The 57,671-nt window shown below is 59.8% G+C and carries 48 protein-coding genes, 8 tRNA genes and 3 pseudogenes (2 of these 59 running past the window's edge); 30 read left to right on the forward strand and 29 right to left on the reverse strand.

Features of this window, described 5'->3' with window-relative positions:
- Together C3F36_RS16630 and C3F36_RS16635 are read left to right on the forward strand one after the other, a co-directional pair.
- On the forward strand, positions 1–108 hold the final stretch of the coding sequence (locus C3F36_RS16630) for a hypothetical protein (protein ID WP_223953848.1). The gene continues 213 nt to the left of window position 1, outside the view; 108 of the gene's 321 nt are visible here — the last part of the coding sequence; its start codon lies beyond the left edge, outside the window; its stop codon occupies positions 106–108.
- 40 nt (positions 109–148) lie between these two features.
- On the forward strand, positions 149–931 hold the full coding sequence (locus C3F36_RS16635) for a BPSS1780 family membrane protein (RefSeq protein WP_104456076.1): 783 nt from the start codon (positions 149–151) through the stop codon (positions 929–931).
- A 61-nt stretch (positions 932–992) separates the two neighbouring features.
- Here C3F36_RS16635 and C3F36_RS16640 read toward each other — a convergent pair whose 3' ends face one another.
- Positions 993–1,907 (reverse strand): LysR family transcriptional regulator, encoded by a 915-nt coding sequence (locus C3F36_RS16640; RefSeq protein ID WP_104455479.1) that lies wholly within the window; start codon positions 1,905–1,907, stop codon positions 993–995.
- Between the two features lie 120 nt (positions 1,908–2,027).
- On the opposite strand from C3F36_RS16640, the gene C3F36_RS16645 reads away from it, so the two are divergent.
- From C3F36_RS16645 to oxyR, 4 genes and pseudogenes are all read left to right on the forward strand, one after another.
- Positions 2,028–2,885 carry a Vmh family MBL fold metallo-hydrolase gene (locus C3F36_RS16645; RefSeq protein WP_104455480.1) on the forward strand — a complete coding sequence of 286 codons (858 nt, stop codon included), beginning with the start codon at positions 2,028–2,030 and terminating at the stop codon, positions 2,883–2,885.
- 157 nt (positions 2,886–3,042) lie between these two features.
- Positions 3,043–3,960, forward strand: coding sequence for an IS5 family transposase (locus C3F36_RS16650; protein ID WP_104454370.1), 918 nt, complete (start codon positions 3,043–3,045; stop codon positions 3,958–3,960).
- A 59-nt stretch (positions 3,961–4,019) separates the two neighbouring features.
- Positions 4,020–4,663 (forward strand): annotated as a pseudogene (locus C3F36_RS16655) (DsbA family protein).
- A gap of 129 nt (positions 4,664–4,792) precedes the next feature.
- Entirely contained in the window at positions 4,793–5,689 is an 897-nt protein-coding gene (gene oxyR / locus C3F36_RS16660) for a DNA-binding transcriptional regulator OxyR (protein WP_010673817.1), read from the forward strand.
- Between the two features lie 70 nt (positions 5,690–5,759).
- Here the strand turns inward: oxyR and C3F36_RS16665 are convergent, their stop codons facing one another.
- Positions 5,760–8,249: a penicillin-binding protein 1A gene (locus C3F36_RS16665; RefSeq protein ID WP_039039577.1), complete on the reverse strand. Its 2,490-nt coding sequence runs from the start codon at positions 8,247–8,249 to the stop codon at positions 5,760–5,762.
- 298 nt (positions 8,250–8,547) lie between these two features.
- Here C3F36_RS16665 and pilM (C3F36_RS16670) point away from each other — a divergent pair.
- The 21 genes and pseudogenes from pilM (C3F36_RS16670) to C3F36_RS16770 all read left to right on the forward strand — a co-directional run.
- Positions 8,548–8,808 (forward strand): annotated as a pseudogene (pilM, locus tag C3F36_RS16670) (pilus assembly protein PilM); the annotation flags it as partial.
- 78 nt (positions 8,809–8,886) lie between these two features.
- On the forward strand, positions 8,887–9,804 hold the full coding sequence (locus C3F36_RS16675; RefSeq protein ID WP_104454370.1) for an IS5 family transposase: 918 nt from the start codon (positions 8,887–8,889) through the stop codon (positions 9,802–9,804).
- Positions 9,805–9,862: 58 nt separating this feature from the next.
- A pseudogene (gene pilM / locus C3F36_RS16680) lies at positions 9,863–10,669 on the forward strand (type IV pilus assembly protein PilM); the annotation flags it as partial.
- On the forward strand, positions 10,657–11,226 hold the full coding sequence (tapN, locus tag C3F36_RS16685; RefSeq protein WP_039039579.1) for a PilN family type IV pilus biogenesis protein TapN: 570 nt from the start codon (positions 10,657–10,659) through the stop codon (positions 11,224–11,226). The pseudogene pilM (C3F36_RS16680) and the gene tapN, both read left to right, overlap by 13 nt.
- Positions 11,223–11,819, forward strand: coding sequence for a PilO family type IV pilus biogenesis protein TapO (gene tapO / locus C3F36_RS16690; RefSeq protein WP_041212566.1), 597 nt, complete (start codon positions 11,223–11,225; stop codon positions 11,817–11,819). The genes tapN and tapO overlap by 4 nt, the downstream gene beginning before the upstream one ends.
- A gap of 2 nt (positions 11,820–11,821) precedes the next feature.
- On the forward strand, positions 11,822–12,349 hold the full coding sequence (locus C3F36_RS16695; RefSeq protein ID WP_039039609.1) for a pilus assembly protein PilP: 528 nt from the start codon (positions 11,822–11,824) through the stop codon (positions 12,347–12,349).
- Between the two features lie 16 nt (positions 12,350–12,365).
- Positions 12,366–14,597, forward strand: a complete 2,232-nt coding sequence (locus C3F36_RS16700) for a type IV pilus secretin PilQ (RefSeq protein WP_104455481.1) — start codon at positions 12,366–12,368, stop codon at positions 14,595–14,597.
- 191 nt (positions 14,598–14,788) lie between these two features.
- Positions 14,789–15,307 (forward strand): shikimate kinase AroK, encoded by a 519-nt coding sequence (gene aroK / locus C3F36_RS16705; RefSeq protein ID WP_010673824.1) that lies wholly within the window; start codon positions 14,789–14,791, stop codon positions 15,305–15,307.
- Between the two features lie 17 nt (positions 15,308–15,324).
- Positions 15,325–16,407, forward strand: coding sequence for a 3-dehydroquinate synthase (aroB, locus tag C3F36_RS16710; RefSeq protein WP_039039582.1), 1,083 nt, complete (start codon positions 15,325–15,327; stop codon positions 16,405–16,407).
- Entirely contained in the window at positions 16,397–17,953 is a 1,557-nt protein-coding gene (locus tag C3F36_RS16715; protein ID WP_104452472.1) for an SPOR domain-containing protein, read from the forward strand. Before aroB ends, C3F36_RS16715 begins: the two co-directional genes overlap by 11 nt.
- A 70-nt stretch (positions 17,954–18,023) precedes the next feature.
- A complete protein-coding gene (locus C3F36_RS16720) occupies positions 18,024–18,896 on the forward strand; it encodes a Dam family site-specific DNA-(adenine-N6)-methyltransferase (protein WP_039039584.1) in 873 nt (290 codons plus the stop codon).
- A gap of 190 nt (positions 18,897–19,086) precedes the next feature.
- A complete protein-coding gene (gene rpe / locus C3F36_RS16725) occupies positions 19,087–19,761 on the forward strand; it encodes a ribulose-phosphate 3-epimerase (RefSeq protein WP_104455482.1) in 675 nt (224 codons plus the stop codon).
- Positions 19,748–20,413, forward strand: coding sequence for a phosphoglycolate phosphatase (locus C3F36_RS16730; protein ID WP_052814888.1), 666 nt, complete (start codon positions 19,748–19,750; stop codon positions 20,411–20,413). Before rpe ends, C3F36_RS16730 begins: the two co-directional genes overlap by 14 nt.
- 39 nt (positions 20,414–20,452) lie before the next feature.
- Positions 20,453–21,457: a tryptophan--tRNA ligase gene (gene trpS, locus C3F36_RS16735; RefSeq protein WP_010673830.1), complete on the forward strand. Its 1,005-nt coding sequence runs from the start codon at positions 20,453–20,455 to the stop codon at positions 21,455–21,457.
- 119 nt (positions 21,458–21,576) lie between these two features.
- Complete coding sequence (locus tag C3F36_RS16740; RefSeq protein WP_010673831.1) at positions 21,577–21,792, forward strand: hypothetical protein; 216 nt, start codon at positions 21,577–21,579, stop codon at positions 21,790–21,792.
- A 321-nt stretch (positions 21,793–22,113) separates the two neighbouring features.
- On the forward strand, positions 22,114–22,695 hold the full coding sequence (locus tag C3F36_RS16745; protein ID WP_104455483.1) for an aminodeoxychorismate synthase component II: 582 nt from the start codon (positions 22,114–22,116) through the stop codon (positions 22,693–22,695).
- Between the two features lie 278 nt (positions 22,696–22,973).
- A complete protein-coding gene (locus tag C3F36_RS16750; RefSeq protein WP_104455484.1) occupies positions 22,974–24,191 on the forward strand; it encodes an aspartate aminotransferase family protein in 1,218 nt (405 codons plus the stop codon).
- Positions 24,192–24,266: 75 nt separating this feature from the next.
- Complete coding sequence (gene astA, locus C3F36_RS16755; RefSeq protein ID WP_039039587.1) at positions 24,267–25,286, forward strand: arginine N-succinyltransferase; 1,020 nt, start codon at positions 24,267–24,269, stop codon at positions 25,284–25,286.
- 67 nt (positions 25,287–25,353) lie between these two features.
- Positions 25,354–26,823 carry a succinylglutamate-semialdehyde dehydrogenase gene (gene astD / locus C3F36_RS16760; RefSeq protein ID WP_104455485.1) on the forward strand — a complete coding sequence of 490 codons (1,470 nt, stop codon included), beginning with the start codon at positions 25,354–25,356 and terminating at the stop codon, positions 26,821–26,823.
- 69 nt (positions 26,824–26,892) lie between these two features.
- The gene (locus tag C3F36_RS16765) at positions 26,893–27,690 is read left to right on the forward strand and encodes a DUF1338 domain-containing protein (protein WP_104455486.1); all 798 of its coding nucleotides are present in this window, start codon (positions 26,893–26,895) and stop codon (positions 27,688–27,690) included.
- Positions 27,691–27,871: 181 nt separating this feature from the next.
- Entirely contained in the window at positions 27,872–28,123 is a 252-nt protein-coding gene (locus tag C3F36_RS16770) for a hypothetical protein (RefSeq protein WP_104455487.1), read from the forward strand.
- 39 nt (positions 28,124–28,162) lie between these two features.
- On the opposite strand, the gene C3F36_RS16775 is transcribed toward C3F36_RS16770, so the two are convergent.
- Entirely contained in the window at positions 28,163–28,789 is a 627-nt protein-coding gene (locus tag C3F36_RS16775; protein WP_104455488.1) for an HAD family hydrolase, read from the reverse strand.
- 164 nt (positions 28,790–28,953) lie between these two features.
- Between C3F36_RS16775 and C3F36_RS16780 the strand changes: the two genes are divergently transcribed.
- Positions 28,954–30,318 (forward strand): MDR family MFS transporter, encoded by a 1,365-nt coding sequence (locus tag C3F36_RS16780; protein ID WP_104455489.1) that lies wholly within the window; start codon positions 28,954–28,956, stop codon positions 30,316–30,318.
- A 104-nt stretch (positions 30,319–30,422) separates the two neighbouring features.
- Here the strand turns inward: C3F36_RS16780 and C3F36_RS16785 are convergent, their stop codons facing one another.
- From C3F36_RS16785 to yqfB, 3 genes are all read right to left on the reverse strand, one after another.
- Positions 30,423–30,809 carry a DUF1622 domain-containing protein gene (locus tag C3F36_RS16785; protein ID WP_104455490.1) on the reverse strand — a complete coding sequence of 129 codons (387 nt, stop codon included), beginning with the start codon at positions 30,807–30,809 and terminating at the stop codon, positions 30,423–30,425.
- Positions 30,810–30,870: 61 nt separating this feature from the next.
- Complete coding sequence (locus C3F36_RS16790) at positions 30,871–31,791, reverse strand: alpha/beta hydrolase (protein ID WP_104455491.1); 921 nt, start codon at positions 31,789–31,791, stop codon at positions 30,871–30,873.
- 87 nt (positions 31,792–31,878) lie between these two features.
- Complete coding sequence (yqfB, locus tag C3F36_RS16795) at positions 31,879–32,211, reverse strand: N(4)-acetylcytidine aminohydrolase (protein ID WP_104455492.1); 333 nt, start codon at positions 32,209–32,211, stop codon at positions 31,879–31,881.
- Between the two features lie 270 nt (positions 32,212–32,481).
- On the opposite strand from yqfB, the gene C3F36_RS16800 reads away from it, so the two are divergent.
- Entirely contained in the window at positions 32,482–34,314 is a 1,833-nt protein-coding gene (locus C3F36_RS16800) for an SLC13 family permease (protein WP_104455493.1), read from the forward strand.
- Between the two features lie 243 nt (positions 34,315–34,557).
- Here C3F36_RS16800 and C3F36_RS16805 read toward each other — a convergent pair.
- The 16 genes from C3F36_RS16805 to C3F36_RS16880 form a co-directional block, all read right to left on the reverse strand.
- A tRNA-Leu gene (locus C3F36_RS16805) sits at positions 34,558–34,641 on the reverse strand.
- An 8-nt stretch (positions 34,642–34,649) separates the two neighbouring features.
- A tRNA-Met gene (locus tag C3F36_RS16810) sits at positions 34,650–34,726 on the reverse strand.
- Between the two features lie 36 nt (positions 34,727–34,762).
- Positions 34,763–34,837: transfer RNA gene (locus C3F36_RS16815), tRNA-Gln, on the reverse strand.
- 46 nt (positions 34,838–34,883) lie between these two features.
- Positions 34,884–34,960: transfer RNA gene (locus tag C3F36_RS16820), tRNA-Met, on the reverse strand.
- 39 nt (positions 34,961–34,999) lie between these two features.
- A tRNA-Gln gene (locus C3F36_RS16825) sits at positions 35,000–35,074 on the reverse strand.
- A 41-nt stretch (positions 35,075–35,115) separates the two neighbouring features.
- Positions 35,116–35,190 (reverse strand) — tRNA-Gln (locus tag C3F36_RS16830).
- 42 nt (positions 35,191–35,232) lie between these two features.
- A tRNA-Gln gene (locus C3F36_RS16835) sits at positions 35,233–35,307 on the reverse strand.
- An 8-nt stretch (positions 35,308–35,315) separates the two neighbouring features.
- A tRNA-Met gene (locus C3F36_RS16840) sits at positions 35,316–35,392 on the reverse strand.
- A 580-nt stretch (positions 35,393–35,972) separates the two neighbouring features.
- Positions 35,973–37,595, reverse strand: coding sequence for a type I restriction-modification system subunit M (locus C3F36_RS16845; RefSeq protein WP_104455494.1), 1,623 nt, complete (start codon positions 37,593–37,595; stop codon positions 35,973–35,975).
- The gene (locus C3F36_RS16850) at positions 37,592–38,707 is read right to left on the reverse strand and encodes an AAA family ATPase (protein WP_043743052.1); all 1,116 of its coding nucleotides are present in this window, start codon (positions 38,705–38,707) and stop codon (positions 37,592–37,594) included. Before C3F36_RS16850 ends, C3F36_RS16845 begins: the two co-directional genes overlap by 4 nt.
- Positions 38,704–39,972, reverse strand: coding sequence for a restriction endonuclease subunit S (locus C3F36_RS16855; RefSeq protein WP_104455495.1), 1,269 nt, complete (start codon positions 39,970–39,972; stop codon positions 38,704–38,706). The genes C3F36_RS16850 and C3F36_RS16855 overlap by 4 nt, the downstream gene beginning before the upstream one ends.
- Complete coding sequence (locus tag C3F36_RS16860) at positions 39,969–41,132, reverse strand: RNA-binding domain-containing protein (protein WP_043743047.1); 1,164 nt, start codon at positions 41,130–41,132, stop codon at positions 39,969–39,971. Before C3F36_RS16860 ends, C3F36_RS16855 begins: the two co-directional genes overlap by 4 nt.
- The gene (locus tag C3F36_RS16865; RefSeq protein ID WP_104455496.1) at positions 41,114–43,756 is read right to left on the reverse strand and encodes a TrlF family AAA-like ATPase; all 2,643 of its coding nucleotides are present in this window, start codon (positions 43,754–43,756) and stop codon (positions 41,114–41,116) included. The genes C3F36_RS16860 and C3F36_RS16865 overlap by 19 nt, the downstream gene beginning before the upstream one ends.
- Positions 43,753–46,725: a type I restriction endonuclease subunit R gene (locus tag C3F36_RS16870; RefSeq protein WP_104455497.1), complete on the reverse strand. Its 2,973-nt coding sequence runs from the start codon at positions 46,723–46,725 to the stop codon at positions 43,753–43,755. Before C3F36_RS16870 ends, C3F36_RS16865 begins: the two co-directional genes overlap by 4 nt.
- 68 nt (positions 46,726–46,793) lie before the next feature.
- Positions 46,794–47,003, reverse strand: coding sequence for a helix-turn-helix domain-containing protein (locus C3F36_RS16875; RefSeq protein ID WP_023109365.1), 210 nt, complete (start codon positions 47,001–47,003; stop codon positions 46,794–46,796).
- Positions 47,004–47,610: 607 nt separating this feature from the next.
- On the reverse strand, positions 47,611–48,348 hold the full coding sequence (locus C3F36_RS16880; RefSeq protein ID WP_104455498.1) for a hypothetical protein: 738 nt from the start codon (positions 48,346–48,348) through the stop codon (positions 47,611–47,613).
- Between the two features lie 129 nt (positions 48,349–48,477).
- Here C3F36_RS16880 and C3F36_RS16885 point away from each other — a divergent pair, with 129 nt between their 5' ends.
- Positions 48,478–49,269, forward strand: coding sequence for a hypothetical protein (locus tag C3F36_RS16885; protein ID WP_199769608.1), 792 nt, complete (start codon positions 48,478–48,480; stop codon positions 49,267–49,269).
- On the opposite strand, the gene C3F36_RS16890 is transcribed toward C3F36_RS16885, so the two are convergent.
- The 7 genes from C3F36_RS16890 to C3F36_RS16920 all read right to left on the reverse strand — a co-directional run.
- Positions 49,266–52,232 carry a Tn3 family transposase gene (locus tag C3F36_RS16890; RefSeq protein WP_104455499.1) on the reverse strand — a complete coding sequence of 989 codons (2,967 nt, stop codon included), beginning with the start codon at positions 52,230–52,232 and terminating at the stop codon, positions 49,266–49,268. The genes C3F36_RS16885 and C3F36_RS16890 overlap by 4 nt on opposite strands.
- A gap of 2 nt (positions 52,233–52,234) precedes the next feature.
- Positions 52,235–52,792 (reverse strand): recombinase family protein, encoded by a 558-nt coding sequence (locus C3F36_RS16895; protein WP_048806241.1) that lies wholly within the window; start codon positions 52,790–52,792, stop codon positions 52,235–52,237.
- A gap of 130 nt (positions 52,793–52,922) precedes the next feature.
- Positions 52,923–54,410 carry an efflux transporter outer membrane subunit gene (locus tag C3F36_RS16900; protein ID WP_011733936.1) on the reverse strand — a complete coding sequence of 496 codons (1,488 nt, stop codon included), beginning with the start codon at positions 54,408–54,410 and terminating at the stop codon, positions 52,923–52,925.
- The gene (locus C3F36_RS16905; RefSeq protein WP_011733937.1) at positions 54,397–54,870 is read right to left on the reverse strand and encodes a cytochrome c; all 474 of its coding nucleotides are present in this window, start codon (positions 54,868–54,870) and stop codon (positions 54,397–54,399) included. The genes C3F36_RS16900 and C3F36_RS16905 overlap by 14 nt, the downstream gene beginning before the upstream one ends.
- 28 nt (positions 54,871–54,898) lie before the next feature.
- A complete protein-coding gene (locus tag C3F36_RS16910; RefSeq protein WP_011733938.1) occupies positions 54,899–55,609 on the reverse strand; it encodes an ABC transporter ATP-binding protein in 711 nt (236 codons plus the stop codon).
- 1 nt (position 55,610) lies between these two features.
- A complete protein-coding gene (locus tag C3F36_RS16915) occupies positions 55,611–56,816 on the reverse strand; it encodes an ABC transporter permease (RefSeq protein WP_011733939.1) in 1,206 nt (401 codons plus the stop codon).
- Positions 56,813–57,671 carry the 3' portion of an efflux RND transporter periplasmic adaptor subunit gene (locus tag C3F36_RS16920; RefSeq protein ID WP_011733940.1) on the reverse strand. 293 nt of this gene lie beyond the right edge of the window, so the window shows 859 of its 1,152 coding nt (coding positions 294–1,152); its start codon lies off the right edge, out of view; it ends in the stop codon at positions 56,813–56,815. The genes C3F36_RS16915 and C3F36_RS16920 overlap by 4 nt, the downstream gene beginning before the upstream one ends.

The following is a 57,671-nucleotide window of genomic DNA, read 5'->3' on the forward strand; positions in this document are numbered from 1 at the left end:
CAGGCCACCGACTACAAGGTGAGGCTCTACCCGACCCGGCTGCCGGGCCAGGTAGTACGCACCGGCCCCTACACCGGCACCATCATGGTCACGGTGAGCGTGCCCTGAGGAGACGCCGCTTCGCCCCTATTTTTCGACGAGGTCAATGATGAACAGTGTCAGGGCCCTGCGCCACGAACCCAAACGCCATGGCATAGGACAGGGCTGGATCTGGATCCGCACCGGATTCGACATCTTCAACAAGGGGATGGGTGCCAGCGTGGCCATGATAGTGCTCTGGTTTGTGGTGGGCATCGTGCTGGATCAACTGCCGGCGGGGGGCTTGATCTCCCAGTTGCTCTACATGGTGTGGGGGGCTGGCTGGGTGGCGGTGGCGCGGCGAGGTCACCAAGGCGAGGCGCTGCAATTTGGCGACTTCTTTGCCGGTTTCCGCCATCGGTTGACCCCCTTGATGCTGGGGGGCCTGATGGTGCTCGGCCTCATCATGGGGATCCTGATGATCTGCGTATTCCTGCTGCACCAGTGGGGACTCACCAGCCTGTTGTCCGCGGATCCGGGCTCCCTGGCGCTGACCCCGGAGCAGGCACAGGGCTTCCTCGTCTGCGCCCTGGTGGGATTGGCACTGTTCGTTCCCGTGCTGATGGCCATCACCTTCGCCCCCGCCCTTATCCTCTTCCATCAGGTCGGGGTCTGGCAGGCAGCCAGGCTCAGCTTCAAGGGATGTCTGCGCAACATATGGCCCTTCCTCTGGTGGGGGCTGCTCGGGGCCGTGCTGATCTTCTTTGGCGCACTCCTGATGCTGGTGGGCTTGCTGGTGGTGCTGCCTGCCATCAACTACTCCATCTATGCCGCCTATCACGACATCTATCTGGAGGATCAGGAGGCCGAGGAGGGAGAGACCCCGGTCAAGGCATTCGGTTTCGAAGCCTGACCGGGCACAGGATGGAGCAAAGAGGGGCCGCGAGGCCCCTTTTTTGTGCGGCTAGCAGGGATCAGAGAGAGGGAGGGGCTTCCTGCCACAGGGGATCGTCCGCCATCCGCTCCACGAGAAAGTCGAGGAAGCTGCGCAGCAGGGGGGACATCTGTTTGCGGGTGCCATAAACGGCATAGACGCCGAGGAGCTTGGGCTGCCAGGGGGTGAGCAGGGGGACCAGGGCGCCGCTTGCCAGATGGGGGTGAACCGAGTAGGCGGGTTGCAGGCTGATCCCCGCCCCGTCCAGGGTGGCGGCCAGCAGCAGGTTGGAGATGTTGGCGCTGAGGTTGCCGCTCACCGGGACGGATTCGGGACCATCGGGCCCCAGAAACTCCCACAGGCTCTTGCCGAAATAGGTGTAGGTGAGGCAGTTGTGCAGTGCCAGATCCTGCACCTGCTGCGGCGGAGCATGGCGGGCCAGGTAGGCGGGGCTGGCGCACACCACCGAGTGGCAGGTGCCGAGCCTGCGGGCCACCAGGTTGGGATCGAGGTCGTTGGTGATGCGCAGGGCGAGATCGATTCGCTCCTCCACCAGATTGACCGTCCGGTCCAGCAGCAGGATGTCGATCGCCGTGCCGGGGTAACGGGCCAGGTAGTCGTTCGCCGCCCCGACCAGCAGGGCTTCGGAGAGAGAGTAGCTGCAGGTGATGCGCAGTTGCCCCTTGGGGGCCTCGTCATGGCGGATGGCCAGGTGTTCCATCTCTTCCCCCAGGGCCAGCATGGCTCTGGCCCGGTTCAGCGCCTCTTCTCCCGGCCCGGTCAGGCTCAGCCGGCGGGTGGTGCGGTGCAGCAATCTGGCCCCCATCCAGCGTTCCAGCTCGGCCAGGTAGCGCGACACCATGGCGCGGGACATCTCCAGTTTCTCTCCGGCGCCGCTCAGGCTGCCCTGTTCCACCACGCAGACGAAGACCCGCAATGCGGTCAGCCTATCCATCTTGTGCCCCAATATGCTCGATTTATGCAACAGTGATGCGCCTATTATGCGGTATTTGTATCGATGGTGATGCAATAAACTGCGCTCATTCCATTAATCCACACCGATGAGCGTTATCTGATGAACAACACACTGCGTACCCTGACCCTGACCAGCCTCCTGATGACGGGCTCCGCCCTGGCGGCCCCCCTGACCGTGACCGTCTACAACCCCGGCGAGAAGGCGATCTTCCCGGTCTCCTCCTCACTGGTAACCGGTGACAAAGAGGCCATCCTGATCGATGCCCAGTTCGACGTGCAACATGGTCAGGCGCTGGTGGACATGATCAAGAAGAGCGGCAAGAAGCTTACCACTGTCTATATCAGTGCCGGTGACCCCGACTTCTACTTCGGTCTGGAACCCGTCATGGCGGCGTTCCCGGATGTCAAGGTGCTGGCCGACCAGCATGTGGTCGACCATATCAAGCAGACCAAGGATGCCAAGTTGAGCTACTGGGGCCCGATCCTGGGCAAGGATGCACCCAAGAGCCTGACCGTGCCGCAAGTGCTGACGGCCAGCCACCTGACGCTGGATGGCGAGAAGATTGACATCAAAGAGATGAACACCCCGAATGCCTACCTCTGGGCCCCTTCCATCAAGACGGCCTTTGGTGGTGTGCCGGTCTACAGCGGCGTGCATGTCTGGATGGCGGACAGCCAGTCCAAGGCCGCTCGCAGCCACTGGGTCAAGGCGCTGAACAACCTGCTGGCGCTGAAACCTGAACGTGTGGTGCCGGGTCACTTCCTGGGAACTGCGCCCAAGGGTACCGAAGCCGTGACCTTCACCCGTGACTACGTGCAGCGTTTTGAGCAGGAGCTGGCCAAGACCAAGCACTCCGGCCAGCTGATTGAAGCGCTGAAGAAGGCTTACCCCTCCCTGCCGGTCGACGATGGCCTGGCCATCGGTGCCAAGGTCAATACCGGCGAGATGAAGTGGTAACTCCCTGACGCCTACTTCCCTGTGTTTTTTTACCGGGCCCGAGGGCCCGGTTTTTATCCAGCCTTGAAGCGAGAATGATGGGCCTTGCTGCTCAAATCGGGGAACTATCTGTCATCTCGGTGATCTGATCCTGTAGCGCAGTCTCCGAGAGCATCAGATGGGCAAGTCCAAGCACAAGATCAGCAACTGGCAGCAGTACAACCAAGCCTTGGTGCAACGCGGTTCGTTGACCATCTGGATGGACGAACAAGCCATTAAGCAGTGGCATTGCCTGGTCCACCATGGCCGCCGAGGGAGAGGTTTCCACTACAGTGACACCGCCATTGAGACGGCCCTGATGCTAAAAGGCTTGTTCAAGTTGCCGCTGCGGGCGCTAGAAGGCTTCATTAACTCGTTGTTCCAACTGATGGCGGTGCCTTTGCAGTCGCCGGACTATAGCTGTATCAGCAAGCGCGCCAAGACCGTCGACATCAAGTACCGCGTCCCCAGCCAAGGCCCGGTGGCTCACTTGGTCATTGATGCCACCGGCCTCAAGGTCTATGGCGAAGGCGAATGGAAAATTCGCAAACACGGCAAGGAGAAGCGACGAGTGTGGCGCAAGCTCCACTTGGCGGTGGATGCCACAACCCATGCGGTCATCGCTGCCGAAGTCAGCCTGGAGACGGTGGCGGATAACGAGGTGTTACCGACGTTGCTCAACCCCTTACGACGCAAGATAAAACAGGTCAGCGCCGATGGTGCGTATGACACCAAGGCCTGTCATGCGCTACTGAAGAAGAAGGGGGCGAAAGCCACCATACCGCCGAGAAAAAATGCGGCACCGTGGGAGGAAGGCCATCCCCGCAACGAGGCGGTGACGGCGCTCAAGGCCGGTGAACTGAAGCAATGGAAGAAAGACTCCGGCTATCACCAGCGCTCGATAGCCGAGACCGCCATGTACCGGTTCAAGCAACTCATCGGGCCAACGCTGAGCCTGCGGAACTACAACGCCCAGGTGGGCGAAATCCTGGCTGGCGTGAAGGTGATGAACAAGCTGATAGGGCTTGGTATGCCTGTTCGCCAGCCAGTGAATTGAGTGGTATCAACGGGTTGGGGAACGGCCATCCAGCGACGGATTTGATCAACAACGCCAGAATGATGATGAACGAAGCGCAAACAACCCTCCATTATGTCTATGACCCCCTCTGTGGCTGGTGCTATGGCGCCGCCCCCTGCTGAAAGCCGCTGCCGAGATCCCGGGCCTTCGCATCGAACTGCATGGGGGGGGCCTCTGGATGGGCGCCAGGCGCCAGGCCATGGGCCAGCCCCTGCGGGACTATGTGCGCCCCCATGACGAGCGCATCCACGCCCTCACCGGACAGCGCTTTGGTGAGCGCTACTTCAACGAGCTCCTGCTCAACGAGTCGCTGCTCCTTGACTCCGAGCCGCCCATTCGCGCCGTTCTGGCGGTGAGCGAGCTTGGCGGCGACGGCCTTGCCTTGTTGCACCGCATCCAGGAGACCCACTACCGGGATGGGGAATGGGTCGGTTCCCCGACACGGCTGGCGGCGCTCGCGCGGGAGCAGGGGCTGACACCGGAGGCATTCGCACTGGCCTTTGGTCGGGTCGATCTTGTGGGCCATCTGGCCACAAGCCAGGCGTGGCTGCGCCGGCTCGGCGGGCAGGGGTTTCCGACCCTGGTATTGATGCAAGGGGAGCGCGTCGCTGCGCTGCCTGTCTCCTCCTATCTGGGAGAGCCATCGGCGTTCGCGGATCACATCGCTTCCCTGATGGGGTGAGTTTCTCGCCCATCGCCTGTGGCTTGTCAAAGGAGAGGGAGAGGGCAGACCCGTCTGCGCGCCTCCCTTGTCCCCCGCACCGTTCTTGTGCATGCTATCGGCCTCATTGAACGGCAGGATGCAGTACCTATGAACCTTCGCGATCTCGAATATCTGGTAGCGCTGGAAGAGGAGAAACACTTTCGCAAGGCAGCGGAGCGCTGCTTTGTCAGCCAGCCGACCCTGAGTGGGCAGCTGCGCAAGCTGGAAGATGAACTGGGGGTGATCCTCATCGAGCGCACCTCCCGCAAGGTGCTGTTCACGCCCGCCGGCGATGCCATGGCCCGTCAGGCGCGCAAGGTGCTCAAAGAGGCGCGAGAGCTCAAGAGCATAGGCCAGCACTTCGCCGAGCCCATGTCCGGCGAGATCCACATCGGTTTCATTCCCACCGTGGGCCCCTACCTGCTGCCCCACATCATCCAGGATCTGCGTGAACACTTCCCCAAGCTGGAGTTCTACCTCTACGAAGATCAGACCCAGGTGCTGCTCAAGCGGCTGGAGGAGGGGGAGCTGGATTGCCTCGTGCTGGCGGAGCTGGAAGGGATGGAGGGGTTTGGCGCCATCCCCCTCTATCAGGAGCCCATGTGGCTGGCCGTCCCCCAGCATCACCCGGAGGCGAGCGCCAAGGCGGTGCCCCTGCACAATCTCAAGGGCAAGAAATTGCTGATGCTGGCCGACGGTCACTGCCTGCGGGATCAGGCGATGGGTTTCTGTTTTGCCGCGGGCATCGGTGAGGATCAGCGCTTCAAGGGCACCAGTCTGGAGACCCTGCGCAACATGGTCGCCGCCGGCAGCGGCATGACGCTGGTGCCCAGGCTCGCCGTGCCCGCCAACCCGGAGGAGGGGGGCGTCAGCTATCGCCCGGTGATCAACCCCGTGCCGGGGCGCACCATCTCCCTGCTCTATCGTCACTACTCGGTGCGCCGTCCCTGCTTCAATGAGCTGGCGGCCCGCATCTCGAGTCTGATGAAAGCCCTGCTGGGCTGACGCAGCCCGCTCGTCATCCCGAAACAAAAACCGGCGCCTGGGCGCCGGTTTTTGTTGTTTCCAGGGGGACCTAGAAGATGTCGTCGGTGGAGACGGGACCGTCTGTGGTCGCATCGTCACCGCCATACACCTGGTTGCCATCGGAGATCTGGCTCGCGTAGCGGGTGGGCTCTGTGCCCTCTTTGAAGAACTCCTCCGTGGTACTGCCATCGGCGCGATTGGTCAGCAGACCGGTTTCACGATCGATGCGGACCTGCATGATCCCTTCGGGGACCGGCATCTTGCGTTCGGGCACCTGGTGCAGAGCCGTCTTCATGAAGTCAATCCAGATGGGCTGGGCGGCACCGCCGCCAAACTCGGCCCGGCCCAGACCGCGCTGGTGGTTGTCAAAACCGATCCAGGAGGTGGCCACCAGATTCGGGGTATAGCCGGAGAACCAGGCATCCCGGGATTCGTTGGTGGTCCCCGTCTTGCCCGAGATGTCGTGACGCTTGAGGTCACGGGCTGCCCGCCAGCCGGTACCACGCCAGCCATTGCCACCCCAGATGGCGGTGGTCAGGGTGTCGGTGATGAGGAAGGCGCTCTGGGCACTGATGGTCTGCGGTGCCATGTTGTTGGGCACGACAGGATCGATGGGGCACTGGGCCTTCCAGTCTGCGGTGGTATTGGCATAGGCATCCGCGCTGTCGAGACCGGCGGCGGCCAGCACGCCGCAGTCGCGGCAGGCAGCGGCCGGGTTGGCCTCGAACAGGGGAGTGCCGAAGCTGTCGGTCACTTCGGTGATGAAGTAGGGGGTGACCTGGAAGCCGCCATTGGCCAGCACCGAGTAGCCGCGCACCACTTCCAGCGGGGTAAACTCCGCCGCACCCAGCGCCAGGGATTCATTGGCGGAAATGTGATCACGGGCGAAGCCGAAGCGGGTCAGGCCGTCGATATAGGTATCCAGCCCGATGGCGCGCATCAGGCGGACCGACATCACGTTCTTGGACTTGGCAAGGCCGAGGCGCAAGGTAGTCGGCCCTTCATAGATGGCGGGCGAGTTCTTGGGCTGCCACATGGGGCCCTTGGCAGGATCCCACTGGTTGATCGGTGCATCGTTGATGAGGGACGCCAGGGTATAGCCCTGCTCCAGCGCGGTGGCATAGAGGAAAGGCTTGATGTTGGAGCCGACCTGACGACGGGCCTGATCGACCCGGTTGAACTTGGAGAGCTCGAAGCTGAAGCCGCCGACCAGGGCCTCGATGGCGCCGTCTTGCGGGTTCATGGCCACCAGGGCGGCGTTGACGTCGGGGATCTGGGAGAGCAGCAACTCTTCCCCTTTCTCCCTGACCCAGATCTGGGCGCCGACTTTGAGTACATCCCGCGCCGATTTCGGGGCAAAACCCTGGCGATCGTCGGTGATGAAGGCGCGCGCCCACTTGATGCCATTCCAGCCCAGTTCGGCCTGTTTGCCATTCTTGAGCACCAGGGTGGCGCTCTTGTCGCCGAGCTGGGTGACCACGGCGGCCATCAGGGGCTGATAGGTCGGCTGCTTGGCCAGATGGGCCATGATCTGCTCGTAGTCCCAGGCCGTTTCACCGGCTTTCCACAGCAAGGCGGTCGGGCCACGGTAGCCGTGGCGGGTGTCGTAGTCGAAGACACCGTCCAGCAGCGCCTGATGGGCGGCGCGCTGACGCTTGGCGGTGACGGTGGTGTAGACGTGCAGCCCCATGGTGTAGGCATCTTCACCAAACTGCTCCACCATCTTCTGGCGTACCATCTCGCTCAGATAAGGGGCGTTCAGCGTGGTCTCGGCACCGTGAAAACGGGCCTTGACCGGCATCTTGGAGGCTTCGTCATACTGGGCCTGGGTGATCTTGCCGGTTTCCAGCATGCGACCCAGTACCACGTTGCGGCGGGCGAAGGCGCGCTCCGGGGAGCGGATCGGGTTCAGCATGGAGGGTGCCTTGGGGAGACCCGCGATGATGGCGATCTCGTCCAAGGTCAGATCCTTGACCTCCTTGCCGAAGTAGACCTGGGCGGCCGCGCCGACCCCGAATGCCCGGTAGCCGAGGGGGATCTTGTTGAGATAGAGGGTGAGGATCTCGTCCTTGGAGAGGTTCTGCTCGATGCGCCAGGCGAGGAACACTTCCTTGATCTTGCGTACCAGGGTCTTCTCGTTGCTCAGGAAGAAGTTGCGGGCCACCTGCTGGGTAATGGTACTGGCGCCCTGACGCGCCTGGCCGGAGACGGCCCAGACGGTGGCGGCACGGATGATGCCGATGGGGTCTATGCCCGGGTGCTCATAGAAGCGGGCATCTTCGGTGGCGAGTACGGCATCGATCATGGACTGGGGAATTTCGTCCAGCCGCAGGGGGATGCGACGAATTTCGCCAAACTGGGAGATCAATTCCCCGTCCCGGCTGTAGACCTTCATGGGGGTAGCCAGTTTGACATCGCGCAGGGCGCTGACGTCCGGCAACTGGGGCTTGATGTAGAAGTAGATGCCGATGAGGCTGGCAACGCCCAGCACAGCACCCAGCATCATGACAATAAACAGGCGAACGAGCCATTTCAGCATGGAAGAACTACCAATCGTCTTAAAATTAGCCAACGGGCGCAGAGTATAGCCTTTTTACCCTCGCGGATTCGAGGTTTTCCTGTCCGCAAACAGGCGACCCCGAGAAGAGGCGGGAGGGTAGCACTCCAGGGCACAATTACCAAGGGGGCCGCAATCAAGGCCGAAAGGAGAGGGGCGTCAACTTTTGACACAAACTTTATGACATTGATAGATAGAGCATTATATTGAGTTAAGCCGTCACATCATGACGCGCTGTCCTACAATAAGTCCGAAAACCCAATAACGCATGGATGTGTATATGTTTGGGCTATTAAGTAAGGGATCCCTCGTCTCCATGGCGGGCATTGATTTTGGCAGTCAAACCATCAAGGCCGTCACCATCAGCGGACGTCCCGGCAAGGTGCACCTCGGTTCGGTTGCCGAGATCCCCATGCCAAGAGGAACGCTGGTCGACTATCAACTTCAGGACATTGAACGGGTCAGTCAGTCCCTCAAGTCGCTCAAGCGGCTCGTGCAAGGGGATTGCCAGAACGTGGCCACGGCTGTGACCGGTTCCAACGGGCCTTGTTGCTCAAATCGGGGAACTATCTGTCATCTCGGTGATCTGATCCTGTAGCGCAGTCTCCGAGAGCATCAGATGGGCAAGTCCAAGCACAAGATCAGCAACTGGCAGCAGTACAACCAAGCCTTGGTGCAACGCGGTTCGTTGACCATCTGGATGGACGAACAAGCCATTAAGCAGTGGCATTGCCTGGTCCACCATGGCCGCCGAGGGAGAGGTTTCCACTACAGTGACACCGCCATTGAGACGGCCCTGATGCTAAAAGGCTTGTTCAAGTTGCCGCTGCGGGCGCTAGAAGGCTTCATTAACTCGTTGTTCCAACTGATGGCGGTGCCTTTGCAGTCGCCGGACTATAGCTGTATCAGCAAGCGCGCCAAGACCGTCGACATCAAGTACCGCGTCCCCAGCCAAGGCCCGGTGGCTCACTTGGTCATTGATGCAACCGGCCTCAAGGTCTATGGCGAAGGCGAATGGAAAATTCGCAAACACGGCAAGGAGAAGCGACGAGTGTGGCGCAAGCTCCACTTGGCGGTGGATGCCACAACCCATGCGGTCATCGCTGCCGAAGTCAGCCTGGAGACGGTGGCGGATAACGAGGTGTTACCGACGTTGCTCAACCCCTTACGACGCAAGATAAAACAGGTCAGCGCCGATGGTGCGTATGACACCAAGGCCTGTCATGCGCTACTGAAGAAGAAGGGGGCGAAAGCCACCATACCGCCGAGAAAAAATGCGGCACCGTGGGAGGAAGGCCATCCCCGCAACGAGGCGGTGACGGCGCTCAAGGCCGGTGAACTGAAGCAATGGAAGAAAGACTCCGGCTATCACCAGCGCTCGATAGCCGAGACCGCCATGTACCGGTTCAAGCAACTCATCGGGCCAACGCTGAGCCTGCGGAACTACAACGCCCAGGTGGGCGAAATCCTGGCTGGCGTGAAGGTGATGAACAAGCTGATAGGGCTTGGTATGCCTGTTCGCCAGCCAGTGAATTGAGTGGTATCAACGGGTTGGGGAACGGCCATCCAGCGACGGATTTGATCAACAACGCCGTTCCAACGTCATCACCAAGATCATTCAGGTCGATACCAACATCAACGAGAACGAGCTGGAGAACCAGGTTCACCTGGAGGCAGAGCAGCTCATCCCCTTTCCCCTCGACGAAGTGAGCCTGGATTTTGAAATCCTCGGCATGGCGGGCGACAACGGGCGTCAGGAGGTCCTGCTCAGTGCCGCGCGGACCGAGAGCGTCAGTGGCCGGGTCAGTGCCCTGACGGAGGCAGGCATGACGACCATGGTGGTGGATGTGGGGGCCCATGCGCTCGGACGCGCCGTGCTTGCCTGCTTGCCCGACCTGCAAACCTCGGAGAAACCGGTTGGCATCGTCGACATCGGTGCCAGCGCCCTGACTTTCGCCGCCCTGCTACGGGGCCAGGTCATCTATTCCCGGTTGCAGAATTTTGGTGGTGATCAATACAGCCAGGCATTGGCCTCTTTTTACAGCATGAGTATGGAAGAAGCGGAACTGGCCAAGCTCCAGGGCTCCCTGCCTGCGGATCATGAGGTGGATGTCCTGTTGCCTCACCTCAGCACCCTGGTGTTGCAGATACGGCGCAACGTGCAGCTGTTTTGCAGCTCTTCGGGGAACAAGGAGCTCTCCAGGCTGGTGCTGACCGGAGGGGGGAGCCTGCTGCCGGGGCTGGCCGGACAAATCGGCAGCGAGCTCAACTGCGAGGTGCTGCACCCCGATCCCTTTGCACTCTTTGGCAAGCCGCAGGGAGAGGGGGGGCTGACTCATGGGGCCAAGTACATGACGGCGCTCGGGCTGGCACTGAGGAGCTTCACACCATGTCAAATATAAACCTTCTGCCCTGGCGGCAGGCTCGGGCACAGCGTCAGAAGAAACAATTCGGCATCCTGTTCGGTCTGTTCCTGGCGGGAACGGCAGCCATCGCCTTTGCTGCAGACTGGCTGGTGCAGCAGCAGATCGGTTACCAGCAGCAGCGCAATCAGCGGTTGCAGCAGGAGATGGCAACCCTGGACACCCAGCTTGGGGAGATCAGGCTTCTCAAGGAGCGGCGCAAGGAGTTGATTGACCGCATGCAACTCATCGAGCAGTTGCAGATGCGCCGCAACATCCCTGTGCGTCTGTTCAATCAGCTGCCGGTGCTGGTCCCCAATGGGGTGTATCTTGATAGCCTTGCCTTGCAAAACAACAAGATAGACGTGAAGGGAAAGACCGAAGCCTATGGCAGGGTTGCCAGCATGATGCGCCGAATCGACGGTTCCGGCTGGCTGACACAATCCCAGCTCAGCACCATTTTCACGGCCGAGGTGGCCCCCATCGCCCTGAGCCAGTTCTCCATGATGTTCCAGATTGCCACGGCGCTACCCAACGTGGCTAAGGGGCAAAAATGAACCTGCAACAACTCAACGACCTGGATCTCAATGACATTGCCCGCTGGCCGCCGATCGCCAAGGGCATCTTTGTCTTCTTCTGCTGTGCTCTGCTTGGCGGGGCACTCTATTACTACGTGATTGCCAATTCCCTGGCTGCCCTGGGTCGTGAAGCCGCAAAAGAGACTGAGCTCAAGGGACAATTCGAGAGCAAGGCCATGCTGGCCGCGAACCTGGAAGCATACAGAAAGCAGATGGTCCAGCTGGAACATCTGGTCGACACCCAGCTCAAGCAGCTGCCCAACACCCACGAAGTCGCCGGTTTGCTGGATGACATCAGCTTCATTGCCACCGACAACGGTTTGACATTGAACAGGATCAACTGGGAGCCAGAGGTGAAACACGAGTTCTCCACCGAGCTGCCCATGCGCATCGAGGTCGTGGGCACCTATCACGAACTTGGCAAGTTCACGGCGGACATGGCTGCTTTGCCGCGCATCGTGATCCTGGATTCTTTCCAGCTCAGCCAGGGGAAGGGGGGGGAGCTGATCGGTATGTCCATGCAGGCCAAGACCTACAAGTACAACGGCAAAACCGTGGAGAAAAAGCCATGAGCATGAGAGCGGGCGTACTTCTCTTGTCGGCGCTGCTGTTGACGGCCTGTGGGGGACAGGAGGACATGGATGAATATGTCAAACAGACCAAGGCCAGAAAGCCGGTACCGATCGAACCTTTGCCGGAGATAAAGCCCTTCTCTCCCATGGTCTATCAACGCAGCGATCAGCGCAGTCCGTTCATTGCACCCCAGCCGGAAACCAGTTCCAGGCTGGACGCCAAGGCCAAGCCGGACTGTGCCCAGATAGTGGCCAATCGGGAAAAGGAGGTGCTGGAACGCTACTCGCTTGCCAGCCTGAGCATGAAAGGCTCCATCGGCAAGCAGGGGCAGTTGTGGGCATTGATCAAAACCCCGGACGGGCAAGCCGTGCGCGTCGGGCTCAACCAGCACATGGGGCTGGATCAGGGCAGGGTCATCAAGATAACGAACACGCATGTTGACTTGATGGAGACGGTACCGGATGGCAAAGGATGCTGGGTCACCCGAGAAACCCAGCTGGCCATGGCCAATCTCGACGCAAAACTATGATCAGGGATGAGCAGAGATGAGAACAACAATAAGAAGGATGACCGGTGTGGCGCTGCTGTGGCTGGGCGGATGCACTCAGGTGTGGGCAGTACCCGCGTTGCAGGAGGTCAAGGTGAATCCCCTGCTGGCCGATCAACTCCTGCTGGAGCTCAGCTTCAGCGAACCGGTCAGCGGTTTTACGGACAGGTTGACCTATGAACCCAATCAGCTTCTGCTGCACGTACCCGGGGCCATCGGTGCCCTGACGGTCAATCCCCTGCCCATCAAGCAGCAAGGGGTGAACAACCTCCTGGTGGAGGGGAAGGGGCAGGGGCTCGACATCAAGATCTCCCTCGATCAGCTCACCCCCTATCAGGTCCATCAGCAGGGCAATAAATTGCTGGTGGCGCTGGGAGACAAGGCCGGGCAGCCGGTCGCTTCCTCGGCGGCGCCTGTTGCAGCCAGCCAGTCTGCGCTCGTCAGAAGCCAGCCGGTGACTCAGTCTGCATTGATTGACACCCAGCGAGTTGCCCAGAACCAGTCCCAGTATCAGGCTCAGCCTCAGCCTGCCGTGGCTTCCACACCTACTGTGGCTCCTTCGCCCGTTGCCCCCGGCAAGCCGGTGTTGTCCGTGTCTCAGGCAAACATGGGTGGCGCCTACTTCAACTCGGTCAAGGGCGTGGATTTTCGTCGTGGAAAGGAAGGTCAGGGGGAGTTCCTCGTGATGCTGGACAACAGTTCGGCGGCGGTGGATGTCAGCAGCCGTGGTCAGAAAGTGCTGGCCAAGTTCCACGGTACCCGGGTGCCTGATGATCAGCTCAACCTCATCAATGTGCAGGACTTTGCTACCCCTGTCTCCCAGGTGGAGGTGTTCCGCCAGGGCAATGACACCCTGTTCGAGCTCTCGGTGAACGGCCAGTTTGACTACCGTTACGATCAGGCCGACAAGATGTTCATCATCGAGGTGAAAAAACGGGTGGCCACCACGGCGGCGAAGCAGTACCAAGGCAAACCCATCTCATTGAACTTCCAGGATATTCCTGTTCGTACAGTGTTGCAGATCATCGCCGATTTCAACAATCTGAACCTGGTGACTACGGACTCGGTCTCCGGCAACATCACGCTGCGCCTCGATGGCGTGCCCTGGGAGCAGGCGCTGGACATCATCCTCAAGGTCAGAGGGCTGGACAAACGGCTGGATAACAACATCCTGCTGGTGGCACCGGCTGACGAGATTGCCGCTCGCGAGAAACAGCAGATGGAGAGCCGCAACCAGGTGGCGGATCTCGCTCCCCTCTACACCGAGTATCTGCAGATCAACTATGCCAAGGCATCGGAAGTGGCGGCCCTGCTCTCCTCCGAGAGTACCAAGCTGCTCTCCCCCAGAGGGGCGGTCAGCGTGGATGAACGTACCAACGTGCTGGTAGTCAAGGACACGGCGGATGTCATCAGCAACGTCAAGCGGATGCTGGATATCCTCGATATCCCGGTCAAGCAGGTGGTGATCGAGGCGCGCATGGTGACCATTGATGATGGTTTCGATGAGGCACTGGGGGTGCGCTGGGGTGTGACCAAGACGGATGGCCATGGCAACGGCACCTCGGGCACCATAGAGGGTAATGATGGCGCCGGAAACAATGATGGCAGTTCCACCATCACTCGCCCCAACGTAGAAGACAGACTCAACGTCAACCTGCCGGTGACCAACGCGGCCGGCACCCTGGCGTTCCAGGTTGCCCGTCTTGCCAATGGTACCCTGCTGGATCTTGAACTCTCGGCGCTGGAAAAGGAGAGCAAGGCCGAGATCATCGCCAGTCCGCGTGTCACCACGGCCAACCAGAAGCCGGCCCTGATCGAGCAGGGGACCGAGATCCCCTATGTGGAGTCCTCTTCGAGCGGGGCGACCTCGGTCACCTTCAAGAAGGCGGTGCTGAGCCTCAAGGTCACACCGCAGATCACCCCGGACAACAGGGTGATCCTGGACTTGACCGTGACTCAGGATACCAAGGGTGAAACCGTGCCGACCGGAACCGGGGATGCGGTGTCCATCAACGCCCAGTCCATCACCACCCAGGTGTTGGTCAACAACGGTGAAACTCTGGTGCTTGGCGGCATCTATCAACAGACCATCAAGAGCGATGTCAGCAAGGTGCCTCTGCTGGGGGATATCCCCGGGTTGGGCTATCTGTTCAAGAAAACCACCAGTGAAAACAAGAAGCGCGAACTGCTGATCTTCGTGACCCCGAGGATAGTGACCGACGCCCTCTGAAAACTTTACTTGTGAGAGTAAAACACATATAACCTTACGCCCCGATGAGGCTGGGGCGTAAGGGCTGCGGTTGCCAGTCCTGGTTTCTACTGAGATAATCCCCCTCCTGATCCATCGCAAGATAAGGTTCATAGGTACCCCGGTCGAGTGTTTACCGGGGCCATACAGTTTGTAATTACTAACGAAAAGACATGGCTGAGAAACGCAATATTTTCCTGATAGGTCCCATGGGTGCGGGCAAGAGCACCATAGGTAGACATCTGGCAGAACAACTGCACATGGAGTTTTTCGACTCAGATCATGAGATTGAGCGCCGCAGTGGTGCCGATATCGGCTGGGTGTTCGATGTTGAAGGCGAAGAAGGCTTCCGGATCCGCGAAGAGAAGGTGATCGGTGAGCTCGCCGAACAGCAGGGTATCGTGCTGGCAACGGGTGGCGGTGCCATCAAGAGCCGTGAAACCCGCAACAAACTCTCCGCACGCGGCATCGTGGTCTACCTCGAAACCACCATTGAAAAGCAATTGGCACGAACCCAGAGAGACAAGCGTCGTCCCTTGCTGCAAACCGAAGAGCCGCCCCGTGAAGTGCTTGAGCGTCTTGCGCAAGAGCGCAACGCCCTGTACGAAGAGGTTGCCGATTTTGTCATCCAGACGGATGACCAGAGTGCCAAAGTTGTCGCTAATCAAATCGTCAAGTTGATTGGTATGTAATTCATTAGAGGACGTCCATGGAAAGGTTGAAGGTCGAACTGGGTGAACGCAGCTACCCGATAGAGATAGCTGCCGGTCTGCTGCAACGCCCCGAGGTACTGGCGCAGACGATCAAGGGCAAGCGGGTCATGATAGTGACCAATACCGTGGTCGCGCCCCTGTATCTTGAACAGATCATTCAGTTGCTGTCCGGTTTTCAGGTGGAACACCTGATCCTGCCCGATGGCGAGGCCTACAAAACCCTGGCGACCTTCGAGCGGATCATGTCTGCTCTGCTGGAAACCAGCCATGGTCGTGATACCACTCTGATCGCTCTGGGGGGCGGTGTGATAGGTGATGTTGTCGGCTTTGCTGCGGCAAGCTACCAACGAGGCATTCCGTTTATTCAGGTGCCTACCACGCTGCTCTCCCAGGTTGACTCTTCCGTCGGCGGCAAGACCGCCGTCAACCATCCTCTCGGCAAGAACATGGTGGGTGCCTTCTATCAGCCCAAGCATGTGATCATCGATACCGACTGCCTCAAGACCCTGCCTGCCCGGGAATTTGCCGCCGGCATGGCCGAGGTGATCAAATACGGCATCATCTGGGATGCCGCCTTCTTCTCCTGGCTCGAAACCAACATGACTCGCCTGCAGCGCCTCGACGGTGATGCACTCTCCTATGCCATTCGCCGCTGCTGCGAGATCAAGGCCGATGTGGTCGGTCAGGACGAGACCGAGCACGGCGTGCGCGCCTTGCTGAACCTGGGACATACCTTCGGCCATGCCATCGAGGCGGAGAAGGGTTATGGCAACTGGCTGCACGGTGAAGCCGTGGCGGCGGGAACCATGCTGGCGGCCGAGACGGCCCTGGCCCGTGGCGACATGACGGCGCAAGAGGTGGCACGAGTCCGCGATCTGCTGTTGGCCGCCGATTTGCCGGTCAAGGCACCGTCCGATATGGATTTTGCCGCCTTCATTCGCCATATGCGCCGTGACAAGAAGGTGCTGGAAGGCAAGCTGAGGCTGGTGCTGCCGATCGGGATCGGACAGGCCCAGGTCGTGGCCGATGTGACAGACGAGCAATTGATGGCGGTGATCGAGTCTGGTCGTGACCATTAATAAATTGCTCAAGCTGCCTTCTCAGCGGCAGTTGGTTGACCGGCTGCTGCACCTGATCGAGTTCAACCACCCCTTTGTTTTTCTCTCCGGCAAGCCAGGCAGTGGCCGTGGCACACTGTGCGAGTCGCTGCTTGCCCAACTGCCCGATGCGGTGCGGGTGGCCAGCCTCATCGGCAGCCCGTCCATGAAGATGGCAGATGTGCGCCAGTTGCTGTTGCAGCAGGTGGTGGCACGTCCCCTGTTCAACGCGCAGGATGCCCTGGCGGACAGCTTCTTTCGCATGGTGGGTGACAAGCCTGCCAGACTGCTGCTCATCATCGAACGTGCCGATACTTTGCCTGCCGAGCTGGTGGGGGAGTTGTGGGCGCTCTGTCGTCACAACGATACCCTGGCATCTCCTCATAAACTGGCCATCCTGCTCTCGGGTGATGACGCCTGGTGTCGCAACCAGAAGGCGCTCCTCAAGGGACGGGCCATGCCAGCCCTCGAGCTGGAAGTCGCGCCACTGAGCGCTCCTGAGCAACGTATCTTCTTGTATGAGAAGGCCAAAGAGCTCAAGATCCCGACAGCCCTCTTGCCCAAGCCGAAAGTGGAAGAGATCCTGAATGGGGCGGGCGGACATCCGTCAGCCATCATGCAGTTACTGGAGGATACCATGACCGACAGAAGGCCCAAGAAACGTCAGGCCGAGTTGCCCGTCAAGAAGATAGCGATCGTGCTTGCCCTGGTGGCGGGCGGGTTGCTGGCCCTGAGCTATCTGCCCCTGTTCGACAGTGCAGGCCAGGACCCCGCCCAGGCTCCGTCCCAGGGGATGGCGTTGCCCGATCCCGTCTCAAGCGATCCTGTGAACGTCGGTGCGGCGAGCGGGGCTTTGGGTACTCAGACGAGCAGTGGCGCCGCTGCCATCCCGTCAGGGAATCAGGTTGCCCGCGATTGGCAGTCCGATGCCAAGCCCTTGCCCAAGAAGGTCGAAAGTGAGACGGTCACCACGGAGTCAACCAACTATGAGGGGCGCCGGGTCGTCATCTCCGACGAAGTGGTCGAGAAATTGATGAACCAGCCGAACGTCAGCGGCGCCTTGCCCACGGCCGTGGTGGATGAGCTGGTGGGGAGCGGTTCCCGTGCGGTCCCGACCGGAACGACGGCTCAGGTCAAGAATCCGGCCCCGAGCCGTGTCCCGGCCCGGACAGAGGCTCAACCGGCCAGTGGCGCGCAGACAGCGCCGGTCGCGGCCCCAGCGGCCAAGGTGGCGTTGACGCCGGTGGCGACTCTCAACAAGAAGCCGAAGAATCACTACAGCATCCAGTTGATGGGGGCGAGCAACACCAAGGCGGTAGACAGCTTTGTGGCCGAGCATGGCTTGGCGGGCAAGGTGTGGGTCTACAAGACCCGCTTCCGTGGCAGTCCCTGGTATGTAGTGGTGCAGGGAGACTACGCCAGCAGTGCCCAGGCCAAGGCGGCCATTCGCAAGCTGTCGCCTGCCTTGCTCAAGGGACAACCCTGGCCCAAGTCATTCGCCCAGATACAAAAAGAATTGAAGCAATAGCCAGCCACCCGAGGAAGGGGGTAGAATCACCCCCCTTTTTTGGGCATAGCCTTGTCAACACCGGACTTCCATGAAAAAAACACGCGCGTTTTTAAAATGGGCCGGGGGAAAATACTCCCTGGTCGAAGAGATCGCCGAGCGTTTGCCGGCCGGGCGTGTGTTGCTGGAGCCCTTCGTCGGGGCCGGATCCGTGTTTCTCAACACGGATTACGACGCCTATGTGCTCAACGACATCAATCCGGATCTCATTGGCCTCTACAACCACCTCAAGCAGCAGCCGGACAGCTTCATCAGCGAGGCCCGCAAGCTGTTCGTGGCCGAGCACAACCACAAGACCGCCTATTATCGGCTGCGTACCCAGTTCAACCAGACCGCGGCCGGGTTTGAACGGGCTCAGTTGTTCCTGTTTTTGAATCGCCATGGTTTCAACGGCTTGTGCCGTTACAACAAGAAGGGGGGGTTCAACGTTCCCTTCGGTTCCTACAAGAAACCCTACTTCCCGGAGAAAGAGCTGTGGACGTTTGCCGAGAAGGCGCAGAAGGCGACGTTCATCTGTGAAAGCTATGCCGACGCCATGGCCCGTGCAGAGGAAGACTGGGTGATCTACTGCGATCCGCCCTATGCCCCCCTCTCCACCACGGCGAGTTTCACCACCTATTCGGCGGGCGGTTTCACCCTGGACGATCAGGCGCTGCTGGCCAGGCTGGCTCGCCACACCGCCGCCCATAAAGGGGTGCCCGTGCTCATCAGCAACCATGACATCGAGTTGACCCGCGAGCTCTATCGTGGCGCCCGGCTCGACGAGATCCTGGTCAAGCGTACCATCAGCCGCAACGGCGGTGGTCGCAACAAGGTGGCCGAGCTGCTGGCACTCTATCCGCCCGGCATCGAGCCCGAACAGGGCTATTATCCTGGTGAGGCGGAGCTGGTTGCCGTCGGCTGAGTGAACAACGGTCCCTGAGGGGGCCGTTGTCATTTCTGATGCTGCCGCTGGCATTCCGTGAGCCGCGCCTGGCATCGTGTGCCAGCCATGGTGCCGGAGCGGCGTGTTCTGTAGATGCGGGTCGTTTTCATCGCCCTTTTGCGATAAAATTGCGCCGTTTTTTCTGCCACGCTGCCAATGGATGACGCTGATGAAAGACTTTCTGATTGCCCCCTCTATCCTCTCCGCCGACTTTGCCCGTCTGGGTGAGGATGTGGCCAAGGTGCTGGCCGCCGGGGCCGACGTGGTCCATTTCGATGTGATGGACAACCATTATGTCCCCAACCTGACCATAGGCCCCATGGTCTGTCAGGCGCTGCGCGATTACGGCATCGAAGCGCTCATCGACGTGCACCTGATGGTCAAGCCGGTGGATCGCATCGTGCCTGATTTTGCCAAGGCCGGTGCCAGCCTGATCACCTTCCACCCGGAAGCCTCCGATCACGTGGATCGCACCCTGGGCCTCATCAAGGAGCAGGGTTGCCAGGCTGGTCTGGTGCTGAACCCCGCGACCCCGCTCACCTGCCTGGAGTACGTGATGGACAAGCTGGACGTGATCCTGCTGATGTCGGTCAACCCGGGCTTTGGCGGTCAGAGCTTCATCCCCGGCACCCTCGACAAGCTGCGCCAGGTGCGCCGCCTGATCGACGAGAGCGGCCGCGACATTCGCCTGGAAATCGATGGCGGGGTCAAGGTCGACAACATTCGCGAGATTGCCGAGGCGGGTGCCGACATGTTCGTGGCGGGCTCTGCCATCTTCGGCAAGCCGGATTACAAGGCAGTGATCGACCAGATGCGCGTGGAGCTTGCCCATGTCCGTCGCTGATCGCCCCTTTGACCTGGTGCTGTTCGATCTGGATGGCACCCTGATTGACAGCGCCCCGCAACTGGCGCTGGCGGTCAACCGTACCCTGGCGGATCTGGGGTTGGCCGAGGCCGACGAGTCCGTGGTGCGTACCTGGGTCGGCAACGGCGCCGACAAGCTGATCCAGCGGGCTCTCGATTACCGCGACGCCCCGGAGCAGTTTGCCAAGGCCCGCCCCCTGTTCGACCGTCACTATCAGGCCTGTCTTCTGGAAGGCCTGGCCATGTATGACGGAGTGGCCCGTAGCCTGCGCCGTCTGCAGGGGCTGGGTTATCAGCAGGCCGTGGTGACCAACAAACCGAGTCACTTCGTGCAGCCCATTCTGGAGGCCCTCGGCATCAGCGACTGTTTCGCACTCTGGCTCGGGGGCAACTGCGTACCCGTCAAGAAGCCGAGCCCGGAGCCGCTGTTGCACGCCTGCCACGAGCTGGGTGTCAGCCCGTCCCGCACCCTGATGGTGGGGGATTCCGAAAATGACGTGCTGGCCGCCCAGGCCGCCGGCATGAAGGTGGTGGGGCTCACCTATGGCTACAACTATGGCCGCCCTATCGCAGACTCCCGCCCCGACTGGGTTTGCGAGCAGTTTGCCGAACTCGACGCCCTGCTGGTCTGATCCAGACCGGGCTGGCGGATAACAAGGATTACTACTCTGATGACTAAACCAATCGTATTGAGCGGTGCCCAACCCTCGGGCCAGCTGACCATCGGCAACTACATGGGGGCCCTGCGTCAGTGGGTCAGCATGCAGGATGACTTCGACTGCCTCTATTGCATCGTCGATCTGCACGCCATCACCACTCGCCAGGATCCGGCCGCCTTGCGCAAGGCGTGCCTCGACGCAGCCGCCCTCTATCTGGCGGTGGGGATCGATCCGGCCAAGAGCACCGTCTTCATCCAGTCCCACGTGCCCCAGCACGCCGAGCTCGGCTGGATCCTGAACTGCTACACCCAGATGGGCGAGCTGTCGCGCATGACCCAGTTCAAGGACAAGTCCGCTCGTTTCGAGAACAACGTCAACGTCGGCCTGTTCGGTTATCCGGTGCTGATGGCGGCCGACATTCTGCTTTATCAGGCCAATCAGGTGCCGGTTGGCAATGACCAGAAGCAGCATCTGGAGCTGACCCGCGACATCTGCACCCGCTTCAACAACCTCTATGGCGAAGTCTTCACCTTGCCGGAACCCTTCATTCCGACCGAAGGGGCCCGGGTGATGAGCCTGCAGGACCCGACCAAGAAGATGTCCAAGTCCGACGACAACGAGGCCAACTTCATCGGCTTGCTGGAAGATCCCAAGCAGATCGTCAAGAAGATCAAGCGGGCGATGACCGACTCCGACGAGCCGGCCGTGGTGCGTTTTGATCCCGAAAACAAGCCGGGGGTCTCCAATCTGCTGACCCTGATGTCCGGTGTGACCGGCCGCTCCATCCCGGAGCTGGAGCAGCACTTCGAAGGCAAGATGTACGGCCACCTCAAGAGTGAAACGGCCGATGCCGTGGTCGCCTTGCTGGAACCCATCCAGGCGCGCTTCCGCGAGCTGCGTCAGGATGAGGCCCATCTGCAGGCCATTTTGGCGGCTGGCGCACAAAAGGCGCGTGAAAGGGCTGAAAAAACCCTGATCAGCGTATATGATGTCGTCGGCTTCGTTCCTCGAGCCTGACATACTGGGAAGGTGTAGTAGAAGAGAGCTGGGTGGATGCCTGGCTTTCTTTGTTTTACACCTTCCGGTTTGTCGCAACCTCCCCAATGTCAAACACGGGCTTTGCCCCAAGAGAAAGCATGTCTGTCGAATCACAAACCCTGAGTGAAGAGTTGGGTGACAAGGGTCACTGGCTGCGCAAGTTTCGCAAGGCCAAGAGCCTCAATACCTTGCAGTTGATGGTCTCCAACGCCATCGACAAGCACCACAAGACCCCCGCCATCGCGGCTGCCATCTATCTGGCCGAGTGCCAGCGGGAACGGGAACTGGAACAGGGCCGTTATCTGGACCGCTGAGGTCCGTTGTCAGCCCTTGCCAAGGTGACTCCTTCCCATCTGCCTGTCACGACCTGTGCCCTTTTCCCGGTCGCCTCCCGTCTCTTTTACCTTGCCATCCTGACATGGAGCGGCTGATGCTGCCCGGTCGGGGACAGGCCCACCGCCGGGTGGGGTCGACAGGCCCGGATCGCCATTGAAGAGCGGACAGACTGCACAGCAGGTGAGGTGATCGCCGGTTTATTAACGCAAAGAGACATGCCAGAATGCGCGGCGTTTGTCTGCCCGCGCTCGTAACGGGCTGTCCGATCACCGTCTCTGTCTTATTCCCAGGGTGTTTGCATGCTGCTACTCATCGACAACTACGACTCTTTTACCTGGAACCTGGTGCAATACTTCGGCGCCCTGGGGCAAGAGGTGGTGGTCAGGCGCAACGATGAGCTGAGCCTGGAGGAGATAGCCCGGCTTGCACCCCGCCATCTGGTGATCTCTCCCGGCCCCTGCACGCCAAACGAGGCGGGCATCTCTTTGGCCGCCATCTCCCGTTTTGCCGGCGAGATCCCCATCCTCGGCGTCTGTCTCGGCCATCAGTCGCTGGCACAGGCCTTTGGTGCCCGGGTGGTGCGTGCCCGTCAGGTGATGCACGGCAAGACATCTCTCATCCGTCACAAAGGGGAGGGGGTGTTCAAGGGGCTCAACAACCCGCTGCGGGTGACCCGCTATCATTCACTGGTGGTGGAGGCGGCGTCGCTCGCCGACTGTTTCGAGGTCACCGCCTGGAGCGAACATGCCGACGGCAGCCAGGACGAGATCATGGGGCTGCGGCATAAAACGCTGGCGCTGGAGGGAGTGCAGTTCCATCCGGAGAGTATTCTGAGCGAACAGGGGCACCAGTTGCTGGCCAACTTTTTGGCCGTTTCCTGAAAAAATTGCGATGTCTGTCTCAAAACCGTCATGAGGCAAAAAAAAATTTCCCTGAGACTTTATTCACCCTCCTCCCTGTCCAAATTATCTCTTGCCAACACCCCCTGAGCCGTTATGCAATGCGGTTGCCTAAAATCTCAAAGGCAATCGAACATTGTTCCTTATAGGCGGTTAAGTTACAGACTTTTTACTTTTTTTCTGTGATAATTCCGCCACGTTTACACGGATTTAACTTTTGGGCGGTGGATTATTCTGCCGCGAGATAGCAGGAGAGCAATATGTCAGAGTTGTTGGCAGTGACACGTGAAGTGTTTGATGAAGTGATGGTTCCCAACTATGCGCCGGCCAAAATCATCCCGGTGCGCGGCGAGGGGTCACGTGTCTGGGATCAGGAAGGCCGCGAGTATGTGGATTTCGCGGGCGGGATCGCGGTCAATGGCCTGGGCCATTGCCATCCCAAACTGGTCGAGGCCCTGAAATCCCAGGGTGAGAAGCTGTGGCACCTCTCCAACGTGATGACCAACGAGCCGGCCCTGCGCCTGGCCAAGAAACTGGTCGCCGCCACCTTCGCCGAGAAGGTCTATTTCTGCAACTCCGGTGCCGAAGCGAACGAAGCGGCCCTCAAGCTGGCCCGCCGCTACGCCATCGAGAAGTTCGGGGCCCACAAGACCCAGATCATCGCCTTCCACCAGGGCTTCCACGGCCGTACCTTCTTTACCGTCAGCGTCGGCGGCCAGGCTGCCTACTCCGATGGCTTCGGTCCCAAGCCTGCCGACATCACCCACGTCGCCTACAACAACCTGGAGGAGCTGGCTGCCGTCATCTCCGACAACACCTGCGCCGTGGTGATGGAGCCGCTGCAGGGCGAGGGTGGCATCATCAGCCCCACCGACGAGTTTGCCAAGGGGGTGCGCGAGCTGTGCGACAAGCACAACGCCCTGCTGGTTTATGACGAGGTGCAATCCGGTGTCGGTCGTACCGGCGAGCTGTTTGCCTACATGGGTCTGGGCATCACCCCGGACATCCTCACCAGCGCCAAGGCGCTGGGCGGCGGCTTCCCCATCGGGGCCATGCTAACCACCACCGAGATCGCCTCCCACCTGAAAGTGGGCACTCACGGCTCCACCTACGGCGGCAACCCGCTGGCGTGTGCCGTGGCCGAGGCGGTGATCGACGTGGTCAACACCCCGGCAGTGCTGAGCGGCATCAAGCAGCGCGAGCAGCTGTTCCGCGAAGGGCTGGAAGCCATCAACGCCAAGTACCACTGCTTCAGCGAAGTGCGCGGCAAGGGCCTGCTGCTGGGCGCCGTTCTCAACGATGACTTCAAGGGCCGCTCCCGCGACTTCCTGCTGGCCTCCATCGATCAGGGCCTGATGGCGCTGGTTGCCGGTACCAACGTGGTGCGTTTTGCCCCCTCCCTGGAGATCCCGGAAGCGGACATCAAGGAAGGGCTGGCCCGGTTCGAGAAAGCGGTCGCTCAGGTGGTCAACGCCTGATCCAAATTGAGGTGGGGAGCCCTCCCGGCAGGAGCCGGGACCCCACCTGTCGTCAATGAAAGGGAGTTGTCATTTATGTTGGTTATCCGTCCTATCGAGCAGCGCGACTTCGCCGGCCTCAAGACCTGTGCCATCGAATCCGGCACCGGCATGACATCCTTGCCGGTCAACGACGAGCTGCTGCAACGCAAGATCGATGCCTCGACCCAGACCTTCCTGGACAAGCCCGCCGGCAAGGGTGAGTGCCTCTATTTCTTCGTAGCCGAGGATCTGGAGACCGGGGAGATGGTCGGTACCTGCGCCATCGACGCGGCGGTCGGCCTGTCCCAGGCGTTCTACAACTATCACATCGGCAAGGTGGTGCACTCCTCTCCCAAGCTCGGTATCTACAATGTCGTGGAAACCCTCACCCTCTCCAACGACTACACCGGCAATTCCGAGCTCTGCACCCTGTTTCTGCGTGAATGCGCCCGCGAGGGGCTCAACGGCCGTCTGCTCTCCAAGCACCGTTTCCTGTTCATGGCCGAACACCCCGAGCTGTTTGACAGTACCGTCTTTGCCGAGATGCGTGGTGTCTCCGATGGCAACGGCCACAGCCCCTTCTACGAGTGGCTGCAAAAACATTTCTTCTCGATGGATTTTCCCACCGTCGACTATCTCACCGGCATCGGCAAGAAGCGCTTCATTGCCGAGCTGATGCCCAAGTACCCCATCTACGTCAATCTGCTGAGCAACGAGGCGCGCGCCGTCATCGGCAAGACCCACGAAAAGACCCGGCCTGCCCTCAAGATGCTGCAGGATGAGGGGTTCGTGAATCGCGGTTATGTCGATATCTTCGACGCCGGCCCCACCGTCGAATGCGAGGTGAAGAACATTCGCAGCGTGCGCCGCAGCCAGAAGCTGGCGGTGCTGGTGGGTGAGCCCATCGGCGGCCATACCTACCTCATCTGCAACACCAGGTTCGAGCAATACCGCGCCTGCTACGGCAACATCCGGGTCGATCTGGACAAGCACGAAGCCATCATTCCGCCCAAGATGGCGGCCGCCCTCAAGGTGGAAAATGGCGACATGGTGCGCGTGGTCGATCTGGATTGACCCGCCCCGCAGCACAGCATTGAGACAGGCTGCCGAGGCGGCCTGAGTACCCACAGGGAGTGAATTGATGATGTCTTTAGTCCAGTGTATCGATGGCCAGTGGCTGGCCGGTGAAGGCAAGCCGTTCGAATCCATCGACCCGGCCAAAAACGAGGTGATCTGGCGTGGTGAGGCGGCAAGCCAGTCCCAGGTGGATGCGGCCGTCAAGGCGGCCCGCACGGCCTTCTACCATTGGTCCGATCTGGCCCTTGAAGAGCGCCTTGCCATCGTGCGCCGCTATGCCGACCTGCTCGGCGAGCACAAGGAGGCGCTGGCCCTGACCATCGCCCGTGAAACCGGCAAGCCCCTGTGGGAGACCCGCACCGAAGTGGCGGCCATGCAGGGCAAGATCGCCATCTCCATCCGCGCCCATGACGAGCGTACCGGCACGGTGGAGAACCCCATGCCGGGCGCCAAGGCGTTCGTGCGCCACAAGCCCCATGGCATCGTGGCCGTGTTCGGCCCCTACAACTTCCCGGGCCACCTGCCCAACGGCCACATTGTGCCAGCGCTCATCGCCGGCAATGCGGTCGTGTTCAAGCCTTCCGAGCTGACCCCCATGGTGGCTGAAGCCATGGTCAAGGTGTGGCAGGAGGCGGGGCTGCCCAAGGGGGTGCTCAACCTGGTGCAGGGGGAGGTCGACACCGGCAAGGCGCTGGCCGGCAACCCGGACATCGACGGCCTCTTCTTCACCGGCTCCTCCCGTACCGGCCACTTCCTGCATCAGCAGTTTGCCGGCCAGCCGGGCAAGATCCTGGCACTGGAGATGGGTGGCAACAACCCGCTGATCGTGAAAGATGTGAGCGACATCGACGGCGCCGTCCATGCCATCGTGCAGTCCGCCTTCATTACCTCCGGCCAGCGCTGCACCTGCTCGCGCCGTCTGTTTGTCGAGCGCGGCGAGCGGGGCGATGCCCTGGTCAAGCGCCTGGTGGAGGTGGTCGGCCAGATCAAGGTCGGCCTCTATGACGCCGCCGAGCAGCCGTTCATGGGCGCCATGATCAGCGAGAAGGCCGCACTCGGCATGGTCGAGGCGCAAGCCAACCTGCAGCGCCTCGGTGGTGAAAGCCTGCTTGCCCTCAAGCACCTGGAAGCGGGCACCGGCTTTGTCTCCCCGGGCATCATAGACGTGACCGCGGTCAGTGCGCTGCCGGATGAAGAGTACTTCGGCCCGCTGCTGCAGCTCATTCGCTACGACGACTTCGATGTGGCCATCGAGAAGGCGAACGCCACCAGTTTCGGTCTATCGGCCGGTCTGCTCGGTGACAATGAAGCGGACTGGAACCACTTCTTCAAGCGCATCCGTGCCGGTATCGTCAACTGGAACAAGCCCATCACCGGCGCCTCCAGTGCCGCCCCCTTCGGCGGCATCGGTGCCTCCGGCAACCACAGGGCGAGCGCCTACTATGCCGCCGACTATTGTGCTTACCCGGTCGCCTCCGTCGAAGACAGCAAGGCTGCTATGCCGGATCAGCTGTCTCCCGGTCTGACCTTCTGATAACAAGAAAATAAAAGAGGGGCACTGAACAGGTGCCCCTGTCTGTACCCGCAATCAAAGGAAAGAGAGATGCAAAAGGATATCGACACCCTGTTTGGCCATCTGTGGGACAACTACATTCAGGTCACCCCCAGTGCTCACAAGGTTCATCAACTGCTGGGCGGCGGTGCCCCCATCATCAACGATCACGTGGCGTTTCGGACCTACAACCTGCCCAAGCTCGGTCTCGAGAAACTGGCGGCCCACTTCCGCGCCCTGGGGTATGAAGAGAAGGGCGAGTATGTATTCAAGACCAAGAAGCTCTATGCCAAACACTTCGAGCATAAAGATCCTGATGCGCCCAAGGTGTTCATCAGCGAGCTGAAGGTGGAAGAGCTCTCCGAAGGTGCCCAGGCCATCATCCACAAGCTGGTGGATCAGGTACCCGATCACCTCACCGACACCCCGGCCTTCCTCTACGCCGGCGCGCCCTGGCAGGTCTCCCACACCGACTACCAGACCCTGCTGGCAGAGAGCGAGTACGCCGCCTGGATGGCCGCCTGGGGTTATCGTGCCAACCACTTCACCGTCAACATCAACCGCCTGAAGGACTTCGACACCATCCAGCAGGTGAATGCGGCGCTCAAGGCGGCAGGCTTCGTGCTCAACACCGTTGGCGGCGAGGTGAAGGGCGATCCCGAGGTGATGCTGGAGCAATCCTCCACCATGGCAGACAAGGCCGAGGTGCCCTTCAGCGACGGCGTGCGCACTATCCCGAGCTGCTTCTACGAGTTTGCCCTGCGCTACCCGCAGGCCGACGGCGTGCTCTACCCTGGCTTCGTCGAAGCGTCGGCCGACAAGATCTTCGAATCCACCAACGCCATGTAATGGCCGCCATGAAAACAACGCCCCGCCTGGGGCGTTTTTTTATGGATTTACGCCGACCTGACACCCTCTTTACCTCCCCTTGACCCATCAGTTCGCGGCGATTCGCTAGCATGATGCCGCCCGCTGCCGTGGGCCATCGCCGCACCGTGCCGGTGTATGCCACCCGTTTTGGAGTCATGCCATGAAGATTGTTCTGCCTTTGCTGTTTTCCCTCACTACTCTGACCGCCGCAGCGGGCGATCAGGGCAGCCGTACCCCGCCCAAGCCTCCGCACGAGCTGTCGGCCGAGATGAAAGCGGCGTTTGAGAGCTGCAAGGAGCATGGCAAACCGGAGGAGTCGGAATTTGACAACTGCATGTCAGATCTGGGATTTGAGCGGCCGGACGGCCCGGCACCGGCAGGTGGGAAGGAGGGGAAGAATGAGGCCGAGTAAGCTGGTGCGGGCCCGTCGGTTAGGATGGGTCCGCACCGCTCACACCCGTTGCAGCGTCCCTTCGGTGGCCAGCAAGGTGGTCATGCCGGCGGCCTTGCCCGCCTGAATGCCTATCCGGGTGTCTTCAAACACCAGGCAGTTGGCCGGGTTGGCGCCGAGCTGTTCGGCCACTTTCAGGAAGGTGTCCGGGTGGGGCTTGTGATTGACCACATCATCGGCACTCACCAGCACGGAGATGAAGGCATCGAGCCCGGTCTGACGCAGGATGTACGCCGCATGTTCCCGGGTTGAGCCGGTGCCTATGCCCATGGGCACCTTGCAGTGGTACTGCCTGACCAGCTCCCACATGGCGGGATACACCCGGACGTCGTCGATCCGTGCCAGGTAGAGGGCCACCTTGCGCCGGGCAAAGGCTTCCACGTCGATGGTCAGCCCGTGCTGTTCTGCCAGCATGGTCACTATCTTGCGGGTGGGGATGCCGCCGTACTCGTTGAGCTGTGCCCGATCAAACGGCAGGCCGAACTCGGTACTGGTGATTTCCCAGGCATCCAGGTGCAGAGGCATGGAGTCCACCAGGGTGCCATCCATGTCGAAGATCAGGGCGTCGTACTCGTCGAATCGGGGCTGTTCACTCTGGTGATGATCGCAGGGGGATGACTGGGGCATGGGGGGCGTCCTCTTCGGCAAAGACTCACCCTAGCAGATCCAGCGCGCAGATGTCGCGACCTTCATCATGGTTGGCAGTGGTTTTGACCATTGGCTAATGATATATGAGACAATAATGTGCCTTGCACCCCCTGTGCCGATATCTCATATGAGCGAGCCTGCCTATGTCCCCCAAAACCGTCTTCTCGAGCGTGGCCCTGGTGATCGCCCTGGGCTCACTGGAAAAGAGCATCGTCACCACCCCCTTGCCCATCATAGGGGTTGAGCTGAACGCCGGTGCCGCCCTCACCTGGGTCGTGACCGCCTATCTACTGGCGGCCACTGCGGCCCTGCCCATCTATGGCAAGTTGAGCGACATGTTCGGCCGAGTACGCATGCTCAACATCGGTATCGGCCTGTTTCTGGCGGGATCCGTGGCCTGCGCCCTGGCCCAGGATCTGCCGACCTTGCTGGCCGCCCGCGTGCTGCAAGGATTGGGGGGCGGAGGGCTGATCGCGCTCGCCTTCACCGTGATCGCCGACTGTATTCCGCCACGGGAGGTGGGCAAGTATCAGGGGTATATCTCGGCGGTCTATGCGGTCTCCAGCATCGCAGGCCCGCTGCTCGGTGGCTATTTTACCGAGCAGCTCAGCTGGCGCTGGATCTTCTGGATCAATCTGCCGCTCGGTGCCATCGCCCTCTGGCTGGTGAACCGCAATCTGGGTCACCTCAATGTGCGTCGCCACAGCCGCTTCGACTGGAAGGGAGCGGCACTGCTCATCACGGTCACCACCCTCACCCTGTTGCTGCTCTCGCCGGAAGCGGCCTTGCCCGCCGTCTGGCTCGCGGCTGCGCTGGGGGCGGCCTTGTTGCTGCTGGTCCTGACTGAGCGGCGGGCCCACGACCCCATACTGCCGGCCCACCTGGTGCGCCTGCCGGGTTATCTGGTGAGCGTGCTGCTGGCGCTGGCTTCGCAGTTGCTGATGTTTGCCGTGCTGGTCTACCTGCCGTTGCAGATGCAGTGGCAAAAGGGGATGAGCGCCAGTGACAGTGGCGAGATCATGGTGATCTTCATGGTCTGCATCACGGCGGGGGCCTTCGTCGGCGGCAAGCTCATCGGTCGCACCGGTCACTACAAGCGTTTCGTGGTGGCAGGTTTTGCCCTGGCAGCGCTGGCCCTGTGGCAGATCCACTTCGACGTCTGGGCCAGACTGGGACTGGGGTTTGCCGGATTGGGGCTGGGTCTGGTGCTGCCGGCGCTGTCGGTGGTGGTGCAAAATGCCCTGCCGCGGGAAGATCGCGGCATCGGCATGTCCCTGTTCAACTTCGGCCGGGAGCTGGGTGGGGCGGTCGGTGTCGCCATCTGCGCCGTGTTGTTCCATGCCGCCCTGCCGGCAGGCAGCAGCCCCAATCTGGCCAGCCTGAGCCCGGCCGAACTGGCACCCGGTTTCAGCGCCACCTATATCGGCATGGCGCTGATCGCCACCGCCGCCCTGCTGGTCACCTTGCTGGCATTGAAGCGCCACGAGCTGGCCAGCAAGCACGTCTGATAGTTGCTATCGGATACAAAGAGGGCTCCCCGCGGGGAGCCCTCTTCATGGGATCAGGCAGGTGCCTTTCCTTCCGTGTCGTGGCCTTGTGCCACTCAGCCCGCTCATCGGGCGTCGGGGCGGGAAGGTGACCTGACAGGCTCGGGTTGCTGGCGCTCGGCCTGGGCATCGAGCTCCTTGCCGAGGAAGTAGTTCAGGAAGGTGCGGATCACCGCGATGATGGCGAGGCGGATCAGTTCCTCCTTGCTCGGCGCCACCGTGGTGGCCAGGATGTCGGCGGCGAGCTGGAACTCCAGCGCCAGGATGAGCCAACTGCCAAAGCAGAGCCGGATGCGGGGAAAGCCGGGCTCGTGATCCCGCACTCTGGCCGCCAGCCAGAGGGTCTTGCCAAGGCCGATGACCACGCAGGCGATGGAGATGATCTCCAGCAGCAGCTGGAACAGCTCCACCCCGTGCATCATGCCCTCTTTCAGGCTCGCTATCTCGAACACTCGGGTTACTTCCATGATTCAAAAGAGACACTTTTAACACGGCTTGGGGGCCGGTTCCAACTCAGAGTCTTCTGAGCATCATGGCTATCTGGTCGATGAGCTGACGAGCGGCAGGGCTGATGGCCGCCAGTTGGAAGTAGCCGTGGATGACGCCATGCTGCCGCTGGCAAGTGGCATCGACGCCAGCCTGCACCAGCTTGCCATACAGGGCTTCCCCTTCGTCGCGCAGCGGATCATATTCCGCCGTGACGATATGGGTCGGCGGTAATCCTGACAGGGCGGGATGGAGGAGCGGGCTGGCTTCGGGATGGCTGGGGGGCAGGCTGCCAAGGTAGGCGTGAAAACCGCTTTCGAGCATGTCCCGGGTGATGAGGTAGTCGTCACCGAGATCGCGGTAGCTTTGGCTCTCGCAGAGGGCATCCAGCATGGGATAGAGAAGCAGCAGGGCCTTGGGCAAGGGGGCGTTGGCAGCCTTGAGCCGCAAGGTGGTGATCAGGGCGAGATGACCCCCTGCGCTGTCGCCGGCAATGGCGAGACGTGCCGGATCCCCATGCCATTTCTCCACCTCGGCCATGATGGCCCGTGTGGCGGCCAGCGCATCGTCGTGAGCCGCAGGATAGGTGTGTTCCGGGGCGAGGCGGGTGTGTACGGCGAAGATCAGGGCGCTGGCCCGGTTGCACAGCATCCGCATCTGGCGATCGTGGGTCTCGAAATCCCCGCTGACAAAACAGCCGCCGTGAAAATAGATCAGCACCGGATACGCGGGGTCCGGTTTGTCTGCGGGCCGATAGCAGCGGATGGCGTGGTGATCGGCCTGCCACTCTTCGATGGCGCCCACCTCTTCCCGCTCACCGCCCAACAGGGCAGAGGCTAGGTAGCCGTCACGGCGCGCCTGCCAGCTCAGCTGGCTTGCCTTGGGACGACCTGCGGCGATGAAGTCTGCCACCATGGCTGCGATGGCCGGTTCGAGTTGTTTTTCCATAAGACACCAATGACTGTATATAAAAACAGCCATTGTGCGCTTTTGGCCTGTGAGCGCAACCGGCGTTAGCTGAGGCAGCTCACAAAATCAGGCTTCAATCAGCACGAATTCAATCACATAGAGGGGCGGCAGTGCGGGGTAGATATCGCGGATCACATCTTTAAGCTCGGGGAGGGTCATGTTCTCCTGACGGGCGTGCTCGTCGCTCAGCGCCTCGAAGGCGACCGCCTTGACCGAGATGACTTCAATGGTGCCAAAAAGCTGGTGTTCCGGGTTGGTGAACAGGGCCAGGCGCTGGCCGGGCCGCCAGTTTGCCTCGCTCTCGTCGCGGATGGTGATGGTCTTTCGGCCAGCCTGGATGTCGGCAACAAAGCGGCTGAAGAAGGTGAATGCCGGGTAGGCCGGGGTGTGCTGGGTCATGTCGTCTCCGAAAGGCAAGGGGTGAGAGGGCGGCTCAGGCCGCGGCGGGCCCATTTTAGGAGGGGCGGGGGGAGCGTGCAGCACTTTTTACCCTGACATGTGAAGGGCGACCGACTGCGTTCACGGACCGGTAAAATGGCCGCAACTGAACCTGAATGTGAGATGATGCGGTCTCCTCTTTCTTGATATGTAACAAATCAGGGGGACGGGCTCTGTGGTCTGATGGCGTCCGAGGCCGGCCGTGGTTGACGTTGAACAAAAGGAGCAAGTGTGAATTCCGAGTTGATCTGGGTGCTCAGCATGCTGGTGGGTGCCATTCTCCTGTTTATTACCAACAAGGTACGCATGGACGTGGTCGCCTTGTTGATCATCATCCTGTTCGTGTTGAGCGGCACCCTGACCCTGCCGCAGGCGCTGGCAGGATTCAGTGATCCCAACGTCATTCTGATTGCCGCCCTGTTCGTGGTGGGGGAGGGGCTGGTGCGTACCGGCATCGCCTATCAGGTGGGAGATGCCCTGGTGAAGGTGGCCGGCAGCAGCGAAACCCGCATGCTGGTGCTGCTGATGGTGGCGGTGGCGACCCTGGGGGCCGTGATGAGTTCGACCGGGGTGGTGGCCATCTTCATCCCCGTGGTGCTGAGCGTGGCGAACCGGATGGGGATCCCGGCGGGCAGACTGATGATGCCGCTCGGCTTTGCCGGCCTTATCAGCGGCATGATGACGCTGGTGGCAACCCCTCCCAACATGGTGGTGAACAGTGAGCTGATGCGGCACGACATCCAGGGGTTCGGCTTCTTCGGCTTCACCCCCATGGGGGTCATCATTCTGGGGATGGGGATCCTCTACATGCTGCTGATGCGCAACCGTCTGGTGCGTGAAGGAGAGGAGGGTAAGGGCAAGCAGATGGGACGCAGCACCATGCGGGATCTCATCCGTGACTACCGCCTGGCGGGGCGAGCACGCCGACTGGCGATCCGGCCCGACTCCCCCCTGATCGGCCAGACCCTCGACGAGCTGCAATTGCGTGCCCGCTTCGGGGCCAACGTCATCGGGATGGAGCGCTGGCGCAAGTTCAGGCGGGTGATGGTCAGTGTCACCGGGGTGACCGAGTTCCAGGCCAAGGATGTGCTGCTCATCGACATGTCGGATCCCGAGGTGGATGTGCGGGAGTTTTGCAGCGAGGCGCGGCTCGAGCCCATGATATTGCGCGGCGAATACTTCTCCGATCAGGCGCGGGAGGTGGGCATGGCGGAGGTCTCCCTCATCCCCGGCTCCCGGCTGCTCGGCAAGAGCATCCGCGAGGTGACCTTCCGTTCCCGTTACGGTCTGAGCGTGGTGGGGATCCGCCGGGATGGAGAGGCGCTGACCGGCAAGCTGGTGGACGAGGCGCTGCAGATGGGGGATACCCTGCTGGTGGTGGGGAACTGGAGCCTCATTCGTCAGTTGCAGACCCATCATCGCGATTTTCTGCTGCTGGGCCTGCCTGCGGAAGTGGACGAGATGGCGCCGGCCCGCAGCCAGGCCATCCACGCCCTGATTGCCCTCGGGGTCATGATAGTACTGATGGTGACGGATCCCGTGCCCAACGTGATCGCGGCGCTCATCGCCTGCCTGCTGATGGGCAAGTTCCGCTGCATCGATCTGGAGAGTGCCTACAAGTCCATCCACTGGCCGACCCTGATCCTCATCGTGGGCATGCTGCCCTTTGCCCTTGCATTGCAGCAGACCGGAGGGGTGGATCTCATCGTCGGCGCGCTCATCTCGGCAGTGGGGGAGATGGGCCCCAGGGTGATGCTGGCCAGCCTCTTCGTGCTCTGTGCCGTCATCGGGCTCTTCATCTCCAACACGGCGACGGCGGTGCTGATGGCGCCCATCGCGCTGGGGACGGCCCATCAGATGGGGGTGTCGCCTTATCCCTTTGCCATGACCATCGCCATCGCCGCCTCGGCAGCCTTCATGACGCCGGTCTCGTCGCCGGTCAACACCCTGGTGCTGGGCCCGGGAAACTACAAGTTCATGGACTTCGTGCGCATCGGCGTGCCCTTCACGGCGCTGGTGATGGTGGTGAGCGTCATCGCCATCCCCTGGTTCTTCCCGTTCTGACGACAGCAAATTATATGGCGGCCTGCGGGCCGCCTTTTTATTGCCCGCAGTGCTCTGCGAGATGAAAAGGGCGGCATCACGCGGGAGGAGGGCATAGCGCCGTCGCAGAGGAGAACACAAGGCGCAGCCGTTGATACATACGGGGCGTTGCAGGCGCGCGATGGCGTGGAGAGGGGAAGAAGAGCGGCAAACGCCGGATACAAAAAAACCAGCCTGAGCTGGTCTGTTTGGTACTGCTTTCGATGGTGCGGAAGGAGAGACTCGAACTCTCACGCCTAGGGCGCCAGAACCTAAATCTGGTGCGTCTACCAATTTCGCCACTTCCGCAAGAATAATGGTGGCTATGACGGGATTCGAACCTGTGACCCCCGCATTATGAGTGCGATGCTCTAACCAACTGAGCTACATAGCCGTCTTGTGCACGACTTGCGTCGAATACAAGCAAAAATGGCTGGGGCACTAGGATTCGAACCTAGGTATGGCGAGATCAAAACCCGCTGCCTTACCGCTTGGCGATGCCCCAACAGTGTTCTTTGCAATCGGATGATTGAAGGAACGTTTTTCAAACATGGTGGCTATGACGGGATTCGAACCTGTGACCCCCGCATTATGAGTGCGATGCTCTAACCAACTGAGCTACATAGCCGTTTGTTGTCAACCACAAACGTGGAAGAGAACATAAAAATGGCTGGGGTACTAGGATTCGAACCTAGGGATGGCGAGATCAAAACCCGCTGCCTTACCGCTTGGCGATACCCCAACAGCGATGCCCAACAAATACTGTCAAACATCATTCAAAAATGGCTGGGGTACTAGGATTCGAACCTAGGGATGGCGAGATCAAAACCCGCTGCCTTACCGCTTGGCGATACCCCAACGACGATGCCTGACAGAGACCATCAAACATCATTCAAAAAATGGCTGGGGTACTAGGATTCGAACCTAGGGATGGCGAGATCAAAACCCGCTGCCTTACCGCTTGGCGATACCCCAACTAGAGATGGTGGCTATGACGGGATTCGAACCTGTGACCCCCGCATTATGAGTGCGATGCTCTAACCAACTGAGCTACATAGCCAACCGTGCTTCCAGTGAGTCGTTGCCTCGTCACTGTGCGGCCGGAATTATGCGTATCTGGCTCTGGGGCGTCAACCCTTTTTTTGTTTGAAAAAACGAATTTGGGTGCGTTTGGCGAGTTATTGGCCGCTGTCGTGCAAAAGCCCAACAATCTGGTTTTTTTTACGACATTCGCACCCAGATCGCGCCTCTGGCCAGATAAAAAAGAGGCCAGCAAATGCTGGCCTCTCATGGGGTTAGACGTTGAAGCGGAAGAGTCACGCGTTGAACCTAAAATCCCCATAAAAATCCAATTCTTGCGGGGCGTTGCGCAACGGATCATTCTACCGCGCACATAATATACCCCCAAAGATACCCCCATTCTACGACGATACCCCAAGACACTCGCAGCAACCCCTCAAACTGCGTGCCGGCCTGCCGTGAGCGCGGAAGCGTGCTGCTGGTCGGTGATCAGCCTCAGGGAGTAATTGTACCGCCCGCGTCACAAGTAATGGGCCGACCAAGGGATCGACTCTCGCCATTACGGTTTGCAAAGTGAACCGTGATGGCATCACGTTGCAAACCAATCGGCTTTGCCTTTGTTAAGGCAGCGGAGGCAACCCCAACTCAGCCAGATACTGATTGTGGCGCGCCTTGGCGTCTGCAATCTTCTTCTCGGCGGCAACCAGATCGGCATGCACCGCTGCCAGGTCGATCTCTTCCTCAGCTTGCGCGGTGCTCACATAGCGCGAGATGTTCAGGTTGAAATCGTTCTTCTCGATTTCTTCCATGCTCACCCGGCGAGAGTAACGCGGCGCTTCCTTGCGGTACTGGTAGGCATCGATGATTTGGTCGATGTGCTCCGGCAAGAGCTGGTTCTGGCGTTTGCCCTTCTCATAATGCTCGGCAGCGTTGATGAACAGCACGTCGTCCGGCTTCTTGCACTTTTTCAGCACCAGGATGCACACCGGTATGCCAGTGGAGAAGAACAGGTTCGCCGGAAGGCCGATCACGGTGTCGATATGCCCATCCTTGAGCAGTTTGGTGCGAATGCGAGCCTCGGCACCGCCACGGAACAGCACACCGTGGGGCAGGATGATCGCCATCACACCATCTTGCTTGAGGAAGTGGAAGCCATGCAGCAGGAAGGCAAAGTCAGCAGCAGACTTCGGTGCCAGGCCGTAATTCTTGAAGCGCACGTCTTCGCCCAGCGCCTCGCTCGGCTCCCAGCGATAGCTGAACGGCGGGTTGGCCACCACCGCGTCGAACTTCGGCATCTTCGCTGGGTTGGTTTCGCGCAACATATCCCACTCGTTGAGCAGGGTATCGCCATGGAAAATCTCGAACTCCGAGTCCTTCACCCCGTGCAGCAGCATGTTCATGCGAGCTAGGTTGTAGGTGGTGATGTTCTTTTCCTGGCCGTAAATCTTACCAATGCCATGCGGCCCCATCAGACGGCGCACATTGAGCAGCAAGGAGCCCGAGCCGCAGGCAAAGTCGAAGACGCTATCCAGATGCGGGCGCTTGCCGGTGGCTGGCTCCTGGCTGTCCAGCGTGACGATGGCCGACAGGATGTCTGAAATGCGCTGCGGCGTGTAGAACTCGCCGGCCTTCTTGCCCGAGCCTGCCGCAAACTGGCCGATCAGGTACTCGTAGGCATCACCCAGCGTGTCGCTATCGGTAGAGAACTGCCCCAGCCCCTTGGCGATCTCGGCGATGATCTTGCACAGGCGGCCATTGCGCTCGCTGTAGGTCTTGCCCAGCTTGTCCGACGCCAGATTGATCTCCGAGAACAGGCCCCGGAAGGTGCTGGCGAAGGACTCTTCCTCGATGTACTTGAAGCCCTTCTGCAAGGTATGCAGCAGCTCGGCATCCTGCGTGCGCGCCATCTCGGCGATGTTGCCCCACAGGTATTGCGGCTCAATCACGTAATGCACCTTGCGGCGCATCTGTTTCTCGAATTCGGGTACGTCGTCCAGATTTTCCTCGTACCACGCTTGAAGTGGCGTATTCACGCCGGTCTGCCTCAACACATCGGAAGGAAGCTCTGGATAGTCCGCCCCCAGCTCCTTTTGCGCGGCGGCCTCGTAGTTGTCCGACAGATAGCGCAGGAAGAGAAAAGCCAGCATATAGTCGCGGAAGTCGTCCGCATTCATCGCGCCACGCAGCTGGTCGGCGATGGCCCAGAGGGTCTTGCCCAGTTTTTGTTTTTCGAACTCAGTCATGGTGTACCTGCTGTTGCGACCTCAGAAACTTGAGGGAACAAATCGGGATTGAAGGGGTAGCAATTCAGGAAGTCGTTCAGAATCTTCTTGAAGTAAGCCTTGTTCTCATCGAGCATCTGCTGCGGCTCATACAGCGAGTAGTTGCCGTGACTGAGGATGTTGATCAGGCGCGCGTGCAAAATGCCGTCGGGGTCATCATCTTCTTGCTTGATGCAGGCCGAGAAGTTCTTGTGTCCGTGGAAGCTCGCCGTCTTCTCCAGAATCGTGCGCAGCATGTTGAAATGGTGCGTGAACAAGCGATCTTCCTGTGCAGCCTGATAGAGTTCCGCCAAGGCCGCAACGTGGTGGAAGAAGGGCGTATCGCCCTCTTCGGGCCGTAGCAGATAGCCGCCGCTGGGCGGGTGCTTGTTGATCACATAGCGGCGCGCCTTGCCCAGCTCGTTACAGAGCACATTGAAAAACAAGGTGTGGTGCGTGGAGAGCACTGTCTTGAGCCGATTGTCCTGCCGCTTGAGCAACTGCGCCAAGTGATTGGCGACGGCAATGGCGTTGTGTTCATCCAGCGACGAGATCGGGTCGTCGATATACAGGTACTTCACCCATTGGTACGCCTCGATATCGGCGTCCATCGCCAGTTCGACCACAGCCAGAAAAAAACACCAGATGAAGATGTTTTCCTCGCCACGTGACACCTTAATGTTGTCAGCGGTCTGGCCATCCGCCAAGCGCGAAAAGCGCACCGCCCACTCTGGGCCCTCGGTGTCGATCCGGAAGTCGAAATCCGCGTAACGCCGCAGCAATGGGCGGATGCGGTTGTCCATCTCCAGATCGAACAGCCCCTGAAAGAAGCGCGAATCCCTGTTGAGCAGCAAGCGCCGGTCCGCATCGCCTGCCAGATCATTGTTCCAGTGGAACAGGTCTTCAGTGAATGCGTTGAAATACAGGGTATCGCGAGCGTCGTCCTGCTTGCCCCTGTCCTTGAAGGCCATGGACAGCCGCGTCTTGCCGGTGCCGTTGTAGGCATAGAGCAGGATGGTCTTCTTGTTCTCCAGCTCGCTGCGCAGATGAGCGGCCAGCGCGGGCAAGTCGGCGAAGGATTGGGCGGGCTTCATGCGCCTACCTCATCCAGCACAGGGAATAACTGCTGCATCAGGCCCTTTTTGTGGGTCTTGAGGGCATCGATTTTCTGGGTTTGGGCGGTGATCAGATCGTCGAATGAGGATAGGCAATCAGCGATAACTTGCTGCTCTTTCGCCTCTGGAACGCGAAATTTGTATTTCTTTAGTTGATTGCCGTTTATCGAGTTAATAGTTGCACCCAAATCAGCGGCCACCTGCCTCTCATATGCTTCCGTTTGGAAAAGCTGAATGATGAACTTTGCCGCACCTGATCTAAATACAGTCATGAATGCGCCATGAGTGCATGGTGGCATGTCTTCGGGGATGAGCGCGTTTTTTCCGATCAGTGATTTTGAGCCATTACGGACGCAGATCAAAATATCGTTTGGCAGAGATGGGCTGGCGCCTTTTATATCTGACCTTACATAAACATTGTCATCCAAGACGATTCGACCATCCTGAACATTCGATGACCGCAAGACCAAAAGACCTTCATCGCGCACATCATCGGGGCTGTACGTCAATCCGGAGACAAGTTCACCTAACTGGTCAAGAGCCTTCACCTCCCACCCACCCGCTCCCCGAAACTCCGGGAACCGCAGCCGTGGCACGGTTTCGCCTTCGCGGGGGAAAAGCTGCTGCATCAGGCCCTTTTTGTGGGTCTTGAGGGTGTCGAGCTTGTAAGTTTCCGCCGCGATCAGATCATCCAGCGAAGACAGGCAGTCAGCGATTTTTTGTTGTTCTGCATGGCTTGGCACTGGAATTGCCACGCCATAAAAAGCCTCCTTACTGATATTGAGCAGTCCATTGCTCCTTGCTCCGCTTGTAATGTGCTTTCTCAGCTGGATGCCATGCACATTCCGTTCAAAGCATTGACGATAAAAGCCATTCTCGTATCCATTTTTCAAGCGAAAGCAGATAAAAACATTAGGTGCTGCAACTTCACCCCAACCTTGAAGATCGTATACGCAACCTTGTGGGAACTTGAGAGAGTTCCCCTTGTTATAAACAAAGTCACCATCACGCACTACGGTGTATAGCTTGTATTGGCTCCCGGAAATATCCCGTCCAAATTTCTCTGCCTGTGGTACAAAACCAATTCCGGCAGAGATACTCACCGGCGTGAGTTTTCGCTCGCCCACCCGTTCTTCAACCGGTTCAGATACTTCGCCCAATGTAGGACTTTGCCACTCGGCTGTATTCTTGAACTCAGGAAACCGTAACCGAGGCACCAAGGGCTGTTTTTTATTGCCACTCATGCCGCTTGCTCCTGCGGCCGTTTCACGATGGCCTTGAACAGATTCCCCGCCCGGTCGTCGATCAGTTCAATCTGCGGCCAGGCCCGCAAGGCGCGCAGCAGGCCGCTGCCCAGTCCGCGATAGGGCAGCAGCTTGGCGGCAAAGGACGCCAGGATTGGGTTGCGCATATTGGAGTTGCCTGCCTTGATGTTTTCGATGGTCAGGTTATTGGGCAGATGACCGGGACTGATGATCTCGACCCGATCGGCAAACACCAGCACGCGCACCGGCGCGCTGATGAAGTAGTCGCGGTGGATGAGCGCGTTGGCGACCAGCTCTTCCCAGACGATGCGCGGAATCTCCGATTGGCCTTGGGAGTTGAAGCCCTGTTCACCCTGAGTGGCACGGGTGTTAGCGACGATGAAGCCGAGCGTCTGCTGGAATACATCGGCCAGCTTACCGGTGATGTCGCGGCTGTCGATGTAGCGCTGGTCTTCGATCTCATTGCCGACAAAAGCCACCGCCTTGACGATGAAGGCAGGCAGTGCGTACTGCGGCGCTTTGGCAAACAGCAGACTGCCCGCCACATTGAGCTGCCCGTGGTTCATCAGGTTCATGTTGGTCAAGAGCTGCGGCAGCGGTTGCTTGTGCTGGGCGAGCGGCTCGCCAAATTGCTGTTCGAAAAAGGTTGCGAAATAGGGCAGGTCCACATCGCCCGCGCTCAAGCCCGCCACAGGCGTCTCATCCGCATGCACCAGACCCGCCTGCTGGAACAGGCGCTGGATTTCTTCACGCGAGGTGGCGCGGCGCTTGTCCGAGCCGTTCTTTACCCAGATGGCGCCGTTCTTGTCCATGTAGGGTTTGCTGACGCCTTCCACAACGGTGACCACCATTACGGTGCCGTTGGGGTGCGGCACATTTTCGGTGAGCGGGTTCACCGCAGGCCGCACGTTTTGTGAGGCACTGTTGGAGATGAGCTGGTTCAGGCGGTCAATGTCCGCGTGAGACAAGCCCAGCACCGTGCCGTCGTTTTGCACGCCAATGAAAATCTGCCCGCCAGCGGTGTTGGCGAAGGCCACGATCTCCGCCGCCAGCGCGTCGGCATTGGTGAAGTTCTCTTTGAACTGATGGCGGCTGTCTTCGCCACGGCTCAAGCAGTCGATCAGTTCTGTGGTTTCCATAGGTTGTAAACCTCTTTGCGTCGGTTGAAGGCTTCCTGGCCTCCTTCCATGATGTTGATGATGGCGTCCTGCACCGGACGAGCGTCGATGCTGCCGCTTTGTACGGTGACTTGCTCATCCTGATAGCGGCAGGCATGCACTTGCTCCGCATCACCCAGCACCGGAAAGTTGGCGTTGTGGGTAGCGAAGATGAATTGGGCGTGAGGCTTCATCTCGCGCAGCAGCTTGATCACGTCGTCGTAGATGGTCTGGTTGTCCAGATCGTCTTCCGGCTGGTCAATGATGATCACGTCGTTCTGGCGCTGGCTGAGCACATATAGCAGCAACGCGGAAGCACGCTGCCCGAGCGAGTGGTGCTTGAGTTCCTTGCCGCGATAGCGAATGACGAAACGGTTGGGCACCTGCCAGGTGACGAACTCCGTCAGGTTCTGCATAAAGGTCTTTTCGAACACCTCCGGCGTGCTGCCCGCTTTTTTCAAGGCGTTTGGCAAATCACGCAGCAGGCCGCCGAAATCGGCATAGTCCTCCATCACGGCGCGCAGGGTGGTTTCGCGGATGTTGCTGCCCTTGAAGAGCTGCTGCATGAAGCCGATGGCGGCTTCCTTGTCGCCTTTGAAGTCGGCTTCGATCTGCAAGGCGGTATGGCCAGCGTTCACCCGATCCAGTTCGGCCTTGATGGCGTTGAACTCGCGCAGCCACAGGCCGTTGAGCTTGTCGATCTCGGCAAACAGTGCGTCGCGGATACTGCTTTGCTGGCTTTCCTGCTTGGCGAGCGCCTCCAGCATTTGCTCCGCCTTGGTTTTACGCTGCTGTTGGGTCAGGAAGTCATCCGGCTGGATGGCCGTCATGCCGGTCTGCTTGAGTTCCTGAGCCAGCTGACGTTCGACCTGGGCAAACTCTTCCTGAAGACTCTGGCGCGCGGCATCGAACTCGCCTTGTTTGAATTGAAGCCGGGAGGTAACAGCGCGGGCCTCTTGCTCGATTTGCTTGAGCTGATCGACTTTGGCAACGAGATTGGCAAATTCGGCGTAAAAAGCCGTGAAGAAATCGGGGTTCTGCTTGGAGACGTAGCTCGTGGCATTACGCAGATCGTCTTCGTGCTCGGCGATCAATTGCCCGAGGGCGAGCACAAAGCTGTCTGCCCGCTCCTTCATGCGTGCCAGTGCACTGGCATCCTGCTGGAAGCCAAGGCGCTTTTGCAGCTTGTCGGCAACCCCGTACTCTTCAAATTTCTTCAGCCGGAAGTTGGCATCGGTGAGCTGGGACTGGTAATCACGCCTGAGTTCGGCAGTATTGTTGAGCTTGAGCCAGCGACTTGCTGCATCACGCACATGCTGGCGTTGGGTTTCGATTTCGTCTCGCAGTGTGCGGAGCTTTTCGCCCACCAGCTTTTCCACTAGATCGGTCTCGAAACCTTCGCCGGTGCTGGAAAGGTCTTTCTGCCCGAAGTAGATCGGACGGCGCAGTACGGTTTCCCGGATCGATACACCGGGCTGCAATTTGCCGTCCAGATAGACGTTCGGCGCTTCGCGAAAAATGCGGGAGATGGTGAATTCCTGTCCGTATACGTCACAGGCCGTCAGCGTCACCTTGCCGCCGCTGCCCAGAGTGTGGCGGATCAGTTCATCCTTGTACTTGGTGTCCTGCGCCTTCTCCCCGCGAGGAATATCGAGGGCGTAGCGCACTGCTTCCAGAATGGAAGACTTGCCGCTGCCCCGGATGCCGATCAACGTGTTCAGTTCAGGCGAGAAATGCAGCGTTTTCCCGTCAAGGATGCCCCCGTCAAAGTGAATGCTGCGGATGTGCGATGCGAGATGCTTGGGCGGCTCCGTGGCGACCCGCGAAGCAGAATCGCTCAGAGCAAACTTGACCGCCTCAAAGGACAGTTCACCCAATTTGAGGTAACAGGCTTTGCCCTGACCAATCTCTTCGATGCATTTGGCGTCGCAGCCTTCCAGTTCGGCGGGGTACCAGCCACCTAGATGCTGCTGCGTTTTAGTCCGGCAGGGTTTGCTTTTCTCTTGCAGCTTGTTGTACGTGCGTACCTTTTGGAAGCCCAACGTGCGACGGCGGAAGAATTCGTTCTGGCCCAGTTCGGCAAGACGCCCCCCGTCCAATTCGGCCCACAGTCCGCTCGGTGCTTCGACATGGGCAAAGACAAGGAAAAAGTCGCGGTGATAGCTTTCCAGCTTCTTGATGGTTTCCAACAGTGACAGAGAGGAACGCCCGTTTTCCTGCTCGTACTGGGCAGGGATTTTTCCTTCAAACGCAACGCCCAGGAAGGGGTTGATATGGTCATGACCATCGGCCAACCAGTCGTCGGAAAAAACAACCAAGGTGTGGATGCCATTGGCCCCGTCATTGACCGACAGCTCGACGCCGGGCAACAGCGCAATATCCTTCTTCTGCGCTGTCTTGCGCAGCGCTTTGAACTCCTCAAAATCGAACTTGTTGTGATTGGTGATGACGCCCAGCTGGATACCTGCTTTCTCCAGCGCGTTCACATAATTGCTGTTGTAGAAGTTGTCATCGCCTGTGTACTTGAACTCACGATCTGCGCGGGTGTGCAGATGGAAGTCCGCACGAACCCACTGCGCCCCCTGTGTAAAGACGGTTCCCATCATCGCCCCTCCTCATAGGCAGCCAAACCAGCAATCTCTCGACCCTGGGCGAGCTTGTGCAGCAGTGGTGTCAGCTCTTCCATCAGGGCCAACTCTTTCTGCGTGCGGGCTTTCCAGCCAAGTTCCAGCGGGGCCATCAACTCGGAGAGGCGTTCGCCATCGAAAATGCGGCGGCGCAAAATGTCATCGACAAAGGCTTGCAGCGCTGATGCGTCCAGTGTGTGGCGGTTGGCGAGATCGGTGAGTTCCCGTGTTTTTTTCTCTGCCTTGAAGCGGTCGAATCCGCTGCGGATTTGCTTTTCATCCAATGCTTCGTTGACCGGTAAGCCCCGGATGTACTCGGCAATGTCCTCACGCTCGTCGATGAACTTGGCATCGGACTGGATCAGGCCGATGAGCTGCTCACGGTTCATGGTGAGCTTGCCGGGCTTCTGCTGGGTCAGCTTGGCGATGAGGCTCATGATGTAGTCGTAGTCGATCACGCTTGAGGCGAAGAGCACGAATTCGAAATCAAGCTGCTGCACTTCTGGCGGGGTCTGGTCGCGATCCTGCTGTTCCTTCAAGCGCTTGGCCGTTTCGAGGTACACACCTTTGAAGCCCTGCATCTGATCGGGTGGCGCAATCTGGGTGATCTGCGCCTTCTGCTCATCCGAGAGATCGGTATATTGATCGAGCTGGGTCTTGAGGCGCTGTACTTCCTTGAACAGATTGACGAACTGCGCCCGTGCGGCATCGCCTTTCAGGTTGGCCACTTCTTCCGGCGCATTGCCCACGCCTTGCGACTGCATGAAGTCGGCCAGCTTCTGGGTGGCGGTTTGCAGGTTATCGATGACCTTGGGCGCAGGGTCTACCAGCCAGATTTCACGCGGGTTGTCGATCTTCTCGCCAGAGAACAGTGCAATCGCCTCTTCGACCGGCCTTTGCTGCTGACGGAAGTCGAGGATGTTGCCATAGGGCTTGCTGTCGTTCAGCACGCGATTGGTGCGCGAAAACGCCTGGATCAAGCCGTGATGCTTGAGGTTCTTATCCACGTATAGGGTATTGAGGTACTTGGAGTCGAAACCGGTGAGCAGCATGTCCACCACGATGGTGATGTCGATCTTTTGCGCGGCGGGGAGATCGCTGTTGGGATACTGCTGATCCTTGATGCGCTTTTGCACATCCTGGTAGTACAGGTCGAACTCGCTGATGCGATGGTTGGTGCCAAAGCGCGTGTTGTAATCGGTCACGATGCGCGTAAGCGCCGCCTTCTTGCCTTCGGGGTCTTGCTGGTTATCTTCTTTCTCTTGCGGCAGGTCTTCCTGAATCTGTTGTACGTCCTTATTTCCCTCGGCAGGTGGAGAGAATACGCAGGCAATGTTCAGCGGACGGAACTCAGGGTCTTGCTCGGTCTTTTGTTTTTGAATCTCCGCGAACAGTTCGAAATACTCGATGGCATCGTTGATGCTGGCCGTTGCCAACACCGCGTTGAACTTGCGGCCATTGGTCGCTGCATCGTGCTTGGCGAGAATGGTTTCAATGACCTTGGGCTTGGCCACACCTTCACCAGGCTTGGGAGGATTCTTGCCTTCGGGCTTGAAGTAATCCACGTGAAAGCGCAGGACGTTGCGATCCTCGATGGCGTGGGTGATGGTGTATTGATGCAGGCAACGCTGGAAGAGGTCGTCGGTCGTGCGGTAACTGGCCTGCTGACCTTCGATCTGCTGGTAGCTGGCGTTCTTCTCGAAGATGGGTGTGCCGGTAAAGCCAAAAAGCTGGGCGTTGGGGAAGAACTCCTTGATGGCTTTGTGGTTGTCGCCAAATTGTGAGCGGTGGCATTCATCAAAGATAAACACCATGCGCTGGTTGCGTAATGGCTCCAGCCGCTCCTTGTAGTTGCGTCTGTTGGCCCCATCCAGAGCCAGGCCCAGCTTCTGAATGGTGGTGACGATGACTTTATCGGCGTAGTCATCCGACAGTAGGCGGCGCACCAGGGTCTCGGTGTTGGTGTTCTCTTCGACGCAGCCCTCCTGAAAGCGGTTGAATTCCTCGCGAGTCTGGCGATCCAGGTCTTTGCGATCCACCACAAACAGACACTTGTCGATGTCCGGATTGTCTTTGAGCAGGGTGGACGCCTTGAACGAAGTCAGCGTCTTGCCTGAGCCGGTGGTGTGCCAGATGTAGCCGTTGCCGCAATTCTGGTGGATGCACTCCACGATGGCTTTGACGGCATAGATTTGGTATGGCCGCATCATCAGCAGCTTCTGCTCGCTGGCCACCAGCACCATGTAGCGGCTGATCATTTGCCCTAGAGTGCACTTGGCTAGGAACTTCTCGGCAAAACTATCGAGCAGCGTGATTTTCTTGTTGTCTTCGCTGGCAAACTGGTAAACCGGCAAGAAGCGCTCATCTGCGTTGAAGCTGAAGTGCCGTGCGTTGTTGTTGGCGAAATACCAAGTGTCAGTGCGGTTGCTGACGATGAAGAGCTGCAGGAAGCACAGCAGTGTCTTGCTATAGCCATTGCCGGGGTCAGTCTTGTAATCAACGATCTGCTGCATGGCCCGGCGCGGGCTGACCGCCAAGGTCTTCAGCTCGATTTGCACCACCGGTACGCCGTTGATGAGCAGCATCACGTCGTAGCGGTGATGGCTGTTGTCAGTGTTCATGCGCAACTGGTTGACGACCTCAAAGTCGTTCTTGCACCAGTCCCGGATGTTCACCAAGGTGTAGTTCAGCGGCGTACCATCGTCGCGCTCGAAGCTGTTGATGTTGCGAAGCCGCTGGGCAGCGCCGTAGACATCGGGCGTGATGATGCCGTCGAGCAAGCGCTGAAACTCGCTGTCAGTCAGATGCACGCGGTTCAGCGCTTCGAACTTGGCTCGGAAGTTGGCTTCGAGCGCGGCGCGGTCGCGAATGTCGGGGCGATAGGTGTACTTGAGGTCGCCGAGCTTGGCGATCAGATCGAGTTCGATTTGTTGTTCTGTGGTCGTCATGAACCTTGCCTCAAAGACCCAAACGGTTTACTGCCGCCGTTGTTCTGGCGGGGGGAATGCCATGGAGCTCATGTATGCCGACTCCCCGGCTCACCGACATCTTCATCTGCGCCGCCTGCACGCACCCATTCATCCACCTCGGAGAGCTGGAACTTCCACAGCCGCCCCACGCGGTGTGCGGGCAGACCCTTGCGCTCGCGCCAGCGGTACACGGTGTCCTTGGCCACGCCCAAGTGCTGGGCGACGTGATCGGCGGTAACCCACGGTTCTGTGCTCATGTCGATGGCGCTCGAAGGTTGCAGTTGAAAGTCGTCTTAAGTCGTTTGGAGTCTATCATTTGAATGCTGCGGAAGCAGCAAGATTGTTCTTGGCTACTGCCCTTGTGAGTTGAATGTGGTAACAAGGGGCGCAGTGCCGCACTGTCACCACCATGGTGACACGCTGCCACCACAAGGTGACCACATTGTCGCCACCATCCTTGCCACTCTTTCAACACATTGTTCGCACAAGATTGCCACGTTGTTGCCAACATGCCGCCACACTGTTTACACAGTCGGCCGGCAGCCCGATCTGATCGCACAGATATTTTTTGCTGGTCACAAAGACCCATGCCCCGTTACTCACTAACCTGGGCACAAGATAAGCAATAACAGTCGAGGGATTTGGAATGTACGTTGTACAACTTTGGAATGTACGTGGCCGGAAATTAGCTTTTCGCTGCCTGATCATGTGCCCGAACAACAGAGCATTGGAAAGAACGTTGTGCCTTGTTGGAAACAACGTAGTGCCAGATAGGGAGTAACGGGGCATGTGACCAGCTAAAAGTCATTGCGATCAGCGCAGCACGATTTGAAAACCCAACGGCTGAAAACAGCACATTTTTGCTTACCCAGTTGGCGGCATGTCCGCATTGCCGCCGCTGCGGAAATGGCTATCAACCAGCTTGGCGATGTCGGCAGGCTGGGCTCCTGCCTTGAGCGCAAGGCACAGCGCTTGTTCCAGCTGCTGCCATCCCCGTAATGACGCGACATTGCTGCCAACCGTTTCGGTCAGACGGAACATCAGCCCTTCCAGCAGTTCTTTGTCACCCACGTCCGCTGCGGCCTGCTCCGCCAGCGCCAAGAGGACGTTGTGTGCTGATGCCAACGAGTCGATTGGCACCCCGGCCAATGCTGCAGGGGTGGTGATGACACGATCCACCCTGACGACTGTCGCCAGATCAAGGGCCTGATCGACGCCCGGCTCGATCTCCATGCGGATCAGCACATCGCCAGCCAACAGAAAGCGCGTCTTAATGAGCCCCGGCTGTTCATCCTGAAACAACCACACTGGCTGCGTGTTGGCCAGCAGCGTGCCTAGTACAAGCTTGCTGTCATCCAGCGCCCCGCGATCATGCCAAGGGTGCAACACGTCGGTACGCAGGCGGCCGCCTTCCACACCGAGGTGGTGCAACAGGCCGACCAGTCGTTTGGCGGAGATCACCTGCTCCTTGCCACGCAGCCAGACCGAGAGGTTGGCAGTGCGGATACCGGTGGCCTCGGCGATCCGCCCCAGCGTTTCCCCGCGCAGTCGTATCAAGGCAGCGGCAAGGGCTGGCAATTGTTCGTTGGTAAGGCTTGGCATATCGGGCTCTGCGAATTCACTGTAAATCACTATAAGACTTATTGGTCGACAAGACGAGCGCGCGGAGTTTGGCGATTCGTGTAAATTGGCGTTATAGTAAATTATAGTTAGATGTTTTGAGAGGCCATCATGCGCAAGCCGAAGCAAATCCGTCCGTTGCGCCTGCGGGAATACGAAGCTGCCATTACTGCGCTCAAGGAGCAGCATCCCTGGCTTGCCCGGCAGATCGTCGAACCCGCGCCGGGGCATCTGGCTTTGGTAGCACATCTGTTTGCCCAGGTGGAATGCCTGCTGCCGCCCACAGTGCTCGCACTCAAGGGCTCACTGTCGGTGAGTTGCAACCGGGATCGCCTGGTCATTCATTACCAGCCGCCGCGACGCCACAGCGAACGTGCAGCAGCAGTGTTCGATCTGATTGCCCAGACCAAGCACCTTTCGCTGCAACAATGCCCCGTCTGCGGCGCACAGGTTATCGGGGACGGCATCCGTCCCCAGCGCTGCCCGCAACATGACGGCATCCAAGGGTTGTTTGCCGAAGAAGTGCGCCGCAGCCGCCAGCTCATCGTCGAACAGGGGGTACAGCAGGTGGTGCACGATCTGGGTAAGGTGACGACTGAAGATGTACGCGCCGCCATAGCGGTTGAAGATGAGCCCGTCCCGAGTGAAGCCAAACCGGAGCAGGTTCAGGAGCAGCCGACAGAAACCGCTAAATCAATGCCCTTGCCGAGCATCGTCTTTCTCGATGAAGCCGGGCTGGAGACGTTCGTGGATCGCCACCGACCGAAAGGCGACGACAAGTTCAAGCGCGCACAGGCGATGGCGGAGCGGATCAAGCGGGCGGGCCATGGTAGCCGCCAACTGGGCCTGCTGCCCCCGGACTGGAAGGGGGCGTCTCAGAATTCGGAAAATAAAGCACGTTAAGCCGGTTGCAATGCTCGCAACGGCCTGAACTTGCCCGCGCCGATCTTGGCGCTGCTGCGCCAGAGGTAATCGCCGGTCAGGTTGATGTGTTCCCAGCCTAGCGGCGATAGGTACTGCAACAGCACATCATCGACGGCATGACCAGTGCCACGTAGCCCGTGTGTCGCCCGCTCCAAATAGACCGTATTCCACAGTACGATGGCCGCCGTCACCAGGTTGAGGCCGCTGGCCCGGTAGCGCTGCTGCTCGAAACTGCGGTCGCGGATTTCTCCCAGGCGGTTGAAGAACACGGCGCGCGCCAGTGCGTTGCGCGCTTCACCCTTGTTCAGCCCGGCATGTACGCGGCGGCGCAGTTCGACGCTTTGTAGCCAGTCCAGAATGAACAGCGTGCGCTCGATGCGCCCCAGCTCGCGCAGCGCGACGGCCAGGCCGTTCTGGCGCGGGTAGCTGCCGAGTTTCCTGAGCATCAGCGAGGCCGTCACCGTGCCCTGCTTGATCGAGGTGGCCAGCCGCAGGATTTCGTCCCAATGGGCGCGGACGTGCTTGATGTTGAGCGTGCCGCCGATCATGGGTTTCAGCGCGTTATAGGCGGCATCGCCCTTCGGGATATAGAGCTTGGTGTCGCCCAGGTCGCGGATGCGCGGCGCGAAGCGGAAGCCCAGCAGGTGCATCAGCGCGAAGACGTGATCGGTGAAGCCCGCCGTGTCGGTGTAGTGCTCTTCGATCCGCAGGTCGGATTCGTGGTACAGCAGGCCATCGAGCACATAGGTCGAGTCGCGCACGCCGACGTTCACGACCTTGGTGTGGAACGGCGCGTACTGGTCGGATATGTGCGTGTAGAACGTCCGCCCTGGGCTGCTGCCGTATTTCGGGTTGATGTGGCCGGTGCTCTCGGCCTTGCTGCCGGTGCGGAAGTTCTGACCGTCCGACGATGACGTGGTGCCGTCGCCCCAATGCTCGGCGAACGGGTGGCGGAATTGGGCGTTAACCAGTTCGGCCAGCGCCGTTGAGTAGGTTTCGTCGCGAGTATGCCAGGCTTGCAGCCAGGCGAGCTTGGCATAGGTCGTGCCGGGGCACGACTCGGCCATCTTGGTCAGGCCCAGGTTGATCGCGTCGGCCAAGATAGTGGTCAACAGCAGATTTTTGTCTTTGGCCAGATCACCCGATTTCAGGTGCGTGAAGTGACGGGTGAAGCCCGTCCACTCATCTACTTCGAGAAGCAGTTCGGTGATCTTGACGTGCGGCAGAATCATCGCTGTCTGGTCGATCAGCGCCTGAGCAGTGTCGGGCACCGCCGCATCCAGTGGCGTGATCTTCAGGCCCGACTCGGTGATGATGGCATCCGGCAGGTTGTTTGCCGCCGCCATGCGGTTGACGGTGGCAAGCTGCGTTTCCAGCAACGTCAGCCGATCGTGCAGGTACTGCTCGCAATCGGTGGCCACGGCCAGCGGCAATTCACTGGACTGCTTGAGGCTGGCGAACTTCGCAGGCGGTACCAGGTAATCCTCGAAGTCCTTGAACTGGCGCGAACCCTGCACCCAGATGTCGCCCGAGCGCAGCGAATTCTTCAGCTCCGACAGCGCGCACAGCTCGTAATAGCGCCGGTCAATGCCGGTGTCACTCATCACCAGCTTTTGCCAGCGCGGCTTGATGAAGGCGGTCGGCGCGTCAGCGGGCACCTTGCGGGCGTTGTCTGTGTTCATGTCGCGCAGCAACTCAATGGCATCGAGTACGTTCTTGGCGGCGGGCGCGGCCCGCAGCTTGAGCACGTCGAGAAATTCCGGCGCGTAGCGGCGCAGCGTGGCGTAGCTCTCGCCGATGCGGTGCAGGAAATCGAAGTCCTCGGGCTGCGCGAGTTTTTGTGCTTCGGTGACGCTTTCGGCGAAGGCATCCCAAGACATGACGGCTTCGATGGCGGCGAACGGATCGCGGCCAGCTTGCTTGGCCTCGATCAGCGCCTGGCCGATGCGCCCGAACAGCCGCACCTTGGCGTTGATCGCCTTGCCGGATGCCTGGAACTGCTGCTGATGCTTGTTCTTGGCTGCGTTGAACAGCTTGCCCAGGATACGGTCGTGCAGGTCGATGATTTCGTCTGTGACCGTGGCCATGCCCTCGATGGCGAGCGCGACCAACGTCGCGTAGCGCCGCTGCGGCTCAAACTTGGCCAGGTCGGCGGGCGTCATCTGGCCACCCTCGCGGGCGATCTTGAGCAGGCGGTTCTGGTGCACCGCCCGTTCGATGCCGGAAGGCAGGTCGAGCGCCTGCCAGGCTTTCAGGCGCTCGATGTGTTCCAGCATGTGCCGGGAATTCGGCTTGATGGGCGACTGGCGCAGCCAGGCCAGCCAGGTCGTTTTACCATTGTCGCGGCGTTTCAGCAGTTCATCGAGTCGATGGCGATGCCCGTTCGACAACGGTTCGGACAAGGTTTCGTAAATATGCCGATTGGCACGGGTGATGGCCTCGGCGCTGGCGCGCTCAATGGCGTTGAGCGCGGGCAGGATGATCGACTGCCGCCGTAAATGCTCAATCAAGGCGCTGGCCAGCACGATGCCCTTGTCGGTTTGCAGGGCCAGCTCGATCAGCGTATGCACCGCCTGCCGATAGTGGCTCATGGTGAACGGTTGGAAGCCGAACACTGTTTGCAGTTCTACCAGGTGCTCGCGCCGGGTCTGCTCCCGCTGCCCGTAGTCGTCCCAGCTTTCGACCGGCACTTTGAGCTGCGACGCCACGATGCGCAGCAGGGGCGGAAATGGCAACTCATCAGCGCCCAGGATGACGCCGGGGAATCGCAGGTAGCAAAGCTGAACGGCGAAGCCCAGCCGATTCGCCGGGCCACGGTGCTGTCGGATGACTGACAGATCGTTGTCGCTGAACGTGTAGTATCGGATCAGGTCGTCTTTGGCATCGGGTAATGCCAACAGGCTTTCGCGCTCGGCGGTGGAGAGGATCGAACGGCGGGGCATGCTCAGTTTTCCCGCAGGTACTGGTACAAGGTTTCACGACTGATACCGAAGTCGCGGGCGATCAGAGCTTTTTGCTCACCCGCCGCGACGCGCCGTTTCAGTTCGACAATCTGCTCATCGTTCAATGACTTCTTGCGGCCCCGGTAGGCACCCCGTTGCCGGGCCAACGCGATTCCCTCGCGCTGCCGTTCGCGGATCAATGCCCGCTCGAACTCGGCAAACGCGCCCATCACCGACAGCATCAAATTCGCCATTGGCGAGTCCTCGCCGGTGAAGGCCAGGCTTTCCTTGACGAATTCGATGCGCACGCCGCGCTTGGTCAGGCCCTGCACGATGCGGCGCAAGTCATCCAGATTGCGCGCCAACCGATCCATGCTATGCACCACCACGGTGTCGCCTTCGCGCACGAAGGCGAGCAGTCTTTCCAGCTCGGGACGCTGGGTGTCCTTGCCGGATGCCTTGTCGGTGAACATCCGCGCTACCTGAACTCCATCCAATTGCCGTTCCGGGTTCTGGTCAAAGGTGCTGACCCGGACGTAGCCGATGCGTTGACCCTGCAAGATGCCTCCCAATACGAAAGTGTCAGGAAGAAATCTATGACTTTTCGCCGCATGCGTCAAGAAATACAAATTAAGACTCTATTCTGACGATTTTGGGTGGCCTCTCCTGACATCAGAATAGGGTATAGCCTTAACTGACACCACCTCCCAGGGCCTGATATAAAGCAACACTATCGACTAGGCGTTGTGCCTGGGCCGCAACCATATTGATCCGGATTGACTGTGCCTGTTGCTGCGCGATGAGCAGTTGCAGGTAGCTGGCCGCGCCCAGCCGGTATTGCCGCTCGACCGACTGCAAGGAGGCCTGTGCAGCCATATCAGCGGCAGCGAGGGCAGTCAAAGTTTGTGCATCGCTTTCCACCGCGCGCAGGGTGTCGGCGACGTTACGCAAAGACTCCAACACGACGCTCTGGTAATTGGCTGCGGCGGCATCAAAAGCGGCGAGCGCCGCTCTTTTTTCAGCGGGTAGCCCTGGATTAAAAAGAGGCTGGGTGAGCTGCGCAACCAGGCCCCACACTGCCGAGCCACCACCGAACAGGGCACCGGTGGTCAGCGCTTGAGAGCCAAGGTTGGCGCTCAGGTTGATCTGTGGGTAGAGCTTGGCGATAGCCACACCATAGTCTGCATTGGCCGCATGCAACAGCGCCTCTGACGCCTGGATATCCGGTCGGCGGCGCACCAGTTCTGAGGGCACGACGAGCGGCATCTCGACGGGCAGAGTGAAATCGGCCAGAGTGAAGGCCGGGATGCCACCCGTGCCTGGGGCACGACCGGCTAGCACCGCCAGTAGATGTTCGGTTTGTTGCAGTTGTTTACGCAGCGCAGGCAGTTCTGCCCGCGTTTGCTCCGCCTGAGCTTGTAGGCTTAACGCTTCATCAGGTGAGGCCTGACCGATACGCACGCGTTCATGGGCTAGGCGCAGTTGCTCATCCTGCACGCGCAAAATGGCAGTAGTGGCTTCTAGTTGCGCGGCGAGGCGTGCTCGGGTAATGGCAGCGGTTGCCATGTTGCCGGCAAGGGCCAGGCGCGCAGCATTCAGTTCGAAGCGACGGTAGTCGGCGCGAGCAGCCAAGGCTTCGAGTGCGCGCCGGTTGCCGCCAGCCAGATCGAGGTTGTAATGCACGCCAACGCTGGCGTTGTAGAGGCTGAATTGACGTGCGTCTCCGCTCAACCCTTGGCTACTGGGACTCATTTGCTGGCGCTGAGATCCCAGTGCGACATCTACCTGTGGATATTGCGTCGAGCCCGCCTGTGCGGCAAGAAGCTCCTGCGCCTGTCGCAAATTGGCGCTGATGCTCGCCAGCGTCGGGCTGACATGGAAAGCTTCGTTGATCAGTCCGTCGAGTGCGGATGAACCCAAGCTTTGCCACCATTGCGTTTCGATCGGAAGCCCTTCGACTAGACGTTGTGTTTCGCCGAACTGCGTGGGAGCGGACGCGGTTCTATCAGCTACCGGTGTTGCAGTGTAGCGAGCCACATCGGGTGCGGTGGGACGCTGAAAATCAGGGCCGGCGGCGCAGCCGGCCAGACCGGCGGTGACCAGACCAGCTACTAGGTAAGTTGCCGCAAGCCGTCTTTCGAGGCTGATGGGGCGCTGGCATGTTTTAGCGTGCTCCATAAAAATGCTCCACGAAAGGTTTACGGAAAGCTTGGTGGCAGCCCAAGCAGCTTTCCTGCACGTGGGCGAATGATTGGATCACCGCCTTGCCGTCGCTGCTCGCAGCAGCCAGCTTCATGGCCAGCGCCGCCTCGTGAGTCTGCGCGTCAAAGTTTCTGAACTTGGTCGCATCAGCGCCGAGGTAAGCAAGGATGCGCATTTTTTCAGTAAGCGGTGGCTCGGGGTGTGCAGCAACTTTTGGGGCGAGCTGAACGACCTGAACCCATTCCTCCTGCGAAATCGCACCGGTAATAGCCTGCATGTTGCGCCCGAGTTCCTGCATGATCTTGCGTAGCGCCAGTGGCTCAATCTGGGTAGCGTCACCAGCCCAAGCGGGCAACTGAAAACCCCATAAAAGCAGGCAGGCCGTAACGGTCAGGGTGATAGTTCCAAATGCGTGGCTGTGTTTGCGGTGGGTCATGAAATTCTCCTGTAATTCAATCGTTCTCTCATTCGAACTCCCGCCCTTCGCCAGCTTCCTCATGGGTCACACCGTCGCGGATGTGGTAGATGCGCTTGAAAGTGGGGATGATCTTTTCGTCATGGGTGACGACGATGATGGCGGTCTCGAACTTCCGAGCCATGTCATTGAGGATGCGGATCACAGCCATGGCGCGCTCGGAATCCAGCGGCGCAGTGGGTTCATCGGCCAGGATCACCGGGGGACGATTGACCAATCCGCGCGCGATGGCAACCCGTTGCTGCTCGCCACCGGAGAGTTGCGAGGGCATCGCGCGAGCTCGGTGTTGCACATCAAGCGCCGTGAGCAATTCCAGTGCCTTCGCGCGCGACTCTCCATTCGCGACGCCTGCAAGCATCGGCAGCAGCGCCACGTTGTCGGTGACATCGAGAAACGGAATCAGGTATGGTGCTTGGAAAACGAAACCGATCTTGTCGCGCCGCAAGGCGCGCAAGTCGCGGACTTTCCAGCCATCGTCGTAGATCACTTCATCACCCAGCGTCATGCGCCCGGCGGTCGGATCAATCACTGCGCCCAGACATTTGAGCAGCGTGCTCTTGCCGGACCCGGAAGGGCCAATCAGGCCAACCACCTCGCCGGGTGCCACCTGCATGTCCACGCCTTTCAAGGCATCGACCGCGGTATCCCCCTCGCCATAACGTTTTCTCAAACCTTCGATGCGAATGCCTTTGCCACTCATCTCAACCTCCAATGGCTTCGGCCGGATCGACCTTGAGTGCCATGCGAATGGCGACGATGCTGGCTAGAACGCAGATCACGAGCACGGCGAAAAAACCGGCGATGGAGTCGAACGGCATCAACAGTACGTACTTGGGAAACAGGGGCGCTGAGAAAGTGGCTGTGATCTTGCCGACCACGAAACCAATCACGCCCAGGGCGAGCGCCTGCTGCATGATCATCGCGGCGATGGTTCGGTTGCGTGTGCCGATGAGCTTCAACACCGCGATCTCGCGGATTTTGTCCATCGTCAGCGAATAGATGATGAAGGCAACGATGGCCGCGCTAACGATGGCCAGAATCACTAAGAACATGCCGATCTGCTTGGCCGAGGTGGCGATCAACTTGCCGACGAGGATGTCTTCCATCTGTGCCCGGGTGTAGACCGTCAAACGCTTCCAGCGCCGGATGGATTCGGCAACCTCGTCCGGCGTATGGCCAGGTTTCAGTGTGACCAGTACTGCATTGACGAACGCGTTGGTGCTCTGTGAAGCAATCACGGCATCCAGCAAACCTGGAACACCGGGTCGATTGAAAGCCGGGTTGGCTTCGGTGCGACGCCGGCTTTGCCAAATGGCGTCGTTGTCCTTGAGGAACTGAGCCTCTTGGGCATCCTTGAGCGGAATGAATACCATCGGGTCGCCGCTGGACGACACCATGCGCCGTGTAAGCCCAACGACGGTGTAATGATTTCGGCGAATGGCAAGACGATCTCCCAGTTTGAAGCCGGTGGCGATGTCGGCCACCGCCTCGTAGTGACCGCGCGTGATCTGGCGTCCAGCGACGAGATAAGGAGGCCATCCGGGTGTAGCCCCCAACGCGCCGGGCGCGATGCCGACCACCATGGTGCGTACATCACTCTCGCCCTTGCGTACCTGCATGGTCAGGTAGGTCACGTTCGCTGCCTGGGCGACTCCCGGCATGGCGAGGATGGCGCGATACACGTCATCGTTGAGGCTGGACGACTCCGCATAAGGACCCAGAGTGTCCTTTTGCACCACCCAAAGGTCGGCGCCACTGTTGTCGAGCAGCGCCTTGCCGTCGTCCACCATGCCCCGGTACACCCCGGCCATGACCAGGGTGACGCCGATCAGCAGACCCAGACCGATGCCAGTGAAGACGAACTTTCCCCAGGCATGGAGAATGTCGCGGCCGGCCAGGCTGATCATCGTGACACTCCTGGGATGTGGTCGACCACATGGATGCGGCTGCGCGCCGTCAGTGCCTTTTCGCTATAGGTCACAACCTGGTCCCCATTCTTGAGCCCTTCGCGCACCTGCACGTAACCATTGAGGTCGGAAGTGCCGAGCTTGACCGGGGAGAAACGCAGATCACCATCCACGATTTGCCAGACCCCGACTTTGTCGCCCTCACGCTGGACGGCAGAGTTGGGGATCAGTGGAGCGGCCGGGAGCGCCGGCAAGTCAACCGTGACTTCGCCCAGTTCACCCACCGGTGGCAAAGGTTCTGGTTTGTTATCGAATGTCACCTTGGCGAGCGTTTCCTCGGTTACCGCGTCGGCCTTGGGTTCCACCCGCAGCACGCGACCATTCAACGTCTGGCCGCCACGCGAACGCAGGACGATACGAGCCGGCAGCCCCCCAGCCAGCCCCGATGCGCTGATCTGGTCGAAGCGCACATTGATCCACAAACTCTTGGGGTCGATCACTTCCACCACGGCCTGGCCTGCGACGATGGTCGTGCCGGGATCGGCATCGCGCACGGCGACTACACCGTCGACCGGCGCGATCAGGCGCAGATTGCTCCGCTGCGCGACGAGTCCTTCGCGGTCGGAGCGTGCCCGGGCAATATCTTCCCGAGCGGCGGATAGGGCGGCATCGGCGATCTGCAGTTCCTGCCGCTTGGTGGTGACGATTTCCTCGCTGGTCGAGCGCACCGCAAACAATTGCTCATAGCGGCGCGCCTGGGTTTGCGCGTAGGCTTGCCGGGCTTCTGCCTCGCGCAAAGCCGCTTCCGCACGCTTGAATGCCGACTCCTGTGAGCGCACCCGATCATCGAGGTCG

The organism is Aeromonas sp. ASNIH2 (assembly GCF_002934795.1).
Lineage (GTDB): Bacteria > Pseudomonadota > Gammaproteobacteria > Enterobacterales > Aeromonadaceae > Aeromonas > Aeromonas caviae.

Coding starts and splice junctions, on each gene's coding strand:
- C3F36_RS16700 (WP_104455481.1), top strand. CDS start 12,366: ATGAGAACAACAATAAGAAGGATGACCGGTGTGGCGCTGCTGTGGCTG.
- C3F36_RS16650 (WP_104454370.1), top strand. CDS start 3,043: ATGGGCAAGTCCAAGCACAAGATCAGCAACTGGCAGCAGTACAACCAA.
- rpe (WP_104455482.1), top strand. CDS start 19,087: ATGAAAGACTTTCTGATTGCCCCCTCTATCCTCTCCGCCGACTTTGCC.
- C3F36_RS16775 (WP_104455488.1), bottom strand. CDS start 28,789: ATGCCCCAGTCATCCCCCTGCGATCATCACCAGAGTGAACAGCCCCGA.
- yqfB (WP_104455492.1), bottom strand. CDS start 32,211: ATGACCCAGCACACCCCGGCCTACCCGGCATTCACCTTCTTCAGCCGC.
- C3F36_RS16885 (WP_199769608.1), top strand. CDS start 48,478: ATGCGCAAGCCGAAGCAAATCCGTCCGTTGCGCCTGCGGGAATACGAA.
- C3F36_RS16845 (WP_104455494.1), bottom strand. CDS start 37,595: ATGACTGAGTTCGAAAAACAAAAACTGGGCAAGACCCTCTGGGCCATC.
- C3F36_RS16720 (WP_039039584.1), top strand. CDS start 18,024: ATGAAAAAAACACGCGCGTTTTTAAAATGGGCCGGGGGAAAATACTCC.
- C3F36_RS16855 (WP_104455495.1), bottom strand. CDS start 39,972: ATGAGTGGCAATAAAAAACAGCCCTTGGTGCCTCGGTTACGGTTTCCT.
- C3F36_RS16730 (WP_052814888.1), top strand. CDS start 19,748: ATGTCCGTCGCTGATCGCCCCTTTGACCTGGTGCTGTTCGATCTGGAT.
- C3F36_RS16790 (WP_104455491.1), bottom strand. CDS start 31,791: ATGGAAAAACAACTCGAACCGGCCATCGCAGCCATGGTGGCAGACTTC.
- tapO (WP_041212566.1), top strand. CDS start 11,223: ATGAACCTGCAACAACTCAACGACCTGGATCTCAATGACATTGCCCGC.
- tapN (WP_039039579.1), top strand. CDS start 10,657: ATGTCAAATATAAACCTTCTGCCCTGGCGGCAGGCTCGGGCACAGCGT.
- C3F36_RS16905 (WP_011733937.1), bottom strand. CDS start 54,870: ATGACCCACCGCAAACACAGCCACGCATTTGGAACTATCACCCTGACC.
- C3F36_RS16915 (WP_011733939.1), bottom strand. CDS start 56,816: ATGATCAGCCTGGCCGGCCGCGACATTCTCCATGCCTGGGGAAAGTTC.
- C3F36_RS16675 (WP_104454370.1), top strand. CDS start 8,887: ATGGGCAAGTCCAAGCACAAGATCAGCAACTGGCAGCAGTACAACCAA.
- C3F36_RS16875 (WP_023109365.1), bottom strand. CDS start 47,003: ATGAGCACAGAACCGTGGGTTACCGCCGATCACGTCGCCCAGCACTTG.
- C3F36_RS16740 (WP_010673831.1), top strand. CDS start 21,577: ATGTCTGTCGAATCACAAACCCTGAGTGAAGAGTTGGGTGACAAGGGT.
- C3F36_RS16865 (WP_104455496.1), bottom strand. CDS start 43,756: ATGATGGGAACCGTCTTTACACAGGGGGCGCAGTGGGTTCGTGCGGAC.
- astD (WP_104455485.1), top strand. CDS start 25,354: ATGATGTCTTTAGTCCAGTGTATCGATGGCCAGTGGCTGGCCGGTGAA.
- aroK (WP_010673824.1), top strand. CDS start 14,789: ATGGCTGAGAAACGCAATATTTTCCTGATAGGTCCCATGGGTGCGGGC.
- C3F36_RS16850 (WP_043743052.1), bottom strand. CDS start 38,707: ATGAAGCCCGCCCAATCCTTCGCCGACTTGCCCGCGCTGGCCGCTCAT.
- C3F36_RS16635 (WP_104456076.1), top strand. CDS start 149: ATGAACAGTGTCAGGGCCCTGCGCCACGAACCCAAACGCCATGGCATA.
- C3F36_RS16665 (WP_039039577.1), bottom strand. CDS start 8,249: ATGCTGAAATGGCTCGTTCGCCTGTTTATTGTCATGATGCTGGGTGCT.
- C3F36_RS16900 (WP_011733936.1), bottom strand. CDS start 54,410: ATGGAGCACGCTAAAACATGCCAGCGCCCCATCAGCCTCGAAAGACGG.
- C3F36_RS16645 (WP_104455480.1), top strand. CDS start 2,028: ATGAACAACACACTGCGTACCCTGACCCTGACCAGCCTCCTGATGACG.
- C3F36_RS16860 (WP_043743047.1), bottom strand. CDS start 41,132: ATGGAAACCACAGAACTGATCGACTGCTTGAGCCGTGGCGAAGACAGC.
- C3F36_RS16695 (WP_039039609.1), top strand. CDS start 11,822: ATGAGAGCGGGCGTACTTCTCTTGTCGGCGCTGCTGTTGACGGCCTGT.
- C3F36_RS16765 (WP_104455486.1), top strand. CDS start 26,893: ATGCAAAAGGATATCGACACCCTGTTTGGCCATCTGTGGGACAACTAC.
- C3F36_RS16770 (WP_104455487.1), top strand. CDS start 27,872: ATGAAGATTGTTCTGCCTTTGCTGTTTTCCCTCACTACTCTGACCGCC.
- C3F36_RS16880 (WP_104455498.1), bottom strand. CDS start 48,348: ATGCCAAGCCTTACCAACGAACAATTGCCAGCCCTTGCCGCTGCCTTG.
- astA (WP_039039587.1), top strand. CDS start 24,267: ATGTTGGTTATCCGTCCTATCGAGCAGCGCGACTTCGCCGGCCTCAAG.
- C3F36_RS16640 (WP_104455479.1), bottom strand. CDS start 1,907: ATGGATAGGCTGACCGCATTGCGGGTCTTCGTCTGCGTGGTGGAACAG.
- oxyR (WP_010673817.1), top strand. CDS start 4,793: ATGAACCTTCGCGATCTCGAATATCTGGTAGCGCTGGAAGAGGAGAAA.
- trpS (WP_010673830.1), top strand. CDS start 20,453: ATGACTAAACCAATCGTATTGAGCGGTGCCCAACCCTCGGGCCAGCTG.
- C3F36_RS16910 (WP_011733938.1), bottom strand. CDS start 55,609: ATGAGTGGCAAAGGCATTCGCATCGAAGGTTTGAGAAAACGTTATGGC.
- aroB (WP_039039582.1), top strand. CDS start 15,325: ATGGAAAGGTTGAAGGTCGAACTGGGTGAACGCAGCTACCCGATAGAG.
- C3F36_RS16745 (WP_104455483.1), top strand. CDS start 22,114: ATGCTGCTACTCATCGACAACTACGACTCTTTTACCTGGAACCTGGTG.
- C3F36_RS16890 (WP_104455499.1), bottom strand. CDS start 52,232: ATGCCCCGCCGTTCGATCCTCTCCACCGCCGAGCGCGAAAGCCTGTTG.
- C3F36_RS16870 (WP_104455497.1), bottom strand. CDS start 46,725: ATGACGACCACAGAACAACAAATCGAACTCGATCTGATCGCCAAGCTC.
- C3F36_RS16780 (WP_104455489.1), top strand. CDS start 28,954: ATGTCCCCCAAAACCGTCTTCTCGAGCGTGGCCCTGGTGATCGCCCTG.
- C3F36_RS16750 (WP_104455484.1), top strand. CDS start 22,974: ATGTCAGAGTTGTTGGCAGTGACACGTGAAGTGTTTGATGAAGTGATG.